This is a genomic window from Bacillus sp. FSL K6-0138, assembly GCF_037982765.1.
Taxonomy (GTDB): Bacteria; Bacillota; Bacilli; order Bacillales; family Bacillaceae; genus Bacillus; species Bacillus glycinifermentans.
The window spans coordinates 4,104,179-4,161,087 of record NZ_CP150286.1 but is presented as its reverse complement, the minus strand read 5'-3'; the positions used below and the strand labels follow the sequence as shown (position 1 = coordinate 4,161,087).

Sequence of the window (56,909 nt, the reverse complement as noted above, 5' to 3'; positions counted from 1 at the left end):
TCTTCGGCCTTGTGCTCGGGGGTCTGGACTTTTTAGCGCTCTCCTTTACATTCGGCGATGCCCAAATCAAGTACGGGATGTTCATTCAGACAATCGTCAACTTCTTTATCATTTCATTTTCAATTTTTATTTTTGTCCGATATTTGTCTAAACTGAAGAAGAAGAAAGAAATTCAGGAGGAAAAAGAAGCCGGGCCTGATCCTCAGGAAGAACTTCTCAAAGAGATTCGCGACCTGTTAAAAAAGCGCGTGAACCATTCATAAAAAAAGGCTGTCGCTTTTACAGGACAGCCTTTTCTATATATTTTGCTTGAACGCTGCAAGAAGCTGATCCCCGGTATACCCTTCTTTGATCAACCCTTCTAAAATCTTGTCGGAATCCTTCCTCAGCTTGGAACTCACCATTTTTCCGTTCATTAAAACGGAGACATGCTCTCCGAGGACCGTAATGTTTTTAACTTTTGCCAAAAGCTGGGCGGGCCGGTTGCTTTTCTTTGTAATTGTTACGAACGCCTTCACTTCTTTGCCTTCTTGCAAAAGGTATTCAAAAAAATATCGATACTCTTTGGAGACAAGCCCTTCCACCATCCAATGGTTTTCTCCGTCTTCCTTGTTAATGATCAGGCCGTCGATCAGGGGGAACTCCTCAAGCCGTTTTGCCGAATCATCCTGGCGCACGATTTTCAAATCAATAAGCCTAAAGGTTTTCACTGCTTTCACCTCACAAGCTTCAATAGTTGTAATACCATTATAGCATATTCAGGTTAAAAGCCTGTAAACGCTGTTTGTTTTGTTTACTGGTATAATACTAATATTTTTAAATTTTGAAAAAAGTATTTTATCGTACTTTGTTTTTCATTATACTGTAGAGAACAGGGGGTGACATATGAACCGATTTTACTTAAAGGAAGTACTTATAATCAGCGGCAATCCGGCTGCTGACCGCAAGCGGTATAAGCTGATGATCCGTTTTTCATCCGACAGTGCCGGAAAATGCGATATCAATGTGGACTATGACGAAAGTATTATATTTCGCTATGAAACAAAGGATAGAATGGAGATTTATGAATTCCAATTAACATTCAAAGAAAAAGAACTGTCATTCAGGCTGTTCGCCTGGGACGGAGGCTCATACGTCCGCTTGTATTCCGAGCGGTGGCTGGCATCTCCTGTTTTTTTTCAGTTTTTAAAAAATACATATTTCTCTAATCAAAAAGACATGATGTTTATGATGATTAGGAGGAAAAGCCATAAATTATAATGGTAAATTACTTTTTTTCGGAATATTTTCTCTTTATCCGCATTTTTCTTCCCCGGGCTTCTCTTATAAACTGGTGATATCGCTGATGAAGGGAGGAACGGAATGTTTAACCACATTATGCTGGTCGGGCGTTTAACGAAGGACCCGGAGCTTCGGTATACATCTGACGGTGTCCCCGTTGCCAATATCACCCTGGCCGTCAGCAGGCATTTCAAAAATGCCGCGGGCGACATTGAAACGGATTTCATCAATTGCACGCTGTGGAGAAAAACGGCTGAAAACACAGCCGATTACTGCAGAAAAGGTTCAATCGTCGGATTGAACGGCAGACTTCAAACGCGCAGCTATGTAAATTCAGAAGGGAACCGCGTCTTTATAACAGAAGTCGTCGCCCGCTCCGTTCATTTTTTGGGCGGGAAACCCCGCGAGCCCGCAGATGTCTGAAGAATGAACGATTCCCGTCTCAAGCCTCTTTCCTATATAAAATCAATCAATTCCCCATTTTCTCCTCAAATAGCCGGTCTTTGAGACCGGTTTTTTTACGCCGTCAAAAAAAAGACAAATTTAAATTGACTCGGGAATTTGCCGTATGTATAATGTAAGCGAATACACAACAAATGACCAGTATTTGCACAAATGTGCAAAGTGTAAAGGGTGATCATATGGAAATAAGAGATGATAATCGCCTCTTAGTCAAAATTTGCAAAATGTACTATGAAGAGGATTTGACACAAAGCCAGATTGCAAAGGCAACGGGAATATACAGAACAACCGTCGGACGGATGCTGAAGAAGGCGCGGGAAGAAGGCATCGTGAAAATTACGATCGATGATCATGTCGGGGTCTACTACGATTTGGAACGAGAGCTTGAACAGCTTCTCGGGCTTAAAGAGGTGTATATATGCGAGACAAAACCGCAGCAGACGGCGGAGGAGAAGAAGAAAAGCGTCGGGAGAGCGGGTGCCGATATTTTAAAACGCGTCATTAAAGACGGGGATACGGTCGGTTTTGCCTGGGGCACGACGATGGCGGGCATGATCGGAGAGTTTCACGGCGTCAGACAGCGCAGCGCTTCTTTCGTACCGCTTGTCGGCGGTCCCGGAACGATGGATACAAAATATCACGTCAACAGCATCGTATACAGCATTGCCAGCGATTTTGGCGGAACCCCCCATTTTATCGATGCGGCAGCGGTTGTTGAGAAAAAAGAAACAAAGGACGAGATCGTAAAGTCCCACTACTTTCAAAAAATCGAACGTCTCTGGAAAAAATTGACGGTGGCAGCCGTCGGAATCGGAGCGCCGTTTAGTTCGTCGAACATGATCTGGACCGGCTTTTACGGTGACCGCGATATGGAGCGGTTGAAAGAAAAACATGCCGTCGGAGATATCTGTTCCCGATTTTTTGACCGTTCCGGAACATTAGTAGATACAGAGATTAATGACAGAACGATCGCGATTGACATCAACCGCCTGAAGGATCTTAAATATTCCATCGGCCTTGCCGAATCGCGGGAAAAGGTCCCGTCGATTATCGCAGCCGCCAAAGGGCAATACATAAATATTTTAGTGACGACTGCCGAAACAGCCAGCGAAATTGCCGCGGAGGTGAAAAAGGAAATATGATCATTTATTTTATCATCGCACTCGGGATAGCCTGGCTTCTACAAAGCGTATTGGGCTTTTGGCAAATCAGGCACTTCAATCAAAAGTTCGCGGAATACAGGCGGCTCGGACGGGTGGCTGTCGGGAGACGGACCGGGCTGTTCAGAGCCGGAACGGTCGTTTTATTTGTCATTGATAAACGAAACAAAATCATTCAGGCATCCAAAATGCAAGGGGTGACAGTTTTTTCAAGAATCAGGCCTTTAAAAGGCTTTGAAGGAAAATTTCTGCCTAAAATCGGTCAGGCTGACCTTGCCCCGCATGACCGTCTGACCAGGCTGGCGATCCAAGACGCGTTAAAAACGTTCAGCATCGTCACTAAAGGAGGTGATGTTCCGCCGAAGAAATCGCTGCTTCAAAGGCTTTTGACTACGAAAAGAAGAGGTGAAATATGAAAAGTGTAACATGGCTTGCAGAAAAATTTATGGATTTGTTCAGACATGGCGGAGAAGTATTTGTCGGCATGCTTACAGACATTGTCCCTTTATTGATCATGCTGCTTGTCGCCATGAATGCAATGATCCGCCTGATCGGTGAAAAAAGAGTGGAAGCGCTTGCGAAAAAATCGGGAAAAAACCCGCTGACGCGATATGTTGTTTTGCCTGTCATCGGAACGTTTATGCTGGCTAACCCGATGACGCTGTCACTCGGAAAGTTTCTTCCCGAAAAGTATAAACCGAGCTATTATGCCGCAGCTTCTTATTCCTGCCACACCCATAACGGGCTGTTCCCCCATGTGAATCCCGGAGAGCTGTTTGTTTTTCTTGGGATCGCCGCAGGCATCACGACATTGGGGTATGAAACGACAGAGCTGGCCCTCCGCTACTTTTTAGTCGGTATTTTGACGAATTTTCTCAGGGGCTGGGTGACGGATTTCACGACGGCTTATGTGGCGAAACAGCAGGGCGTTAAATTGAAGGATGCGGTTGACCTTAAATAAGAAAGGCGGTTTACAGATGAGTTCCTATCGTTCGGTAGTAGTTTCAAAAGGGCCGGGAGGATTTGGCGGGCCGCTTTTGATCACCCCAGATGAACAGAAAAATAAAATCGTTTATGTAACGGGGGGAAACAAGCCGGAGTTTGCCGATGACTTGGCAGAGCTGACCGGATGTACGCTTGTCGACGGTTTTAAAACGACGGTGCCGGAAAAGGAAATGGCGGCCGTGATCATCGATTGCGGCGGGACGCTGAGATGCGGACTATACCCGCAAAAACGGATTCCGACCATCAATGTGATGGCCACCGGAAAAAGCGGACCGCTCGCTGCCCATATCACGGAAGATATTTATGTTTCAGGCGTAAAAAAAGAGAATATCAAACTGTACGAGGCTGAAGAGGAGCCTGAACAGTCCAATATTCTAACAGATCATCAGATTAATGATAAACAAAACCATTATAGCACAGAGAAAAAAATTAGTGAACAGCAGGCGCCAAAAGGCGTCATGGCGAAAATCGGCATGGCGATGGGATCGGTGGTCAGCGTGTTTTATCAGGCCGGCCGGGAAGCGGTTGAAACCGTTATCAAAACGATTCTTCCGTTCATGGCATTTGTCGCATTGTTAATCGGCATCATTAAAGAGTCGGGAATCGGAGATCTTTTCGCCAAATTTTTGTCTCCTTTTGCAGGCTCTCTGCCCGGACTGCTATTAATCTCGCTTGTTTGTTCTTTTCCGCTCCTGTCCCCGTTTCTCGGACCGGGCGCCGTGATCGCCCAGGTTGTCGGGTCGCTGATCGGCGTTGAGATCGGAAAAGGAAACATTCCGCCGAATTTGGCCCTGCCGGCGTTGTTCGCCATCAATTCGCAGGCGGCCGCCGACTTTGTTCCCGTCGGTCTAGGCCTTGCTGAAGCAGAGGTCGAAACCGTCGAAGTCGGTGTGCCGTCGGTACTGTATTCCCGGTTTTTAACGGGAGCGCCGACTGTTTTCATTGCCTGGCTGGCAAGCTTTGGACTGTACGACAGCTAAGGAGGGGGAAAAAGCATGTCCATGCTTTATGAAACGAAAATCACAAAAAAAGGAGCGCTTGCATCCGCTTTCCAAGATGAAAGCATGCTGATTTTATTCGGCGACGGTGCGCCTGACGAATTAAGAGACTATTGTTTGTCGATTGATATACAGCCTGTTGAAGGCGAATTCAGGGAAGGCGATCAGCTTCTGCTTGGCGGCGAGTCTTACAAAGTCACCGCAGTCGGGGAAGCCGTGGTGCAGAATCTGGCCAATCTGGGACATATTACGCTCAAATTTGACGGATCGCGTTCCGCCGAGCTGCCTGGAACGCTGTATCTTGAACAGAAAGAACTGCCCGAAGTTTTGGCCGGAGACCGGATTCAAATTAAGAGATCTTGATAAGGAGCGAGTACGATATGAACATAAATGAAGGGAAAACGGCGTTGATTTGCGGCGGAGGACAAAGCCTTGGGGAAGCGCTGTCCCACCGCATGGCCGAAGCTGGATATACGGTTGCAGTTGCAGATATCAACGGTGAAAAGGCTAAAAAAACCGCTGATCAGGCCGCTGAAAAGTACGGTAAACAGTCGTTGGCGATTCAAGCCGATTTTACGAAGGAAGACGATGTCAAACGAATGATTGAAAACGTCTGTGCACAATTTGGCAAAATCGATGTGATGGTATACAGCGCAGGTATCGCCAAAAGCAATAAAATTACGGACTTTCAATTGGAAGATTGGGAGAAGACCATCGATGTCAACCTGACCGGATACTTTCTGTGCGCAAAGGAAACGGCAAAAGTTATGATCGGGCAGGGCAAAGGATCCATTATCCAAATCAATTCGAAATCCGGTAAAGTCGGCAGCAAGCATAACACGGCATATTCAGCCTCAAAGTTCGGCGGCGTCGGCTTAACCCAAAGCCTTGCGCTCGATCTTGCCGAGCACAATATACGCGTGAATAGCATTATGCCGGGGAACCTATTGAAATCGCCGATGTTTCAAAGCTTAATTCCGCAGTACGCGAAAAAGCTCGGCATTCCCGAAAATGAAGTGGAGCGCGTCTATACTGAGAAGGTTCCGCTGAAGCGCGGCTGTACGTACGACGATATCGCCAACGCGGTTTTATTTTACGCATCTGATCAGGCGTCCTATATGACGGGCCAATCGATCAATGTGACCGGAGGACAAGTCATGCATTAAAAACGGAGGGGATTCTAAAACGAAATGAAAATGCTCGTCGATTCTGCAAATTTATCCGAGATAGAAAGATTGTTAGACTCGTTTCCCGTTGACGGCGTTACTACTAATCCCGCGCTCATTGCCGGGGAAAAGCGTCCTTTTAAACAGCAGATCCAGGAAATACGTCGCCTTCTTCCCGATCAATTGCCGCTTCATGCCCAAATAATTGCCAAAGACAGCTCGGGCATGGTGAGCCAGGCAAGGGATTTGTACCATTGGCTGGACGGAAACGCATGGATCAAGATTCCGGTCACAAAGGAAGGATTAAAGGCGATTGAACAGCTATCGAGAGAAAATATCCGCGTCACCGGAACAGCGGTTTATACGGCTCTCCAAGCCGTGCTTGCAGCTAAGGCGGGAGCGGATTATGTTGCGCCATATGTGAGCCGCATCGACAACGAGTTCGGCGATGGACCAGGAACAGTCAAAACGATTGTTGATTTGTTCAGTGCTTACAGTTTCGGCTGCAAGGTGCTTGCGGCCGGGATATTGAGGCGTTTCGCGAAACATGGCAATCTCAATACGGAACATTTTCTCTTTAACCGAAAGAGCCTGCGTGCCGATGGCATACAGGCTCTTTTTTTACTTAACTTCGCTTAATTATTATTGATTTATTAACGTTTATTAGCTTATAATTACTTAATATAAAGGAATTTTACTTAAAAAAAGGAATGATGACGTGTACCAGGAGGAAAGGTTAATTTCCATCATCGACTATTTGAAGGAGCATAAACGGATTTCAGTCGACCAGATTTGTTCTTTGCTCCATGTATCAAGAGACACCGCCAGGCGTGATCTTGTCAAGCTGAAGGAGCGGGGCGTGATCATCCGGACAAGGGGAGGCGCCATTTTGCCGACGAACCATGATGAGATTAAAGATTATTCAGGAAGACTGAATATCGTGTCTGAAGAAAAGAACATGATCGGAAAGGCGGCTGCTTCGTTAATCAGGGAAGGCGACCGCGTGATTTTTGACGCTTCCACAACAGTTCAGGCGTGCGCCGAGCACCTGCCGGATCTGAACTGCACGATCATTACCAACTCGATAAACCAGGCGGAGGTGCTTTCATCACGAAAGGGAGTTGACATTCATCTGCTCGGCGGAAAGCTGCAAAAAGAGCACCGTTTTTTATACGGCGCTTCGGTGATCGAAAAGCTGTCCAGCTATCATGTTGATAAAGCATTAATCGGAGTTGTGGGGGTTTCTGAACACGGGCTTTCGATTGCCCATGAAGAGGATGGAATGGTCAAACGGAAAATCATATCCCAGGCGGAACAGGTTATCGCGCTTGCGGATCACTCCAAAATCGGAAGGACGGACTTTTTTCAGTATGCTGAATTGAGCGACATTGATCTTCTGATAACAGACCGGCTGCCGGATAAGGAATTCCAAAGGCTGCTCGATCAACACGGAGTAGAACTGCTTTTGGCAGAATAAGAAGGGACTTAAGGGGGAATACAGCTGATGAGAATGATTGCCCTGGATTTGGACGGGACGCTGTTAAACAGTGAAAGCAAGGTCACAAAAGCAAGTATAGATGCGATAAAGGAAGCACAGGCAAACGGAATTGAAGTAGTGATTGCCACAGGGAGAGCCTCATTTGACGTTCGGGAGATTTTTCGGTCCACCGGTATCAAAACGTGGATTATCAGCGCCAACGGAGCGGTGATTCACGATCCGGAGGGACGCCTGTACCACTCCGTTTCGATCGATCGGGAAAAAGCGAAAGGTATTCTTCGGTGGCTTGAAGAAGAGAATTACTATTATGAGGTGTTCAGCGATGACGCGATCTTTACCCCGCAAAACGGGAGAGAGCTCCTTGATATCGAACTGGACCGCCTGAGAAGTGCCAATCCGGCTGCCGACCTGTCAAAGCTTGAGCTCGCCGCCAGCCAACAGCTCAGCCAAAACGGGTATGCGTATATCCGCTCTTACCGCGAGCTGTTTGAAGCGGATGAAGATATAAACGTATACAACATATTAGCTTTTTCTTTTCATAAAGAAAAGCTTCAAAAGGGCTGGAAACGCTTTGAAAAGGAAAAAGGCCTAACGCTTGTCACCTCAGCCGAACACAACTTTGAGCTTGAGCATATTGACGCTTCGAAGGGGCTTGCTTTAGAAAAACTGTCGCAAAATCTCGGTATTCCGCTTTCGGAAACCGCTGCCGCCGGTGACAGCCAGAACGATTATTCCATGCTGAAAATCGTGGGAAAAAGCTTCGCAATGGGCAATGCCCGCGAGGATATTAAGGAGATGGCTGATGAGGTGGCGCCTGCAAATGATGAAAACGGCGTTGCCCATATTCTGCGGCATTTTATTGATCAAAAAAAGGTTTAAAAATGTGTTAACTCGCACACCCTTTTCATATCGGCGTGATGCCGGCGCACACCCGGCAGCGTAACGATAAGGGCTGCGATTAACAAGCGGATTGAATGTTTAATCCGCAGGCTGCCGGCTATACCGGCAGCCTTTATTTGTTTCAAAAGCACGAAAAAAGATGAACACCTTCCGCGCGTTCATCTTTTTTAGCGTTCATTTAAAAAAGAAAGTATTTTTGGCCGAGCGGCACGCGGCTGACCGGCTGGCAGGACAATTCTTTCCCGTCCGCGTACACCTGATATGTCGCCGGATCGATTTCGATTTTCGGCAGCGCGCTGTTCCATTTCATGTCCATTTTGCTGAGCTGTCGAATGCCGCGGGCCGGGGAGATCATTTTCTCAAGCCCCAATGCTTTATGCACTCCGCAGTCAATGGCAGCCTGAGACATGAATGTAATGGATGTGGAGCGGTTCGCTTTGCCGTACGAAGCATACATCTGACGCATTAGAACGGGTTCGGGAGTCGGGATGGAGGCGTTCGGATCGCCCATTTGCGCCCGTGCAATCATTCCGCCTTTTAAAACGAGCTCCGGTTTTACGCCGAAAAACATCGGATCCCATAAGACGAGGTCGGCCAATTTGCCTTTCTCGATTGAACCGACTTCATGGCTGATCCCATGAGTAATGGCTGGGTTGACGGTGTATTTTGCGATATAGCGTTTTGCGCGCACATTATCATTTCCGTTTACCCCAGTTAAAGCGCCGCGCTGCTTTTTCATTTTGTCTGCCGTCTGCCATGTACGAATGATGACTTCTCCGATTCGGCCCATCGCCTGCGAGTCGGAGGATGTCATGCTGATGGCGCCGATGTCATGCAGAATGTCCTCTGCCGCTATCGTAGCCGCTCTGATTCTCGAATGGCTGAATGCGACGTCTTCGGGGACCTTGGCATCGAGGTGGTGGCAAACCATCATCATATCCAAATGTTCATCCATTGTATTGACGGTATACGGAATCGTCGGAGTCGTAGAAGACGGCAGGATATTTGCATAAGAGGCGAGTTTCATAATATCAGGGGCATGTCCTCCGCCGGCGCCTTCAATATGATAAGTATGAATGACACGGTCGCCTATCGCTTCAAGCGTGTTTTCGAGAAATCCCGCTTCATTAATCGTGTCCGTATGAATCGCCACTTGAATGTCCGCTTCTTCCGCAACATCCATACACGTTTGAATCGCTCTCGGCGTCGTACCCCAGTCTTCGTGAAGCTTGAGCCCGATCGCGCCCGCTTCCACCTGCTCGATCAGCGGCGCTTTGTCCGAAGCATTGCCTTTCGCCGTAAAACCGACATTAACCGGGAACTCTTCGGCGGCTTCCAGCATTCTCTGCATATACCAGACTCCCGAAGTACAAGTCGTTGCTTTGCTGCCTGTTGCAGGGCCTGTCCCGCCGCCGATTAGCGTCGTCACTCCCGACGACAGCGCGACTTCCATTGCTGAGGACAAATGAAATGGACGTGGGTGTCGACTCCGCCGGCTGTCAAAATTTTTCCTTCACCGGAGATGACTTCTGTTCCGGCTCCTATGATCATATGCGGATCTACTTGATCCATGATGTCCGGATTTCCGCTTTTTCCGATTCCTGCGATTCGGCCGTCTTTGATGCCGACATCGGCTTTCACGATTCCCGAATAATCAAGCACGACAACGTTTGTGATCACAAGATCAAGCGCGCCGTCTTTTGCGGTGATTCGGCCATTTTGTCCCATACCGTCGCGAATCGTTTTTCCTCCGCCAAAAATCATTTCTTCCCCGTAAACAGTGAAATCTCTTTCGACTTCGATCCAAAGATCGGTATCCCCGAGCCTGATTTTATCGCCTGTCGTCGGTCCGAACAGCTCAGCGTATCGTTTTCTCGTGATTTTCACCGCTTAATCCCCTCTATCCAGCCGGCTTCCTTAAGCTGATTCAATGCTTTTTCTTTGCCTCTTTCATCAAGCAATGTCTCTGTCATGCCGTTTAATCCGCGGACTGTCCTGCGGCCTCCCAGCTCAACCAGTGAAACGGTTTTTTCTTCCCCGGGTTCAAACCGGATAGAGGTGCCTGACGGAATATCAAGCCGCATCCCTAAAGCCGCTGCTCTGTCAAACGCCAACGCGCGGTTGGCTTCCGCAAAATGAAAATGCGATCCGACTTGAATCGAGCGCGTCCCTGTATTTTTCACGGTAATCTCTTTAGTTGCCCGCCCTTCGTTAATCGAAATCATGCCATCCGCAACTTGGATTGCTCCCGGCTTCATTGGTTCACCCCCTGAGAAATCGGCTGATGAACCGTGACAAGCTTAACGCCGTCAGGAAATGTCGCTTCGACTTGAATGCTTTCAAGCATTTCGGGAACGCCTTCCATCAGGTCGTCAGCCGCAAGGACGTGCCGGCCCGCTTCCATCAGTTCGGCTACGCTTTTCCCTTCGCGCGCACCTTCCATTATAAAGCAGGTCAAAATGGCTACAGCTTCCGGATAATTCAGGAGCACGCCCCGTTTCTTTCTTTGTTTTGCAAGCTCCCCGGCAGCAAAAATAAGCAGCTTTTCTTGTTCGACCGGTGTTAGTTTCATCCTTTCTCCTCCTTTTGTGCAAATTGAAATCAAAAAGAAATGGACAGGATCTCCCGGTACCACCCCCTTTAAAGATCAAAAATATGTAAACATATAAATGTTCATGTCATAAATTAACAAGTTCATGTAATTATTATATAATTAACGGAAATATTTTTTAAAGAATATTTCTAAAATTCAGTTAATAGTTTGTGACAAATTTCAAAACTTAGGGAGGAACTACACTGCTTCAACAGTAACGTTACTGTGCCGGGGTAACACTGTGTGATGTATCGGCGTTTCGTTCCTTTTCAGACAAAAGCAGCGATACCCGGCATCGGGTTACCGACAGCGATTTTGTCGCCGTAGGGCGGGAAGTTGCCAGTCTTTTGAAAATAAAAAACAGCCGCCCTCTTAGGCGGCTGTTTTTGGAGTCACCCCGACATTGCGGATGCGCTTAATGTAAACAGTTCTTCGAGTTCTTCTTCGGAAAGCTCGGTAATCCAGTTTTCGCTTTGAATGATCTGGTCGTTCAGCGATTGCTTTGATTCGAGCATGCGGTCGATTTTTTCTTCGATCGTTCCGGTTGTTATGAGCTTATGGACATGCACAAATCGTTTTTGGCCGATCCGGTATGCACGGTCTGTCGCCTGGTTTTCAACGGCCGGATTCCACCATCTGTCATAATGGATGACATGATTGGCTGCGGTGAGATTCAGGCCTGTTCCTCCCGCCTTCAAGGACAAGATCAGAAAAGGGAATTCCTTATTTTGAAATTGCTCGACCATCTTGTCGCGTTCAAGCTTTGATAAGCTTCCGTTTAAAAACTTGACCGGTTCGCCGAATGACGTTTCGAGCAGCCGCTTCATCATCTCGCCCATTCCGATATACTGGGTGAAAATCAGGCAGCTTTCATCCCGGTCGCGGATCGTTTTCGTCAGCTCGAGCAGTTTTTCCAGCTTGGCTGATCTGCCGTCTAGGAGTTCCGTTTCCATTTCTTTTAGATAGAGGGCCGGATGGTCGCAAATTTGTTTTAATTTGCCGAGCATGCTGAGGATCAGCGCTTTCCGCTGCATTCCGGCGAGAGTCGACATGTGCTCAAACGTGTCTTTTACAAGCTGCTCGTAAAGGGAAGCCTGCTCTGCAGAAAGCGGAACGAATTCCTTTTCCTCCTGTTTATCGGGAAGGTTGAGGGCGACTTCCTGATCCTGCTTTGTCCGTCTTAATAAAAACGGCTTAATGAGCTGTTGAAGCTGTTCAATCCGCTTTTCATCGCGGTCTTTTTCGATCGGCAGGACGAAGCGCTTATGAAAGCTTCCGAGGCTTCCGAGGAAGCCTTTGTTCATAAAGTCATAAATCGACCACAGCTCTGTCAGGCGGTTTTCCATCGGAGTCCCGCTTAGCGCGATATGGTGAATCCCTTTCAGTTTTCTGATCGAGCGTGATTGCTTCGTATGCGCGTTTTTAATATTTTGCGCTTCATCAAGGCAAATACAGTTCCACGTCACGCCTCTGAGATCGTCAAAATCGGATTGGGCGAGGCCGTATGACGTCAGCACGATATCGGTGTCTTTGTAGCGCTCCTGAAAAGCTTCTCCCCTCGGGCGCTTTGGTCCGTAATGGAGCGCTGCCGATAACTCGGGGGCAAAGGACTGAAGCTCGCGCTGCCAGTTCCCGAGCACCGAAGTCGGCGCGATGATCAGCGACGGCGTTTTTTGCCCTTTTTCTTTTAAATAAGAAAAGTACGCGATCATCTGAATCGTTTTCCCGAGCCCCATATCGTCTGCCAGGCAGGCGCCGAAGCCGCATTTGCGAAGGAAAAGCAGCCAGTTCAGCCCGTCTTTCTGATACGCTCTGAGCGTGCCTTTAAAATGTTTGCTGACGGGGTATGAAGGGAGCTCATCACGATTGTTCAGCTTCCTGATCATGTTTTTCAGCTGGTAGGATAATTCAAACTGCACTTCGCTGAAAGCGGACGTATCAAACAGGTCGTCTTCTTTCTGTTCCGAGCCGCGGTCCGTCAGCTCGCGGGCAAGAATGTCTGACATGTGAAGTCCTTCGGTTTCGGCGCGTTCCATCAGCTTTTTCATTTGTTTGATAAAGTTCGGATCGATTTTGATCCATTGGCCGCGGATGTTGACGAGCCGCCTTTTATTCGCGACAAGCTGGTTAAACTCCTCTTCCGAAAGCTCAATACCGTTTGTCGCAAACCGCCAGTTAAAGTCCATGAGAGCGTTTATCCCGACGAAAGATTCGCCCCTCGGGGCTGATGAAACTTTCGCTTTCAAAAGCATATTGCTGTCTTTGACGATCTGCCACCAGGACGGCAGCAGGATTTCGATCCCCATGCTGACGAGTGTTTCGCTCGCTTCCGACAAGAAGATCCATGCTTCTTCTTCAGAAAGCAGCGTTGTGCCTGAGTCGATCGAAAGCCATGGGACGGTTTGGCGGAAACGGTCCTGTTCGCGGGCGATTCGATCGGCATATGCGCGCCACGATTTTTTCAGCCCTTTCAAGCCGTCGAAAAACTGGATGTCCCCGCTTTTTTTATCGCGTAAAAACAATTCGATTTTCCAATCATCACCGTCAAAATCGGGCTCGTTTAATCTGAGTCCGACGGTGAACGGGACGGGATTTTCAATCCAGCCGATCGTTTCAAGAAAATCCTCTTCATCGAGAAAATGTCCCTTAAATGAGGTGACGGCGGGGGAGTGTTCAACGATCCTCTCCCACTTTGCCTTCAGTTCTCCGTTATAATCGATGTAGTCGTCGACGGCCCGGGAAAACCATTCCGCCGTATAACCTTCCAAAAAGCCTTCTTTGTCTTTCCAGCGCAGCATTCCCTTTTTCCACGCTTCATAGTCGGGGACAAAATCCTGATCCAGGATAAACTCGTAAATCGTTGAAGCTGTTTTCATCAAAGGCTCTGTTTCCTCAGTCAGCAAAATATCACTAAAGGAATTAAACGAGTTTTTGCCGAGAAATTCGGCAGCCATCCAGGGAGATAGAAGCACGGCCGGTTTTTCCAGACCTGCATCTTCAAGAAAAGTGCCGTAAAAGGACGATTCGTGCCATTGAAATAAATGCCTTTCCATCTGGCTGCGCGTGAGCTGCTGATGGTCCTTGTCACAGCAGAATAAAACGAATGTATAGTCTTCGGACTGTTCGACATGTATCACGATTTCTTTAAGACTCGCCATCGATCAACTTTCCTTTCTTTAGCTCCTCCTGGAATGCCCGCAGCCTTTTGTGGCGGGCTGTCAGCTGTTCCATGTAGCGCTTCCAGACATCTTGTTTTTTCATTTTATTATAGAGAGTGCGCAGCTTTTTCAAGCAGCGGGCGGCTTCTTTATATGCGCTGCGGTTCCGCTGTTCAATCAAGCCGGAAATCTCCCTGTGGTAGGAAGGAACGAGCGCCTCGGGAACCTCCGCTGCGATGTCCTTCAAGGCATTCTGGCCGATTTCCTCGATTGAAAAGCCGACGAGGCTGTGAATTTCCATCCACTCGATAAACCGCTTCCTGCTGTATAGAAATTGGCTGTATTCTGTAAATGTGTACGGCAGGCACTTTTTGCAGTACCTTTCATATAATTGCTCATGGTTCGCGTTTTTGCTGTAGTCGTCGAGAAAAAGGAAGAATTCGCTTAAGGCGTCGCGGATTTCCCGATAAGGTCTATCAAGCTTTGAGAAGCCTTCGACAAGCCCTTCCAGCCGTTCATACCATTTTTTCAGGCGCTTCCAATCCTTTTTGGCTGTCATGACGCTGAGCCACTGAAACGTATAAGGCAGAATGTCAGGAGAAAAAGTTCCGGCTTTTTCAAAGATTGCCTCGTCGTTTTTCAACAGAAATTCAAGGTGAAGCCGGGCAAACTGAATTTCGGGAGTGTCGGGCAGTCCGTGCAAAACGTCAAGTTCCCGCTTCAGCCATTTCGGCCGGGACAGAAGGGCGCTCCAAATCTCCCCGAATATCCGAAGTCTTTCATATTGAAAAATGTCTTTCTTGAGCAGGAGCTCGCGAACGACGCCTGGCGTTTTATCTAAAAACGGATCGAGCGAAAAAGAGAGCGCATACGTTTTCAGCTCATCAATCGAGCTGTAAATCGTGTCCATCAGCTGTTCGATATAAGGGTTGAGCGAATAAAAATCTTTTTCCGGATCGATGCGCATGTTTTCGATCAGCGTATGCATCGCAAGCCATGTCGCAAGAGCGGCATGGATCTGGTATATTTTTTTCAGCTCCGGTTCAGACGGCGTCCGCTTTTTTAGTGCTGAAAAATAGCCGTAGTAAAGGTATTGCATCGTTTGCTGGCCTTTAGGCGTCCGCTGTTCCCAAAGCCTGAATTCCGATTCGAAAAAACGTTTCCAGTTTTCAAACGTTGGCCGCACGTTTTCAGGGCTGAGCCGAAGCTGGTTTAACAAAAGCTGCTGATCAAAGGATTGGCGCTGTTCTTTCCAATATTCCGTGAAAGTTCCCAATCGTTCATATTGTGCATATAAATATAAGTAAACGGCAAGGATGTGGCGGCAGATTTTTTTTGCCGGGCATGAACAGCTGCTCTTTTTGACGTCGGACAGATCGATTGTCACTTTCACCGGCACGACGTCCTGTACGTAGGCTGCCGCCGTATGCCCGCTGAGCGGTTTGACCCGATAGACCGAATCTTGCCTGTATAAAATAAGGGCTTTTTTCAGAAGCTGAATGTTATCTTCATCGTGCGGAAGCACATGCTTAAACTGTTCAGCCGCTTCCATTACAACTGTTTTTGAGATCATTTCCTGAAGCATGTCTATCGCTCCTAACCGAATGACTTTTAAAAAGTTTCCAATCTCTCTATTATAGCTTAATCCGCTGATGCAAAAAAGATTTTCTCTGGAAAAGGACATAAAAACGGACAGCTGTCGAATAATGTAATAGACTATGGCAAATCGATACTTAACAGCATATAATCTGAATATAACGCAAAAATGAGTATGATTTCATGGAAGCTGAAAGGAAAAAGGTATGGATGATAAGGAATTGAATCAGGAAGAGTTTTTGAAAATTCTCATGCACGCTTATGACGTTGGCGAAAAGTCGCATGACATTACGACAAAAGAATTGCTTGAGGATCTGATTGTTCATATCAAAAATGGTTATACAACGTAAAAAGCCGCAAACTCTGTTTGGCGGCTTTTTCGTTCAGCAAAAACAGCCCCATTCCTGCAAAAACTGCTATGTTACATCATATAAAGACCCTGCATCCCCGGAATCTCCCGCTATTTGTCAGGATTCATTTCTTTCAGAACCGCGATAAATATGTATAATCAAGGTAAAGGTGAAATTTTCTGAAAATTTAAATAAAAGAAGCTAAGGGGGGCTCTTATGCGGGACAAGCTCGGCTTTAAAGACGTGTTCTTCGTTTTGAAAAAAAGGTGCGCGATCATCATTCTGATCACGATGGCGGCGGCTGCATCGAGCGCCGCAGTCAATTATTTTCTGCTCACACCGATCTACCAGGCAACCGCCCAAATCCTCGTCAATGGCCGCCAAACCTCAAATTTTGCCGACATTCAGACCAATCTTGAACTCATCAATACGTATAACGTCATCATGAAAAGCCCTGTCATTTTGAATAAAGTGAAAGATGATCTCGGCCTTCGCGAAACGGCGGACGAACTCAAGAATAAAATGACCGTTGTCAGCGAAAACGAATCACAGATTGTCAGTATTTCCGCGACTGACAAGGATTATTCCAAAGCGGCCGCCATCGCAAATACAGTCGCTTCCGTTTTTCAAAGAGACATTCAAGACATCATGAACGATAAAGCCGAGGTCACCATCGTCACAAAAGCCGTACCGTACGGTTCACCTGCGCCTGTCAGCCCGAACAAAACATTCAATATCGCTGTCTTCACGATGTTTGGATTGCTGTTTGGAGCCGGGCTCGCCTTTATTCTTGAGCTTTTGAACAACACGGTGAAAAACGAGGGTGACGTTGAAAATAGGCTGGAACTTCCCGTATTGGGGAACATTTTATTCACGAAGCCGAAAAAAGGACAGGCCGTCAGCCGGATGAACGGTACGGTCGGAAAAGGTCAGGCGCTTTGACCGCTTTACGGGAGGTTTGGTTATGATTGATATTCACTGCCATATTCTTGCGGCCCTTGATGACGGGGCAGGGTGTATGGACGACAGTCTTGAAATGGCGAAACAAGCCGTTTCTCAGGGAATAGACACCGTCATTGCCACCCCGCACCACAGAATCGGCATATGCGAAAATCCAAAAGAGGCGGTCCTCGCCCGCATGACAGCATTGAAGACAAGGCTCAGGCAGGAAAGCATTCCGCTGACCATCCTGCCTGGCCAGGAAATCCGCTTATACGGCGAAATAAAAGATGACCTCGAACGCGGCAGGCTGCTAAGTCTCTCCGGAACAAAATATGTGCTGATCGAGCTTCCTTATCACCATGTGCCGCGCTATGCAGAAAAGCTGATGTTTGATCTTCTGCTGAACGGATTCATCCCGGTCATCGCCCACCCTGAGCGGAATATGGAAATAATGGAAAACCCCGACCGTTTATATCGGCTCGTCAAAACAGGCGCATGCGTCCAGATTACTTGCTCAAGTCTGACCGGGCATTTCGGGAGAAACGTCAAAAAGCTGGCCCGCCGCTTCATCGAAGCCAATCTCGTCCACTTCATCGCATCGGATGCACATAATGTAAAGGTTCGCTCCTTCTTTTTTGACGTATTGGAAAACGAATATGGCCCTGATTTTTTGAGTATGTTTATAGAAAATGCCGGGCTTCTTATCAAAAACCGTGATATTCATAAGATTACGCCGCTACCGGTCAAAAAGAAAAAGCTCTTGGGTCTGCTCTAAAGCGTTGCATCAACCGGCATATATACAGACAGAGGAGGAGCACCATGAACATTTCCATCGTTGGCACCGGGTATGTCGGTCTTGTGACAGGCGCCTGCCTGTCGGACATCGGCCACTATGTTACATGTATCGATATCGATGAACAAAAGGTCGGGCTGTTGAGAAAAGGGTTATCGCCGATTTATGAACCTGGGCTCCAGGATTTGATCCGGAGGAACCTCGCCCGCCGCAGACTCGCCTTTGAAACGGATTTTAAAAAAGGCATTTCAGGGGCTGATATTATATTTATTGCGGTCGGCACTCCGCAAAAGGAAAACGGCCAGGCCGACCTCCGATATATTGAGAGTGCGGCTGTAATGATCGGCCGCCATGTAAAGCGGGACTGCCTCGTGGTCACGAAAAGCACCGTCCCCGTGGGCACGAGCGAATGGATTTCAAACATCATTAAACGCTACGCAAGGAATCGTGTGCAAATATCGGCTGCATCCAATCCCGAATTTTTGCGGGAGGGCTCAGCGATTTATGATACGTTTCACGGAGACCGGATCGTGATCGGCGTCGAGAATGAACAAACGGCCGCTATTCTCGAACAAGTCTTTGCTCCTTTTGGCATTCCTGTTTTTAAAACGGATATCAGAAGTGCAGAGATGATTAAATATGCATCAAACGCCTTTCTTGCCACGAAAATCAGCTTTATAAACGAAATTTCGAATATTTGCGAGAAGGTCGGCGCAGATATTGAGTCTGTCGCATACGGAATGGGACAGGACAAAAGAATCGGCCACCGGTTTCTAAAAGCCGGCATCGGCTACGGCGGCTCTTGTTTTCCGAAAGATACGAACGCCCTTGTCCAAATTGCCGGCCATGTGGAGCACGATTTCGAACTGCTCAAGTCTGTGATCAAGGTGAACAATGAGCAGCCGATCCTGTTGGTCGAGAAAGCGGAAAGGCGGCTCGGAGGCTTGAAAGACAAAGTGATTTCTCTGCTTGGCCTTTCCTTTAAACCGAATACTGACGATATGAGGGAGGCTCCGTCAATCGTCATTGCCGAAGCGCTTGCCGAAAGGGGAGCGAAGATGAAAGCGTTCGACCCGATTGCGGCTGAAAATGCAAAACGGGTCTTAGCAGAAGGCGTTCAATATGCGGAGACGATTGAAGAAGCGGTAAAACGCTCTGATGCGGTGATGATTTTGACAGACTGGGAAGACATAAAAGCATTCCCTTTAGCATCCTACAGAGAGCTGATGGATGCCCCGATCATTTTTGACGGGCGAAACTGCCACGAATTGCGGGAAGCGATAGAAGCCGGTGTTGAATACCATTCCGTCGGCAGGCGGCAAGTTGTCCCCGTTCATATGCAGGCGGCGCATCTTTTACAGCAGTGGAATGACAATCCCGCCGTATGCGAACGCTGCTGCGATTAAGAACGCCGGATGAACGCGGAATTTTGTCAAGGCGATCAAAGAGACCAATGCGATTGCAAGCGCTTGGATCAAGCCGATGGAATAAATCGCATCACCGCCGATTTCCCATGTCAACAACAGCATCATAACGGCGAGCACGGGCTGGACGGACAGCGTCATTCCTTTTACCGCATCTGACTTTCGGAAGCGGCGGATCAGTTTAAGCAATAAAATAAGAGCGATTGCTGAAGGCAGCACGGTCGCTATCAGAGCGACGATTATTCCGGGCCATCCCAATACGCTGTAGCCGACATATGCGGCAATTTTCGTGGCGATCGGGCCGGGCAAAGCGTTCGCAAGCGCCAGCATGTTGGAAAATTCATCTTTTGAAAGCCAATGAAAATGGCGGACGACCTCTTCAAAATTAAGGGGAATCGAAGCGGGACCGCCGCCGTACCCGAGCAGGTTTGCGATAAAAAACGCCCAAAACAAGTACAATGCGATCATGAAGCAGACACTCCTTTATCCTTTCGCTCTGCGGCCTTTCGTTTCAATTTAAAATGGAAAGCGCCGTAAGCCAGAAACACCGTGACGACGATGCCCGAATGAATCGAAAACACCTGAAGACCCAAAAATGCAATGATGAAAAAAAGGACGCCGGTGACGATTCCGAAGCCTTTCAGCGCTTTTTGGCCAAATTCGTATGCCATCTGCCCTAGCATCACGGCGATGACCGGGGTAACTGCGCCGATCATGCCGTTTACGACCTTCGAATGGCTGAGCACGTTGACTGCAGCAAACAGCATGGCCATCGCTGTGCAAGTCGGCAAAATGTGCGCCGCTGTCGCCACGACGGCCCCGGGAATACTTTTTATTTTATACCCTAAGTACGCCGACATCTTTGTTGCGATCGGCCCTGGCAGCGCATTGGCAAGCGCCAGGATTTCTCCGAATTCATCATCATCGATCCATTTGAATTTTGTAACGGCTTCATGGCGGATCAGCGGAATAACGGAAGGTCCGCCGCCGAACCCCAATATCCCGGCCCTCATCATCGCGATGATCAGTTCGCGGTAAGGATGCTTCATGTCACTTCCTCCTTTTTACAGCTTCATTCCCATGCGGCTCTTATAGCGCTTGATCAGCATCTGGCAGTCCACGCTGACGACGCCTTCCAAAGGGTAGAGGCGCTTTGTCAGGAATTCCTCCATTTCGTGATCATTGGCAAAGATTCCGTGCATATGGAGCTTGCTCGGCCCGGTCATATGATAGAGGCTTGTGACGGCAGGTTCCTTTTCGAGCGCAGCGGCAACGGCCTCTAAATATTTGGGCTCGACTTCTACATTAAAAAAGACCGATACGGGAATTCCGACCTTCACTGGGTTGATCACGGCGGTGAACTTTTCGATGATGCCTTCTTCCATCAAATTGTTGATCCTCGTTTGAACGGCAACCCGCGACAGACCTACACGCTTCCCCAGATCAGTATAAGAAATCCTTCCTTCCTCATGGAGAATCGATAGAATTTTTTTATCTGTTTCATCAAGAACTAAATTTGGCATATGGTAATCAAGACTCATACACGTACCTTCCTTTCATATCGTCTTTCATCGTATCGCAATCTTTTTTTGTTTTTTGAAAAACGTTTTGTAAATTGTATCATATATTGGATTTCGGTATGAATGGTTTTATCGATTTTATTCAACTTTATGAAAAATGATTGGAAGGTTTTCTTCCGCGGAGGTAGAACCTGGAGATTCCGGCCGCTATACTTCAAAAGAAAAACAGACGTTTTAACAGAAAGGAAGGAATATGGAGAAATTAAGAATCGGAACGAAACAGATGGTCGTCAGTCCCCATTATCTCGCGTCGCTTGCCGGACACCGGATGCTGGAAAAAGGGGGAAACGCGTTTGATGCAGCCGTTTGCGTCAGCGCTTGCCTCGCGGTCGTCTAGACGGGACTCGGCGGGGATTCTTTTTGGCTGATGTACCGTTCGGAGAGCGGAGAGGTAACGGGTTTCAACGGCAGCGGAAGATCGGGCATGCGGGTGACCCGCGAATGCTACAAAGGGGAGCCTGCCATCCCGGAGAGAGGCGTTTTGAGCGCAATTACGGTTCCGGGCATGGCTGACAGCTGGGACGAAGTTTTGAAAACTTACGGTCGTTTAACGCTGAAAGAGGTGCTTGAGCCGGCGATCGCGTACGCTGAAGAGGGGTTCCCCGCCTCGACGGATCAATGCCGGACCACCGAAAAACATGCCGAATGGCTTTCCGGAATCCCGGTGACATCAGACATTTTTCTTCCGGGCGGAAGGCCTCCCGCCGAAGGTGAACGCTTTGTGCAAAAAGAGCTGGCCGGGACGTTAGCCCTTCTTGCGGAAAAAGGAAAAAACGCATTTTATAAAGGGGAAATCGCCCAATCGATAGCCGGTTATTTGCAAAACAACGGAGGATTGCTCACACTGGAAGATTTCATGCGCCATAAAGGGGAATGGGTCACACCGCTTTCTTCCTCATACAGAGGGTATGACGTCTATAAAATGCCGCCTAATTCCCAAGGGTTTGCAGGGCTCATGACGCTGAACATCCTGGAACACTATGATTTTACGAAAATCCCCCATGGTACCTTTGAATACTATCATCTCTTGATCGAAGCATTAAAGCGAAGCTTTGCCGACCGCAACGAGGTTCTGACAGATCCCGATTTTTCGCCGGTGCCGCTCGAACGTTTGCTTGACAAGGAGTACGCGAGAGATATCGCGGAGAATATCGGCGATGAAGCGAAGCCGCTTGCAAGCCCGCTGGTCGGCAGCGATACGGCATATGCAGCGGTTGCAGACGAAGAAGGAAATGCTGTGTCTTTTATTCAAAGCCTCTATTTTGAATTCGGATCAGGCGTGACGGCGGGCGAAACGGGAATCATTCTGCAAAACAGAGGATCGTTTTTCTCTCTTGACCCCGGGCATGTCAACAGACTGGAGCCCGGAAAAAGAACGTTCCATACATTGATGCCGGCCATGGCGTGCAAAGGCGGCAGACCGAAAATCCTTTACGGGACACAGGGAGGGGAAGGGCAGCCGCAAACCCAAACCGCTCTTTTGACGAGAATGATCGATTACGGAATGGACCCGCAAACGGCTATCAATGAGCCGAGATGGTTGTGGGGCAGAACGTGGGGAGATTATGTCGCAGGCGTGAGAATCGAAAACAGGGTGGACGAAGAAGTGATTCAAAAGCTGAAAGAGCGGGGGCATCTGGTCACCGTTGTCGATGATTTTGACGGCGTGATGGGACATGCGGCAGCGATCCAAATCGATGATCAAGGCTTCCCGAGGGGGGGGAACTGATCCGCGCTGCGACGGGGCAGCGATAGGAAAGTAAATGTTCGAAACAAATCTTTTGACACAATTTTTTCCACGAGCTATAATTATCTCGAAATCGAGATAATTTGGGAGGCGAAAACGTTGGCTAAAGATTTTTACACCGCGATTAAAGAAAGGCGTTCAATTTATGGAATCTCTAAAGATGTAAAGGTATCGGACGACAAAATTCGGGAAATCGTCGAGTTTGCCGTCAACCACACCCCGTCATCATTCAATTCGCAAAGCTCAAGGGCCGTTGTTCTATTGGGCGGGCAGCAGGGAAATCACAACCGAAACGCTGCGAAAAATCGTTCCTGCCGATCAATTTGCAAGCACGGAAGAAAAAATGAACGCTTTCGGCAGCGGCTACGGCACGGTTCTGTTTTTCGAAGATCAAAACGTCATTAAAGGACTTCAAGAACAATTTGCATTGTATAAAGACAATTTCCCAATCTGGTCTGAGCAGTCTTCTGGCATGCTCCAGCTTGTCGTATGGACCGCTTTGGAGAGCGAAGGTCTCGGAGCTACTTTGCAGCACTACAACCCGCTCGTTGATGAGGAAGTCAAAAAAGAATGGAACATCCCTGAAAGCTGGAAGCTGATCGCGCAAATGCCGTTCGGCCATCCGGTAGCAGAGCCTGGAGAAAAAGATTTCGCGCCGATTTCAGAACGCGTGAAAATCCATAAATAAAAGGAACAAAAATACCCAATGAACGGCCGTTCATTGGGTATTTTGCTGCATATTCTACCAGTCTATGATGTTGAAACCTCATTCGAAACTTCTATAAAATGCTGCAAAGCCGGATTGCGGTTGTCCTTTCTGTGGGCGGTGACCCATTCTGCCCGAAGCGAAAGGTCATCGATTTCCCTGTAGACCACATCAAGGTTAAACAGCCGTTTGGCCGCCGTCGGCACGACCGCAACCCCCATTCCGGCAGATACGAGGCCGATCACCATTTGATATTCGGTCGCTTCCTGGGCGATGTTGGGAACGAAGCCGGCCTGCTCGCACGAAAAAATGAAGTCAGTGTATAAAGAAGGCCATGCTGATTTGTCGATCGCAATCAGTGACTCGTCTTCAAGATCACGCAGATAAATCCGGGATTTTTTAGTAAGCGGGTGGTATTTAGGAAGCGCGAGTACGCAATGGCTTTTCTTCACTGTGTATGACTTCAGTTCATCGTTTCCTAACGGAGGGTGCAAAACGCCGATGTCGATGTGTCCGTTTAATAAGGCTTCGATTTGGTTTGGGGTCGACAGCTCCCGCAATTCAATGTTGACTGAAGGGAATTGTCTGCGGTACTCCCTGATGATCGGCGGCATAATTTCGTATGTCGCCGAGCCGACAAAGCCGATCACGAGCCTGCCGAGTTCACCCCGGGCGGTCCGCTGGGCCATGTCAACCGCCTGATCGATCTGGGACAGGCCTTCTTTTATCTGCTTTAAAAAAACGCCGCCTGCCGCCGTCAGCTTGACGGCTCTTTTTGACCTCTTCAGCAAGGTGACGCCAATCTCACTTTCTAGCTGCTTAATCTGCTGGCTGAGCGGAGGCTGAGTCATTTTCAGCCGAAGAGCTGCTTTTCCGAAATGCAGCTCTTCGGCTACAACCATAAAATAACGAAGGTGGCGCAGCTCCATTTTTCACTCATTCCTTTCTGAATGCGATTTCAGTCGTTTTACATATTAATTGTAAGACAAAGAAGTATTGGAAAACAATTTCCACAAGATATATATTTAATAATACAATAATTTTATTAAAAATTCATTGTAAATGAATGAAAATGGAGGAGTGAGGGCTTTGAAAAAAGTAGCCGCTGAAAATGAAACTCTTACGGTAAGAGGAGCAGAGCTTGTGGTGGATAGTCTCATTCAGCAGGGTGTCACTCATGTTTTCGGTATTCCGGGAGCAAAAATCGATGCGGTATTTGACGTGTTGAAAGACAAAGGGCCTGAATTGATCGTATGCCGTCACGAGCAAAATGCAGCATTTATGGCGGCGGCAGTCGGACGATTGACTGGAAAGCCCGGTGTTTGCCTGGTGACCTCAGGTCCGGGAGCTTCTAATTTAGCTACCGGTCTTGTAACAGCCAATACAGAAGGAGATCCGGTTGTTGCTCTTGCTGGTGCTGTAAAGAGAGCGGATCGTCTTAAAAAGACCCATCAATCAATGGATAATGCGGCGTTATTTCAGCCGATTACGAAATACAGCGCAGAAGTTGAAGATCCTAACAATATTCCTGAAGCCGTAACAAATGCGTTCAGAGCGGCAGCTTCTGGACAGGCCGGCGCAGCCTTTCTCAGCTTTCCGCAGGACGTAACAGCCGGTCCGGCTACCGCTAAACCGGTAGGAACCTTGCCTGCGCCGAAACTGGGCGCAGCTCCGGATGAACTCATCAGTGCGGCCATCGCCAAAATTCAAAATGCAAACCTTCCTGTCGTGCTTGTCGGAATGAAAGGCGGAAGACCTGAAGCAATAGAAGCTGTCCGCCGTCTGCTGAGAAAAGTGAAGCTTCCGTTTGTCGAAACGTATCAGGCAGCGGGAACGCTTGCTCATGATTTGGAAGACCAATACTTCGGACGAATTGGATTATTCTGCAATCAGCCCGGAGATATTTTATTGGAAAAAGCGGATGTCGTCTTGACGGTCGGGTACGATCCGATTGAATACGATCCGGTATTGTGGAATAAAAAAGGCGAACGAAGCATTATTCACCTAGATGAAATTCAAGCGGAAATCGATCACGATTATCAGCCGGACATCGAACTAATCGGGGATATCGCAGCGACTTTGGACCATATTGAACACGATTCGCTTCCTGTCTCAATCGACAAAGCGCTCGTACCTGTGCTTCATCAGTTAAGCAAAGCATTGAAGGAACAAAGCGAGCCTCCTAAAGAGAAGCAATCAGACCGCGTACATCCGCTGCAAATCGTTCACGATTTGCGCAATTTGGTGAGCGATGATATCACGGTGACTTGCGATATTGGCTCACATGCCATTTGGATGTCCAGATATTTCCGCTGCTACCGTCCGCTTGGCCTGCTGATTTCAAACGGCATGCAGACGCTCGGCGTCGCTTTGCCTTGGGCGATTGCAGCATCTCTTGTAAACCCGGGACAAAAAATCGTATCCGTTTCAGGCGACGGCGGCTTCCTGTTCTCGGCGATGGAATTGGAAACAGCGGTCAGATTAAAAGCTCCGATCGTTCACCTTGTATGGAATGACAGCGCATATGACATGGTGGCGTTCCAGCAGGAAATGAAATACAACCGGACTTCCGGAGTCGACTTTGGCAATATAGATATTGTAAAATACGCTGAAAGCTTTGGAGCAAAAGGCTTAAGGGTTAATTCGCCGGAAGAATTGAAAGAAGTGCTTCAGCAGGGTCTTGATGCAGAGGGTCCTGTCGTCATTGATATTCCTGTCGATTACAGCGACAATGTTCATTTGGCAGACCAACGTTTTCCTAAAGCGTTTGAGGAACAATTAAAAAAAGAAACCTCTAATCAATCTTGATCACAGCACGTCCAGTCATCATATTAAAATCAAGGGAGTGAAAAGAGGAAAATGAAAAGTATAAGCAAGCAGAAAGTCATTCAATCCGTCGATAAAAATCTTGACCAAGTCTATCAGGTCTCAACGATGGTTTCCCTATTGGACGGTATTTACGACGGGGACTTTTACATGTCGGAAATCAAGGAACACGGCGACTTCGGAATCGGCACGTTTAATCAGCTCGACGGGGAACTGATCGGGTTTGACGGCGAGTTTTACCGTCTCCGTTCAGATGGAAAAGCCTATCCCGTTCAAGAAACTGACTGTTCTCCTTTTTGTTCGCTGACGTTCTTCCGTCCGGACATTTATCATGAGATCAATCAGCGAATGACGCTCGAAGCGTTTGAAAAAGAGATGAAGAAGATCGTGCCGAGCGAAAACCTGTTTTACGCGATCCGTATGGACGGCGTCTTTAAAAAAGTAAAAACGAGAACGGTGGAATTGCAGGAAAAACCGTACGTGCCGATGGTCGAAGCGGTGAAATCCCAGCCGATCTTCGATTTTGACGACATCAAAGGCACGATCGTCGGTTTTTGGACGCCTCAGTTTGCCCACGGCATCGCCGTATCAGGCTTCCACCTTCATTTTATTGATGAAGATCGCAATGGCGGCGGACATGTATTTGATTATGAAATCGAAAAATGTACGGTTCAGATTTCGCAAAAACTGAATATGAACCTCAGATTGCCGAATACGAAGGATTTCTTTAAAGCTGATTTAGCAAGCCACGATCTTGTGGCAGGCATTGAAGCGACGGAAGGAAATCCGGAGCAATAATGAAGTGAAGCCCTCTTTCCGAAAAAAGAGGGCTTTTTTTCAGCCATTACCGCTTCTTTCCTAAAATCAACACCCCTTTAAGGCAGAATGAAAGCGGATGGCCGTTTTCGGCCAGGACAATTTGGAATTCATCGCGGCATGCTTGTGATGATCCGGTCAAATGGGCGGCAATGTCCGGCCTTTTTTCCTCAGGTACCGCTCCCCGGTGAATCCAGTTGTCGTATTCAATGGGGATGTTCCACCTTCCCTGTTCCATATAATCCAGGCCGTTTTCTTCAAACCATTTGTTCCATTCGGCCAGCGAATATTCCCGGACGTGCGACGGGTCTCTCATCCGATTGAGCCGATTGATAAACTGGTCGAGGGCCTTGTCTTCAGGTGCGTGATGGTCCACGAGGATAAAGTTGCCCCCCTGCTTTAATACGCGGGCGATTTCTGACATCGCCCGGCTGATGTCAGGGAAATGATGAGCCGCAAACCGGCATGTGACGATATCAAAAGAAGCGTCCGGGAAATCGAGCTTTTCCGCATCACCTTGAAGAAACGTCACATTGCAGGCGTTTTTTTCTTTCGCATAAAGGGCAGCGGTCTTGACCATTTCCTCAGTAACATCGATGCCTGTGCACTGCATGACGAAGGGCGAAAATGCAATCGCTGTATGCCCCGCTCCCGCTCCGACGTCAAGCAGGGCTTCATCTCCTGCAAGCGGCACGCTTTTTACCATTGCTTCAAGATCCTTTCCTGCTGAAAACAGCGGTTCATCACGGTATTGCTCAGCGTTTTTCGAAAATTGCTGTTGTGCTCTCGTTTTCATAACCATCATCCTCCTTAAAATGGTTATAGATTTATCGTAACGACATCGACATCTATCAGTCCAAGATATAAAATGTATGAATACAATAGTCTGAAACTATGGAGGTGCGGCCATGGATATGAGGCTTTTTGAATACACGGCGGAAATATATAAAAAAGGCAGCTTTACGAAGGCGGCTGACAGCCTCCACATCGCCCAGCCATCGCTGAGCCAGCAGATCAAAAAACTGGAGGGCGAGCTCGGTTTTCCTTTGTTTTATCGAAAAAGGGGAGCCGTGTCACCCACTCCGCAAGGAATGAGGTTTATTCAAAGAGCCCAGGACATATTGCGGGCAAGAGACGATCTGCTGCGCGAAATGCAGGATCAGCGCCAGGGGATGGGTACGGGGCTGTCGATCGGTGTACCTGCGGTAACGGGAGGGCACCTTTTGCCTCCGCTATTGAAGACGTTTTTTGAAAAACATCCGGGCGTGCGCGTTCAGCTGATAGAAGAATCACCTGCAGCATTAGAACAAATGACGGAAAAAGGCGAAATTGATTTGGCGATTTTGCCGCTGCCCATCGATAATGAACGGCTCGTTACCGTTCCGATATTGACGGAGCCGCTTTTTCTCGCCGTTCCGTTTGAAAAGCAGAGCTGGATGACTGAACAGATGCAGTCGTTCATTTATTCTGTTCGGAGAGAGACCGAAAAAAGAGCCGTTTCCTTGCAAGCTGCCGAGGATGTGCCGTTTATTTTATTAAAAGAGGGATACGGTTTCCGCAGAACGGTGCTTGATTTGTGCGCAAAAGCAGGGTTCAAACCAAAGGTCACATTCAAAACGAGCAGCATTGAAACCGCACAGTCCCTCGTTGAAAACGGAATGGGCGTCACGATTGTCCCGCAAATGGTGATGAGGAAATCGTCTCCGCGTCTCGTCTATGTCCCTTTGCAATCTGCACCGACCCGAACGATTGTGTTTGCTTATTCGGAAAGCTGTTATGTCAGTCTCGCCGCACAAGCTTTTATGGAGACGGCGCAAAACAGCTTGAAAAAAGACCTCTTGTGATCAAGAGGTCTAGCCGTTTCGCTCCGCAGGCCGCCTGGCGGGTTACCCGAGAATCATTTTGATTTTTCCAGCTTTAGCGGAGCAGGTATGGTTTTATCGACTTTTTTGCCGTTCAGAATATCTTGCGCCGCCTGGACGGCAAGCTTTCCGATCAATTCAGGCTGCTGGGCGATCGTTGCCGCCATTTCTCCCGTTTTGACCGCTTTAATCGCATCTTCATTTCCGTCAAATCCAACGACGAGAATGTCTTTCCCCGAGCTTCTGATCGCTTCGATCGCACCGAGCGCCATTTCGTCATTGTGGGCGAATACGGCTTGAATATCAGGATTTCCCTGCAGGAGGTTCTCCATGACGTTTAATCCCTTTGTGCGGTCAAAGTCGGCCGTTTGCCTTGCGATGACATCGAGCTTTTGGTCGGCTGTTTTGTGAAAGCCTGAACCCCGTTCCCGCGTAGCAGACGCGCCCGGAACGCCCTCGAGCTCGGCGACTTTTGCGCTTTTGCCGAGCCGTTCAACGATGTAATCGGCCGCCATTTGTCCGCCCTTGACATTATCTGAAGCCACAAGGGTTTCAACTTTTCCTTTTTCGGCAGATCTGTCAAGGGTAACGACCGGGATGCCGAGCGAATTTGCCGATTGGACGGCGGTGGAAATCGCCGATGAATCGGCCGGATTAATCAGCAGCGCGTCAACGCCTTGCTGAAGAAGGTCCTCGACATCGTTTGTCTGTTTTGCCGAATCGTCCTGGGCGTCAACGACGATCACTTTGATGCCGCGTTTTTTCGCTTCATTCACAACGCCGTTTTTTAACGATACGAAAAACGGGTTTTTCAGCGTTGAGACAGATAAACCGATTTTGATTTCTTTTCCGTTTTCTTTTTTGGGCTTCGCCCACTCAGGCGGCTCCAATGAACAGGCTGACAGGAAAAGCAGCGCCAGCGCCGTAACTACCGTTAGCAATTTTTTCATGAATCGTGTCCCCCTTATGCGGATTTCTTGCGGTCAAGCAAAACTGCGATCAAGATGACGATCCCTTTGACGACCATTTGGAAAAACGAAGAAACGCCGAGCAGGTTCAAGCCGTTGTTTAATGTCCCGATGATCAGCACGCCGATCAACGTGCCGGCGATTCTTCCCCTTCCTCCGGCAAGGCTTGTTCCGCCCAATACGACCGCGGCGATGGCGTCCAGCTCATAAGAGGTCCCTGCCGTCGGCTGCGCCGAATTGAGGCGCGACGTCAAAATGGCGCCCGCTAATGCAGATAAAAGGCCTGCGAGAGAATAGATCATGATCTTGATGCGGGATACCTTGATGCCTGAAATGAGCGCCGCTTTTTCATTGCCGCCGATCGCATATGTGCGGCGGCCGAACGGCGTCTTGTGAAGGATGGCCCAAAGCAGGATAAAGGCGGCTGCCATCGTGACGGCGGGGACGGGGATGCCTAAAAAGTATCCGCGTCCGAATAGCTGAAAGCCGTAGTGGTTACCGAGCCCCGTAATCGGATTTCCGTCCGTATACACCATCGTGAGGCCGCGGAAAATCGTCATTGTCGCCAGCGTTGCGATAAATGGAGCCATTTTCCCCTTCGTGATCAAAAGTCCGTTTACCATGCCGAGCAATGCCCCGATCAGACAGCCGATGACGACCGCGAGTATCGGGTCGATCCCGCCCGTGATCATCCCTGCGATTAAAGCGCTTGAAAGGGCGAGAATTGCTCCGACGGACAGGTCGATCCCCCCGGTCAGAATAACAAAAGTCATACCGAACGCAATCAAAGCATTAATGGCGACCTGTCTTAACAGGTTTAAAATATTTAATGGTTCTAAAAAGCCCGGGTTTAACAGCGATACGATAACAACGAGAATGATGAGGCCGAGAAACGGACCGAGCTTTTGCAAAATAGAGTCGAGATACACGTTTTTTCCCATTTCTTTTGCGGGTTGAGTGTTCATGTTACAGCCCTCCTGTAGCGAGTGTCATAATCCGTTCTTGTGTGGCGTCTTGCCGCGATAGTTCTCCGCTTAAGCTTCCTTCGCGGATGACAAGCACGCGGTCGCTCATGCCGAGAATCTCGGGAAGCTCGGAGGAGACCATTAAGATCGCGACGCCGCGGTCTGTCAGCTCATTCATCAGCTGATAAATTTCCCGTTTTGCCCCGACATCGACGCCCCGTGTCGGCTCATCCAGGATCAGCACTTTCGGCCCGATGCCGATCCATTTGGCGATCACCGCTTTTTGCTGGTTTCCGCCTGAAAGGCTGCCGACCGGCGTTTCCGAAGAATCCGTTTTGATCATAAGCCGCTTGATCAAAAGGTCGACGAATTGCTGTTCGCTTTTGTGATCGATCCATCCTTTAGGGGAAAAGCTTGCAAGATTCGGCAGTGCGATGTTTTCCCGAATCGATGCGTCAAGCACAAGCCCTTCGTCCTTCCGGTTTTCGGTAATCAGGCCGATGCCTTTTTGCACCGCATCGCTCGGCGTTTTGATCACCGCTTTTTTGCCGTCGATCAAAATGGCGCCCGCATCGAGCGGATCGAGGCCGAAGATCGCTCTCATGATTTCCGTGCGGCCCGCGCCCATCAGCCCGGAGACGCCGACGATTTCACCGGCGCGGACGTGAAAGCTGATATTTTCGAATAATCCTTTTTTCGTTGCGCCCCTGACCTCAAGAACGATTCGGCCGGGCTTTGGATTCCGCTCAGGATAGCGCTCTGTGAGCTCCCGGCCGACCATCTTTTTGACGACTTCATGAAAATCGGTATCGGAAATGTTTTTCGTATCGACCGTTTTTCCGTCGCGCATCACCGTAATCCTGTCGCAAATCGCAAAAATTTCTTCCATGCGATGGGAAATATAAACGATGGAAACGCCGTTTTTCTTTAACGATTCGATAACGGCAAACAATTTGTTGATTTCCCGGTCGGTCAGGGCTGCGGTCGGTTCGTCCATGATGATCACCTTTGCATCGGTCATCAGCGCTTTGGCGATTTCTATCATTTGCTGCTGGCCCACCGAACAGAGCCCGGCTTCTTTTTCAAGAGAAATGGAGACTCCGAGTTTTTCAAATTGCTCTTTTGCTAGCGCTTTCATTTTCTTGCTGTTTAAAAATCCGAGTTTTGAAGACAGTTCCCGGCCGATATACAGATTTTCCAATACGGTCATGTCAGGCCAAATATTCAGCTCTTGATGGATAAAGGCAATGCCGTGTTGTTCAGCTTCTTTCGGACCGGAAAAATAGGTTTCTCTGCCGTTGATTTTGATCGTTCCGCTGTCAAGCTTGTGAAGGCCTGTTAATAGATTCATCAACGTTGATTTTCCGGCGCCGTTTTCTCCCATCAAGGCATGGACTTCGCCTTCGTGAAGCTCGAAGGAAACGCCTGTTAACACCCGGTTTTGACCAAATGCTTTATAGATGTCCTTCATTTCGATATACACCTGCTGCACCTTCCTTCTATTTAAAAAATCACCCCGGCATGCAATATGCAGTTTGCATAAGGGGTTGCTTCCCCGGTACGGATCACGGCTTTTGCCTGCTTTGTCGCTTCTTTAAATGCCTCGTGTGACATATATTCAATCGTCTGCTTTGCAAAGTGTCCGTGTAAAAATGCGTTCTGCTCCGGATTGCCTGTTTTAATTTCTTCAGCCGCGGTTACTTTTTCGACTGCCATTTCTCCGGCAATCAGCTTTGCGACGTCTTGAAAGCCGGGGGTTCCCAGTGTCAGAGCCAAATCGATTTTCAGAACCCCGGGCGGAACGGGCAAACCGGCGTCTGCGATGACGATGGTGTCGGTATGCCCGAGGTCGGCGAGCACTTTGGCGATATGGCTGTTTAATATGCCGTGTTTTTTCATGACAGCGCCCGCTCCACTTCGGCCCGTTTTGGCATTCCGCCTTGTGCCCCGAATTGTAATACGGACAGGGAGGCTGCACGGTTGGCAAAACGCAGGGCTGCTTCGATATCCTTACCTTCTGAAAGAGCGACGGCAAGTCCGGCATTGAAGGTGTCTCCGGCGCCTGTTGTATCAACTGGTTCAACCGGAAATGAAGGGATGAGCCGTTCCTCGGTCCCATTGTGATAGCGGACGCCGTTTTTGCCTTCTGTGATGAACAGTTTGCACGGGAACCGTTTTAGCGCTTCTTCACGGGAAAGGCCTTTAAACAAAATCGATGCTTCGTGTTCATTCGGCGTCATGTACGCCGCATTTTCGATCGTTTCCGGTCTGAGAGGCCGGGCCGGCGCCGGGTTAAGCAGCAGAGGGATGCTAAGCGATTTGCACAGCCCGCTGACATAATCGACGGTGTCCTCCGGAATTTCCTGCTGGATCAGCACGATATCCGCCTGCTGAACCGCCGGGAGCGCCTGTTTGACATAGTCGGGCGTTATATGGTCGTTTGCTCCTTTGACGACGATGATGCTGTTGTCTCCTTCTGCAAGTACGATGTGGGCTGTGCCGCTTTCTGTACCTGTAACCGGTTCCACATAGTCTGTCAAAACACCGTTCGCTTTTAAATTGTCCAGGATCGCTTTCCCGTAATGGTCATCGCCTACGCAGCCGATCATGTACACGTCTGCGCCCAATCTCGCCGCAGCGACCGCCTGGTTTGCGCCCTTTCCCCCGGGAACGGTCTGAAATGAATCGCCAAGCACCGTTTCCCCGGCTTTCGGACGTTTTTTGGACGTCACGACCAAATCCATTGAAGAGCTGCCGATTACGCATATTTTACTCATTGTCATCCGCCTTTCTCGTCGTTTGTCTTTCAATAAAAGTCACCGGCATTTGCACAGCCGATTGTCCAATATATTCGTTTTTCATGACCGAAAGCAGCAATTTTGCCGCTTCTTTTCCCATCTCATAAGCGGGCTGTCTGATCGTGGACAGGGGAGGAAACAGCAATTCGCTTTGCGGAATATCGTCAAAGCCGATAATTTGCAGATCCTCCGGAACTTTGATCTTCCGTTTTAATGCTTCGTGCAGAACGGCCGTTGCCACAATGTCATTGCTTGCGATAATACCGTCTGTTCCGGGATAGAAGGAAAACAGCTCGGCAGCCCGCTGCTGCGCTTCCGGAAAAGAAAACGTCTCGGTCGCCATGACATGAAAGTCGACGTCGGCTTTGCTTAATATATCGAGGGATCCGTTAAACCGGTCTTTTGCCGTCTGCAAATGGCCCGGCCCTTTCATAAGTGTGATTCGCTTCGAGTGTCGTTTTATGATTTCTGAAGCGGCGATCCGGCCGCCTTCTCTGCCGTCCGCAAAAACAGACGGCGCATGCGCACCCGTTCTGTCCAGAAAGACGATCGGCATTGATGAATCTTTGTAATTTGGCGCATCTGGATAATTTGTCACTGAAATCACGCCGACGACGTGATTTTGTTTAAATGTCTGCAAATAGTCGAGCTCTTTTTCAAGATCTTCATCGCTGTTTCCGAAGATGAGACGAAAACCATGCTGATGAATCTCATCTTCGACGCCTCTGGCCAGCTGCGGAAAAAACGGGTTTGTAATGTCGGGCAGCAGCAGCCCGATCAGCCGCGATTCCCTTTTATAGAGGGATCTGGCTACTTCATTCGGGTGATAATTCAGCTCTTCTACCGCTTTTAGAACCCGGGTTTTCGTCTCTTCATGGACGTATCCGGACTCATTTAGAACGCGGGAAACCGTAGCGACGGATACTTTAGCGGCGAGTGCGACATCCTTAATCGTGGCCAACGAAGACTTCACCCCCTCTTTATGTAACCGTTTACACAAAGAGTATCACGAGCTTGAAGAATTGACAATGAAAAAAACTGCCAGACTGTATTTCTGCAAAGCAATGATATATGAAAGAAAAATATAGGGACGGGATCATAAATATGTCGAATTCATAAACAATAGAATAGTAAGAAAAATTAAAAATGTTAAAGTTTGATGAAATATAGATCAAAAAATTTAAGAGCAGTTTAAATCCTAGGATTATAACCTAAAAAACGATAAAACGAGGTGAATCGATCGGCTCACAAATTGTTTGGTTTTGTTAATCAATCCCGTTCATTGAAGAAAGGAAATGAGCGTTTTTTAGATATAGTCTTTGTGTCATAGGACGGATTTTTCTTTATCAGTCAGAAATGGTGACTTTTTTAACTGTATGCCGATTAAAAAATAAACGGAAACACCGGTGTTTTCCCTATGATAAGCGGATTTCGGACGTTTAAAGATTCATTGCCAGTCCATCTTTCAGCCTTTCTCAGAAAATAGGGATAAACGTACAAAACGAAATGTGAGTAATTTTGAAAACGCATACATCGAAATGTGTTGAAAAATAAGTGAGAGATAAGAACTGTCGATTTCCAAAATTATCAATATGAGGGTAGGTATTAGTAACGTAAGTGAGATGATCTTTGTCACAAAAAATAAAGTCGTTTTCTGTTACATAATGCCGATTGTGATTTCATATTGAACCTATATACTGATGAATGAATTTACAATCAGATTCCAAGAAGGAGATGTAGACAAACAATGTGGGTAATGCTATTAGCCTGTGTGGTCGTTGTTGGGATCGGCATTTATGAAAAGAGGCGCCATCAGCAAAACATCGATGCACTGCCGGTCCGGGTAAACATCAACGGGATACGCGGAAAGTCCACGGTGACAAGGTTAACAACAGGGATATTAATCGAAGCAGGTTACAAAACAGTTGGAAAAACAACCGGGACTGATGCAAGGATGATTTATTGGGACACACCGGAAGAAAAGCCGATTAAAAGAAAGCCTCAAGGGCCGAATATCGGTGAACAAAAGGAAGTCATGAAAGAGACGGTGGAAAGGGGAGCCAATGCGATCGTCAGCGAGTGTATGGCCGTTAACCCTGATTACCAAATCATCTTTCAGGAAGAATTGCTTCAGGCTAATATCGGGGTAATTGTAAACGTTCTTGAAGATCACATGGATGTCATGGGACCGACTTTGGATGAAATCGCAGAAGCGTTTACGGCAACGATTCCTTATAACGGCCATTTGGTTATTACGGATAGCCCTTACACGGATTTCTTTAAAGAAGTAGCTGAAAAACGGAATACGAAAGTCATCATCGCAGATAACTCGAAAATAACGGATGATTATCTCCGCCAGTTTGAGTATATGGTGTTCCCGGATAATGCGTCGCTTGCTCTCGGGGTTGCGCAAGCATTGGGAATTGATGAAGAAACAGCCTTTAAAGGCATGTTGAATGCGCCGCCTGATCCGGGAGCGATGAGGGTGCTGCCGCTGATGAACGCCAAAAACCCTGGCCATTTCGTCAACGGTTTTGCGGCAAATGACGCAGCTTCCACGCTGAACATTTGGAAGCGCGTGAAGGAAATAGGCTACCCGACGGATCAGCCGATCATCATTATGAACTGCCGCGCCGACCGGGTAGACAGGACACAGCAGTTTGCAGATGATGTTCTTCCTTATATTGAGGCAAGTGAACTTGTGCTGATTGGGGAAACGACAGAGCCGATCGTCAAAGCGTATGAAGCGGGCAAAATTCCTGCGGACAAGCTGTTTGATTTGGAGCACAAAACGACAGAAGAAATTATGTTCATGCTGAAAAATAAATTAGAGGGCCGCGTCATTTACGGAATCGGCAATATTCACGGGGCAGCGGAGCCTCTCATCGAAAAAATTCAAGATTACAAGATTAAACAGCTCGTTAGCTAGGAGGAAGAGAACAAAATGTTTGGATCAGATTTATATATCGCCCTCATATTAGGAGTTTTACTCAGTCTAATATTTGCAGAAAAAACGGGAATTGTACCGGCGGGACTTGTCGTACCGGGTTATTTGGGGCTTGTGTTCAATCAGCCGATTTTCATGCTGCTCGTCCTTTTTGTCAGTCTCTTGACATATGTGATCGTAAAATTCGGACTTTCAAAGATCATGATTTTGTACGGACGCAGAAAATTTGCGGCCATGCTGATTACAGGTATTCTTCTTAAAATCGGATTTGATTTCATCTACCCGGCCATGCCGTTTGAGATTGCGGAATTCAGGGGAATCGGTATCATCGTTCCGGGATTAATAGCCAATACGATCCAAAGACAAGGGCTGACCATTACGCTCGGAAGTACGCTTTTGTTAAGCGGAGCAACATTCGTCATTATGTATGCTTACTATCTAATCTAAAGTTAGGTGTGTCAAAACGATGAAAAAACAACTGAACTTTCAGGGAAAGCTGCTGAAATTGACAAAGCAGGAGAAAAAGAAAACGAATAAACACGTTCTTATCGCATTGCCTGTAATATTTTGTCTCATGTTTGTCTTCACCTGGATTGGAAGCGCCAAAACTCCTCCACAAGTCGCGAAGCAAACGGACGCTAAACTGACGGCAACCTTTGTCGGCGATATCATGATGGGCAGAAATGTAGAAAAAGTGACGAATCTGCACGGTTCGGAAAGTGTCTTTAAACATGTGAAGCCATACTTTGATGTGTCAGATTATATAACAGGGAACTTTGAAAACCCGGCAACCAATAAAAAAGACTACCAGCCCGCAGAAAAGAACATTCACCTTCAAACCAATCTGGAGTCTGTGGAAACCTTGAAAAAAATGAATTTCAATGTGCTGAATTTCGCCAACAACCATGCGATGGATTACGGGCAAAACGGTTTGGATGATACGCTTAATAAGTTCACAGAAGAGAATCTGGACATCGTGGGCGCAGGCAAAAACCTCGATGATGCGAAGCAGCATGTATCTTATCAGAATGTGAACGGTGAAACCATTGCCACGCTCGGATTTACAGACACCTACACGAAAAATTTCACAGCGAAAAAGGACAGAGGCGGAGTATTGCCGTTAAGCCCGAAAATTTTCATTCCGATGATTGCGGAAGCGTCCAAAAAAGCCGATCTCGTCATCGTGCATGTTCACTGGGGTCAGGAGTATGACAACGAACCGAACGACAGGCAGAAAGATTTGGCAAAAGCGATCGCCGATGCGGGAGCCGACATTATCATCGGCGCTCACCCGCACGTTCTTGAACCGATTGAAGTGTATAAAGGCACAGTTATTTTTTACAGCCTTGGAAACTTTGTCTTTGACCAGGGATGGTCAAGAACTCGCGACAGCGCGCTTGTTCAATACCATTTAATGAACGACGGCAAAGGCCGTTTCGAGGTCACGCCTCTCAATATTCGCGAAGCAACGCCGTCGCCGTTGGGCAAGAGCGATTTCATGAAGCGGGAAGCGATTTTCCGCCAATTGACAAAAGGGACAAACCTGGATTGGAAAGAGGAAAACGGAAAATTAACGTTTGAAGTCGATCATACCGACAAACTGAAAAATAACGAAAACGGAGTGACGAACAAATGAAATTTGTTAAAGCGCTATGGCCGTTTGTAGGACTCGTTCTGATCATTTCCTTCATGTCCGCTTTTAAATACACTGATGAATTGTCAAACGATGAAAAAGCAAAGATTTCAACGGAAATGCAGAAAGTGCGTCAGCAGGACAACACAACAGGCGCTGAGCAATAAGTAATCCCTAAGACTGTTCGAGAGCATCTCGGCAGTCTTTTTTTCTGAACCAGCGACAAATTTCATAATCAATCAGGGAAAAAAGTTTTATAAAAATTCAGGAGGATTTTGGTGTTGGTAACAGCCGGCGTTTATTGTATTCTTTTAAGGGGTAAAAGCCCGGTCAAAGAAGAAACTGCGAATGATACCCGGATTTGTTGAAAACGGCCGATCGGGATGAAACAAACACCTCATGTCTATCACCTGCTGCATCATATCCCTCAGATGTTTTGAAATGCAAGATCATTCGTTGCCTGCCATTTCTTCTCACGCTTCAAACGATATATTGAATCAGCCCAGCCCTTAAATATCCCAGTAAAACCGACGATGATAGAGAAAAAGAGGAGGAAAAGATCAATTGGAGAAAATAACTGCGTACAAACGGATGCTCTTATTTATCGGGATGGCAGCGTTTTTAATGCTTCCATTTTGGTATGGCGGCAAAGTCGCCAAGGCTCAGGAGAAAGGCGAATATATTGCAGAAACGGCAAAAAAACTCGAAGGAACAAAATATGCTTATGGCGGCGCTTCGCCTAAGGAAGGTTTTGATCCGTCAGGCTTTGTGCAGTACGTGTTTCAAAAAGCGCTTGATGTCTCGCTTCCGAGAACGGTAAAGGAGCAGGCGAAGCTAGGGAAAAAGGTGGATCGGAAAGACCTTGAGAAAGGCGACCTTGTCTTTTTCAAAAACGCTGCCCTTGAAGCAGATGGTCCGACGCATGTCGCCATTTATTTAGGACAAGATCAAATCATTCACAGCACAAAAACAGGCGGAATCTCCATTACAAAGCTTGAAGGCAGCACCTATTGGAGTTCGGCCTATCAACAGGCGAGAAGAATTACGAAAGAGCCGAAAATATCCAATGATCCCGTCGTTCAAAAAGCCCTCGATTACATTGGAGTTCCTTATGTGTTTGGAAGTGCGTTCCCCGATATCGGATTTGATTGTTCCGGCCTGACCCAATATGTGTTTAGAGAGACGCTCGGCGTATATTTGCCGAGATCGGCCGAACAGCAATGGGCAGTCGGCAAAAAAGTGAAATTGGAGGATATACAGCCGGGAGATGTCATCTTCTTCAGCAACACGTACAAGCCAGGCATATCACACAACGGTATTTATGCCGGCGGCGGCAGGTTCATCCATGCGAGCCGCTCGGATAAAGTGACGATCTCTTACTTGTCTGCTTCATACTGGCAAAAGAAATTTACGGGTATTCGCCGATTTGACAATCTGTCGCTCCCGAAAAATCCGATCGTATCTGAAGCGATCAAATATATTGGCGAAGTCCCTTACAAAAAAGGCGGTACAACGCCTAAGCACGGTTTTGATACAGCCGGGTTTATCCAGTATGTTTATAAAACGGCAGCGGGCATCGACCTTCCGCGCTATGCCGATAAGCAGTACAAAGCAGGCGCGAGCATTAAAAAAAGAGAGCTTCAGGCAGGCGATATCGTGTTCTTCAAAGGAACGACGACCCTTATTCCTTCGATTTACATCGGAAACGGCCAAGTCGCCTTGGTCACCCTGTCTTCTGGCGTGACGACCGCCGATATGGAGACGAGCTCGTATTGGAAGGATAAATACGTTGGAAGCATCAGAATTCAATAAAACCGCTTGAAGCATCAAGCGGTGTGGACAAACCCTCGCATTCGCTGCCAGACCTTACAAGCCGGTGCTCACCGAAACGTCGAGGAACGGCCTCCGTCACCACGAAGTGCAAGGACGTCCTATCCGAATACCGTCGTCACTACGTCTTGTGAAAGTCCGATGCTCGGTCTTCCTAGACTGCAGAGGTTTAGGGCCGTACGGAAAAGATGACAACATCCTAAAACTTTAAACCTTTTTAGGATGTTGTCATCAATCTGTTTTTTAATGATATTCGTTTTCCAGCAGCTTATTGATAAAATAAGCGACGCCATTTTCGTCATTGCTTTTCGTAATAAACGTGCTCATATGTTTTAACTCATCGATCGCATTTCCCATCGCGATTCGGTGGCCGGCCTCTTCAAACATTGATAAATCGTTCGGACTGTCGCCGATTGCATAAATATCCTGTTTCTCAATACCGTAGTGTTTCGCAAATTCTCTGAGGGCCCGGCCTTTGCCTGATTCGGCGGGGAGAATTTCGATAATATGCTTTCCTGATGAAGTGAGTCCGAGCTTCGGATTTGCCGACAAATCAGCTTTTGCTTTTTTGAGTTTCTCCGTATCAAACGAAAAGCAAAGCAGCTTATAAATGTTTTCATCGCTTTCAAATACTTTGCGAATATCGGGAACCGGCTTGATCCCGAATTGTTTGAACTGTGTCAGCGCTCCCTGCCACAGCGTGTCCCTGTCTTCATCCGGATTGGCGCTTGCGACAATATCAAGCTCGGCTTCGAGTTTTTGTTTGCCGTCAAACGGCGATAAAAGGGCATCATCCGTATATACTTCAAAATAAATATCCTGTTCTGTCAAATATTTGGCGGTTTTCTGCCCGGCTTCCCGATCCATCAAGGTCCGGCTGAGCAGTTTATAGTTAAAATCGTGAACCGTTCCCCCGTTTGCTGCGATAATCGGAATGTCCAAACCGTTGAGCAGCGCTTTCACGTCAAACGTTGCCCTTCCTGTGCAGATCGCTACGATGCAGTCTGAGACAAGCGCCTTTTTGATAGCGGCACGGTTTTCAGCGGAAATTTTGCTTTCGGCGTTTAAAAGGGTTCCGTCTAAATCGATTGCAATTAACCTCATTATGTAAATATGACCTCCTGTAAGAGCGAATTTCTGTTTTTCAGAGGCAAAAAAACAACTTTCTAAAAATCTGTTATGTAAAAAGGCTAAACCTAAATTTCATTTTTTTCAATAGTAAATCGTGAGGATATAAAGCAGAAAAAGGATGATGCCAGATCATCCTTTTTCGTATTATGAGCCTAATTGCTGCTTTAATTCCTGTTTGATTTCGGCGAGGGTTGTTTGATCAAGCTTGAAATAATAGATATCCCCCGGCTGATAATCGCTTCCTTTCAACTGAAGGGAATCAACTGATTGGATCGATGAAATAAACGGAATCAATCCGATCGCGTCATTTAGTGACAAGTTCATCGAAACATTTTTTCCAAGTGTGTCAAGGATATCGTCATATGCAGGAATGGAAGTAATCGATTTGGATTTGCTGATGATCGCCTTTATCACTTCCATCTGCCGCTGCCCGCGCATTAAGTCGGTATCCGCTTTTCTCGTTCTGACATAAGCCAGGGCTTCTTCGCCGTTCAAAGTCTGAGAACCGGTTGTGAGATTGACTTTGCCTTTTGTATCTTTTGTAATTTGTTTGACGATATATTCATTTTTAATCGTAACCGGAACGCCGCCCAGCTCATCGATAATTTCTTCGAAGGCGGTAAAATTGATATCCACTACATAATCCACTGGTACATCAAGCAAATTCTCAACGGTTTCCACACTGAGATCCCGGCCGCCAAGCGAGTGGGCGTGCGTAATTTTATCCAATCCGTGCCCGGGGATATTCACATAGGAATCCCGTGGAATGCTCAGCAGTTTTACCGACTTGTCTTTTCGGTTGAAAGTAGCGAGAATCATGGCATCGCTTCGCTCTTTATTCATATCCTGGCCAGGTCGTGCGTCATTTCCCATCAGGAGGACTGTAAAATTATCTTTGGCCGGATTGAATTCTTTAATCCGTTTAACGGATTGGCTTCCCCTAGCGAGGTCGATATGCGCCTCTTTTGATGCGCTGGCGACTTTATAGTAGGCGTAACCGCCTGCAGCTACTGTAGCCGTCACAATTAAAGCGATCAAGAACAATGAGTATTTGACCCATTTTCTCAGTTTTCTTTTCTTCGTTCGTTGCGATCGTGACATTTTGTAATCTCCTCTTCTATTTATTGAAACGTACCATTATTGTTGAATAAGTTCAAATTTTTATAAAAATACTTGTTTCCCAGTATTAGATTTTACCATATATCAAGTTTCCGGGCGCGGGGATTCGGCGTTTTGCTTCTATTTATTTTTGACACCTATAATAGGACGTCAAAAACATAAAAATGTTTCATTTAATTAGATTCCTTTTAATGGAATTTACTTTTGATGTTTGAAGAATTAGAGATAAGGTAAAAGATTCATAAAGACATCAGCACTCTTGTTGAAAAGAGGAGGAGTTCATTCATGAGTAAAAATAGGCCGAATAGATGGCTCTATTTTTTCGGAGCATTGGGAGGGGTTCTTTACGGTTATGACACTGGCGTCATTTCCGGAGCGATCCTGTTTATGAAAAAGGAACTTGGACTGAACGCATTTTCAGAAGGGCTTGTCGTCAGCTCGATTTTAATCGGAGCGATGTTCGGTTCCGGTTTTTCAGGAAAGCTGACAGACCGCTTCGGAAGAAGGAAGGCGATCATGTCTGCGGCCGTCCTGTTTTGCATCGGCGGACTGGGTACGGCGCTAGCGCCAACGATGGAATATATGGTGGCCTTTAGAATCGTGCTCGGACTTGCTGTCGGCTGTTCGACAACGATCGTTCCCCTGTATCTTTCAGAGCTGGCGCCGAAGGAGTCAAGAGGCGCTCTTTCTTCGCTGAATCAGTTGATGATTACGATCGGGATTCTCATTTCTTATTTGATTAATTATGCGTTTAGCGATGCTGGGGCATGGCGCTGGATGCTCGGTTTGGGGCTTGTACCGTCAATCGCTCTTCTGATCGGCATCTTTTTCATGCCTGAGAGCCCGCGCTGGCTGCTCGCAAAGGGGAAAGAGGAAAAAGCGAGAGCGGTTCTGAACAAGATGAGAGGCGAAAAGAGGGTCGAGCAGGAGGTAACTGAGATCAAGAATGCGGAAGAGCAGGATAAAGGGGGGGTGAAAGAACTTTTTGAGCCATGGGTTCGCCCGGCTTTGATTGCAGGTCTCGGCCTCGCATTTCTTCAGCAATTCATCGGGACGAATACGATTATTTACTATGCTCCAAAAACGTTTACAAATGTCGGTTTTGAAGATTCAGCCGCTATTTTAGGAACGGTCGGCATCGGGACGGTTAACGTACTGATGACGCTTGTGGCGATCCGCATGATCGACCGGATCGGCAGAAAGCCGCTTTTGCTGTTCGGAAATGCGGGGATGGTCATCAGCCTGATCGTGCTGTCAGCAGCCAACATCTATTTTGGCGATACCACCGGAGCGGCATGGACGACGGTTATTTGCTTGGGCGTCTTCATCGTGGTGTTTGCTGTCAGCTGGGGGCCCATTGTCTGGGTGATGCTCCCCGAACTGTTCCCGCTTCACGTCAGGGGAATCGGAACGGGGGTATCGACGTTCATGCTCCACGCCGGAAACCTCATCGTGACGCTAAGCTTCCCGCCGCTCCTTGAAGTAATGGGCATCAGCTATTTGTTCCTTTGCTATGCTGCAATCGGGATTGCTGCATTCCTGTTCGTCTTTTTCAAAGTAACGGAGACAAAGGGAAAGAGCCTTGAAGAAATAGAACAGGATTTAAAGGAAAAGCACGGCAGCAGCTTGAAAGCCGAAAGCCGGGCAGCGGAGCAGTAAAAAGGATGGATGCCGCCATCCTTTTTACTGCGGTTTGTCGTTTTTTTCTTCAGGGGCGTCCTCTTCCTGCGAATCGTCAAATCGGGGCAAATGCCCTGATTTGATCCCGCGGAAAACCAAAAAGAAAACGATGAATACAAACATTCCGCCGACCAATATTTCTAGCAGCATGACTGCACCTCCCGCAAAATGTCCGTTTATTTTATGTATGAATGGATGCTCCCGATCATTCGTCTTTTAATCAAACGTTTGTTTAAGTGAATAAGATCGGCGCTTTATCCAAAACTATAGGTACTTCAATATAATGGGAGTGTTTGACGAGTGAAAGCAGTAACTTTTCAGGGGCCGCAGCATATTGAGATCAGCCGGGTGGAGGACGCCAAAATTGAGAAAAAGGACGATATCGTCGTCAGGATTACATCTACTGCGATTTGCGGGTCTGATCTGCACCTTTATCAGGGGAATTTTCCGCTTCCGAGAGGGTTTCAGCTCGGGCACGAGCCGATGGGCATCGTAGAAGAAACGGGACCTGACGTGACCAAAGTAAAAAAAGGCGACAGGGTCGTCATACCGTTTACGGTTGCCTGCGGGCATTGCTACTATTGTGAAAATAAACTCGAAAGCCAATGCGACAATTCCAACCCGCATTATGATTCGGGCGGATATTTAGGATATTCGGAGAAATTCGGCAACCATCCCGGCGGACAGGCCGAATATTTGAAGGTGCCGTTTGGCAATTTTACGCCGTTTGTCATTCCCGAATCGTGCGAGCTTGAGGATGAGTCCCTCCTGTTTTTATCCGATGTCCTGCCGACCGCCTATTGGAGCGTGCTTCACGCAGGCGTTAAAAAAGGGGATACCGTCATCGTCCTCGGCTGCGGACCGGTCGGCCTGATGGCGCAGAAATTCGCCTGGATGGAGGGCGCGAAGCGGGTTATCGCCGTCGACTACCTGGACTACCGTTTAAAACAGGCCAAAGCTTTGAACAATGTAGAGGTGTTTGATTTTACGGAATATCCCGATATGGGAGAGCACCTGAAGGAAATCACAAAAGGCGGCGCAGACGTCGTCATTGACTGTGTCGGCATGGACGGAAAAAAATCGCCGCTTGAGTATATAGAGCAAAAATTAAAGCTTCAGGGCGGAACGCTCGGACCGATTCAGATTTCCACGAAGGCGGTCAGAAAATGCGGCACGGTGCAAATCACCGGAGTGTATGGAAGCAACTATAACATGTTCCCGCTCGGCGCCTTTTTCGCCAGAAATGTGACGCTGAAAATGGGGCAGGCGCCAGTAATCCATTTAATGCCGGACATTTTTCGGAATCGAAGCCGGGGAATTTGACCCGAAAGAAATCATTACGCACAGGCTTCCGCTTGAGGAAGCGAGCCGCGCCTATCATTTGTTCAACGATCATGAGGATGACTGCATCAAAGTGGTGTTAAAACCATAAGCTGACGCACTGAAGGCTGCCGGCGTTCGCCGGGCAGCCTTCAACTTTTATCTCGCAAGCCATCCGCCGTCGACGGCTAAAACATGCCCGTTTACATAATCGGAGGCAGGCGATGAGAGGAACACCGCCGCGCCTGCGATATCAGCGGGCCGTCCCCAGCGCTCCGCCGGGATCCGTTTTAAAATTTCGGCATTCCGGTTTTCGTCTTCGCGGATTTGCTTTGTATTATTTGTCGCAATATAACCGGGAGCAATCGCATTCACCTGAACGTTATGCGCGGCCCATTCGTTTGCGAATGACTTCGTTAATCCGGCGACAGCATGCTTGCTCGCCGTATAAGCGGGAACGAGAATGCCTCCCTGAAACGAAAGGAGGGAAGCGATATTGATGATTTTCCCCTGCTTCCGCCCGATCATTTGCCTGCCGACCGCCTGTGTGAGCGTAAACAGGCTGTTCAAATTGACATTGATGACCGTCTCCCAGTTTTCGCGGGAAAACTCGGCCGCTTTTTCTCTGCGGATCGTCCCAGCGTTGTTGACGAGAATATCGATTTGATGACGGGCGGACACTTCTTTTGCGAAGGCTTCGACTTCATCGACATTCCCCATGTCAAGCTGATAGGAAACAAACGATCTGCCGGCTTCTTCAACGAGCCGCTTTGTTTCATCGAGGCTGCTCGTGTGGGCTGTGCCGATAATATCAGCGCCTGCTTTGGCAAGCGCCTCGGCGATGCCTTGGCCGATTCCTGTGCCCGGGCCCGTGACAAGAGCGGTTTTCCCTTCAAGAGAAAAATATGATTCAAGATAACCCATCTGATTCACGTCCTTTACCGAATGACATTCATCGGGACAGCATCCATGTCCTTAAATGTATAATTTTCACCGGCCATCGCCCAAATAAAGCAGTAGTTCGATGTTCCGGACCCAGAATGAATCGACCAGGCGGGAGAAATAACAGCCTGCTCATTGCCGACGACGAGGTGGCGCGTTTCCGTCGGTTCGCCCATGAAATGAAACACTCTCTCATCTTCGTCGAGGTCAAGGTAAAGATATACTTCCATCCGGCGGTCATGAACATGGGCCGGCATTGTATTCCACGTATTGTTTTGTTCGAGGAACGTAATGCCCATCATGAGCTGGCAGCTTTTGATCCCGTCTGCATGGATCACTTTATAAAGGTTGCGGACATTCGAAGACGCTTCATCCCCAAGGTGATCATACGGAAGTTCGGAAAGCGCGGCTTTTTGCACCGGGTAATGCTGATGCGCCGTTGCCGAAACGAAATAAAATTTGGCAGCGCCTTCATTCAAGCTTGAGAAGTAAACGTCTTTGTTCCCGAGTCCGATATACAGAAAATCTTTATGCCCCAAAACGTGCTTTTCACCGTTAACCTTTACGGCGCCCGCCTGTCCGACGTTCACGATCCCGATCTCGCGCCGTTCGAGGAAATAATCCGTTTTCAAAAAGTCGCCTGCATCGAGTTTAAGCGGCTCCTTGACCGGAACGGCCCCGCCGATTACCACCCTGTCTTCATGCGAATAAAACATATTCACTTGATTTTCCACAAACAATGACTCTATTAAAAAATGCTCGCGAAGTTCTGCGGTCGTGAAGCGTTTTGCCTGTTCAGGATGAACAGAATAACGATTTTCCATACGTTCTCCTCCTTGGATTGGACGTTTTCGGTTTGACTTGAATGAAGCAGAAAAGTTTTTGGTAACGGTTTCAAACACAAATTGTAAAGTAAATAATGGAAATCGTCAACAAAGTTTTCGCTTTTTTCTAAAAATGATCACGATAAATCTTGAAATCTAAAAAAAGATATTCCAAATTTTTGAGAATATGGTATGCTGATTGTATGAAGTTTTTGAAATCGGTTTCAAATTTAGGCGCATAGGAGTACTTGAATGAAGGATAAACAAACATCAAAAGCAACGATCAACGAAGTAGCAGCACATGCGGGCGTATCGAAATCAACGGTTTCCCGGTACATCAACGGCAAAATCGATGCGATATCGCCGGAAAAAGTCAAAAGCATCAAAAAAGCGATCGAGGAGCTGAATTACCGACCAAGCCAGATGGCGCAAGGCCTGAAGGTGAAAAAGAGCAAGCTTATCGGTTTTTTGGTAGCCGATATTACAAACCCGTTTTCCGTTGCAACCTTGAGGGGAGTGGAAGAGGTCTGCGACCAGCACGGGTACAGCATCATGGTCTGCAACACGGATAACAGCCCTGAGAAGGAAAGGGAAATGCTGCACAAGCTGAACGCCCATTACATTGAAGGACTGATTATCAACACAACCGGCCAAAACAACGATGTCCTTATGGATCTGATCAGCCAGGATGTTTCCATCGTGCTAGTCGACCGGAAAGTACCCGGGCTTAAGCTTGATGCGGTTACGACCAATAACCGAGAAGTCACCAGTCAAATCGTCAATCTCATGTATGACAAAGGCTACAGCCGTGTCGGCCTGTTTACAGAACCGATTACGGGAATCAGTCCGAGGGTAGAAAGGGCTTCCGCCTACACCGAAATTGCCCTTGAGAGAAATGCAGGGCGCACCCCTCAAATATATGAAGTTGATGTAAAAGACAAAGAGGTTCTATTGAAGTCTGTCAAAAGTTTTTTGGCGTCAGGCTGTGATCAAGGCAAAAAAGCGATTCTCGGAAACAACGGCCTTCTAATGCTGAAAATCATCAGCTGTCTTTATGAAATCGGCGCAGCGATACCCGAAGATGTCGGCATTGCCGGATTTGACGACACCGAATGGTACAGATTAATCGGGCCCGGGATCACGACCATTGCCCAGCCGTCGCACGAAATGGGAAAGGTCGCAATGGAGAGGATCGTCAAACGCCTTGAAGGAGACGAAAGCGCTCCGCAAACGATCCAGCTCGAGGCGGAATTGGTTCTGAGGCATTCGCTGTAGCCAAAAGCACTCATGCTTCCTGGGATTCAGGGGAGAGTGTTTTTTTGCCCGGGTTTGAAACCGGTACCATTTGAAGGAGGAGGGGAAAGATGACAATTGATATTATCACGTTCGGCGAATCGATGACGATGTTTTATGCAAATGAAGCGGGGGAACTCCATGAAGCTTCATCATTTTCAAAGGCGCTCGCTGGAGCCGAGACAAATGTCGCCGTCGGACTCGCCCGTTTAGGCTTCCGGGTGGGCTGGATGAGCAAGGTCGGCGATGATTCGCTCGGAACCTTCATTTTAAACGAACTGACAAAAGAGCGGGTCGACATTTCGGAAGTCAAACGCACGGCGGGAAGGCAGACGGGGATACTGCTCAAGTCTAAAGTTGTAAGCGGTGATCCTGATGTGACGTATTACCGAAAAGGATCTGCCGCAAGCACGATGAGCGTGTTCGACTATCCCGGGGACTATTTTAAACAGGCGAAGCATATGCACATCACAGGCATACCCCCGGCATTGTCAAAAGATATGAGGGAATTCACATGCCATGCCGTCAAACACATGAAGCAAGAGGGGAAAACCATTTCATTTGATCCGAATCTCCGCTTCCAGCTTTGGCCTGATCAGGAGACGATGATTCATACGATCAATGAGATCGCCGCCATGGCCGATTGGTTCCTTCCGGGGATCAGCGAGGGGAAGCTTCTTACCGGTCTAAGCACCCCTGAAGAAATCGCGGAATTCTATTTGAATCAGGGAGTCGGGCTTACAGTCGTCAAGCTCGGAAAAGAAGGGGCCTATTACCGGACGGAGGAAAAAAGCGGCTATGTACCGGGATTTGAAGTTGATCGAGTGGTAGACACCGTTGGTGCGGGAGACGGCTTTGCTGTCGGCATCATCAGCGGTCTTTTGGACCGGCTCCCAATCGAGGAAGCGGTACAGAGAGCGAATGCCATTGGAGCGCTTGCGGTCATGGCCCCGGGGGATATGGATGGCCTCCCGTCAAGAGAACGGTTGAACGGGTTTTTGACAGAGATGGAAAATCAAAAAATAGGAGGTTGACTTTGATGGAAATGTCCATGATCGAAAAAACGCAGGAACAGCTTGCAGATGCCGGTCTGATTGCGGTGATTCGCGCCAAGGATGCGGAGGCTGCCGAAGCTGTCATTCATCGCCTCATTGACAAAGGCATCACTGCGATTGAAGTCACATACACGACTCCGGGAGCGTCCAATTTGATCGAAAAGTTCGCCAAAATCGACGGTCTTCTTGTGGGAGCGGGCACGGTCATCAACGCGGATCAGGCGCGGGAAGCTGCAGATGCAGGGGCAAAGTTTATCGTCAGCCCCGGGTTTTCAGGAGAGCTGGCCGATGATATTGCCTCATTGCATACGTTCTTTATCCCTGGAGTTATCACGCCGAGCGAAATTATGGAAGCGGTGTCAAAGGGGTTTCGCATTTTAAAGCTGTTTCCCGGCGGCACATCCGGCGTCTCCTATATGAAAAATCTCGCCGGTCCATTCCCGGATATTCGTTTTATTCCGACCGGCGGCATTCATCCCGGAGATGTCGAAAAATGGCTTGACGCCGGAGCGCTGGCCGTAGGGGTCGGAAGTCAGCTTGATAAAGCGTCAGAAGAAGACCTTCAGCGCATTTTTAAAAGGACCAAACAAAAATAACGATATGCCGCAGCGTCATCATGATTCAAGATCAATAGCTTTGTTTTGTCATTAACTGAGATGGGAGAAAAAATGATGAAAATTAAAGCAACGATTGAACGCGTGCCGGGGGGCATGATGATTATTCCGCTGTTTTTGGGGGCGGCGCTGAATACGTTTGCTCCGGGCACGGCAGATTTTTTCGGAGGATTTACAGGTGCCTTGATTACAGGAACGCTGCCGATTCTAGGAGTATTTATTTTTTGCGTGGGGGCAACCATCGATTTTCGTTCTTCCGGCTATATCGCCAGAAAAGGGTTGACCCTCTTGATTGGCAAGGTGGGCTTTGCCGCTTTGCTTGGACTGATCGCCGCACAGTTCATTCCTGACGAAGGGATTCAATCGGGATTTTTCGCGGGCTTGTCCGTACTTGCAATTGTAGCGGTCATGAATGAAACGAACGGCGGGCTGTATTTGGCGCTGATGAACCATTTAGGCCGCAAGGAAGACGCCGGGGCCTTTGCCTTTATCAGCACGGAGTCGGGACCGTTTATGACGATGGTCACGTTCGGGGTCACGGGTCTCGCGGCATTTCCGTGGGAGACGCTCGCCGCCACCGTCATTCCGTTTTTGATCGGCTGCATACTCGGGAATCTTGACCATGAGCTGCGAGATTTATTCAGCAAAGTCGTTCCGGCAATCATTCCGTTTTTTGCATTTTCGCTGGGGAATACGCTCGACTTTAGAATGCTCATCAAATCCGGTATCTTAGGCATTGTTGTCGGCGTGTCAGTCGTTATCCTGTCCGGAGCCTCCCTTTATTTGCTTGACCGTTTCATCGCCAGGGGAGACGGCGTGGCCGGAGTGGCGGCATCATCAACGGCAGGTGCGGCAGTCGCCGTTCCGTATGCCTTAGCAGATGCAAACCCGGTCTTCGCTCCGGTGGCTGAGTCGGCTACGGCGATCATCGCGACAAGCGTCATCGTCACCTCCCTTCTGACGCCGCTTGCAACGATTTGGATCGAAAAACGGGTCAAACAAAGAAAACCTCCAAAACAGATCACCATTGACTATAAATAAATCGTCCGGCTGAAAGCGCCGCGGAACATTCCGTTCTGCAGCGCTTTTTTTTCGGCCTTTTCGGGGAACGTCACGAAATTGCCAAAATTAAAGAATGAAATTTGTGCTAACATCAATATGTAGTGTTTTTTATTTAAAAGAAACACAATATATGCTGTTTGATGGGAGAGGGAACGATGACACCTGGCGATAAAGAGCAAGGGTTAGTGCAATTAACGGAAACATTTCATGATATTGTAGGCTATGGAGATCACGATATTATGCAGGAAAACGCAAATGTCGACGGCCGTTCGCCGATGGGGCAGATGAGCCGGTTTGCGTCAGAGAGCGCAAGGCACTATGCGCTTCATTATTTGATGGCGCCGGAAATTAAAGAAGCAGTCGATGACAATTTTCTGTATCCGCACGATTTGGATTTTATGGCCAGCGGAACGACGACCTGCTGCCAGATCCCTTTGGGACAGCTTCTGAACGGCGGGTTTCATACGGGGCACGGCTCACTCAGGGAACCGAAAGACATCATGAGCGCGCTGTCTTTGGCTTCGATTATTTTTCAATCCAACCAAAATATGCAGCATGGCGGCCAGTCGTTTCCGATGTTTGACTATGACTTGGCGCCTTACGTCCGCAAAACGTTTGAAAAACACGTAAACAGGCTCAAAGGGTATCCGGCAGCATTAACCGAAGAGGAGATCACGGCAATCGCCTGGCAGGAAACGGACAATGCCACATACCAGGCCTGTGAAGCGTTCATACATAATGCCAACAGCATGCATTCGAGAGGGGGCGGACAAGTTCCTTTCGTTTCGATTAATTACGGAACTGACACATCAAAGGAAGGCCGCATGCTGATCAAGAACATTCTTAAGGCGACAAAAGCCGGACTCGGCAAGGGTGAGACGCCTATTTTTCCGATTCAAATTTTCAAGATGAAAGAAGGAATCAATGTTCACGAGACAGATCAAAACTACGATTTGTACCGGCTGGCTTTGGAAACGAGCGCCGAACGGCTGTTTCCAAACTTCAGCTTTATCGATTCTCCAGTGAACGAACCGTTTTATGACGGAACGCCTGAAAGCGAAATTGCCTATATGGGATGCAGAACCCGCGTCATGTCCAACATCAATGGGAAAGAAAACAGCATCGGACGGGGAAATCTGTCTTTTACCTCAATCAACATTGTGAAAATTGCCCTGCTGAGTGAAAGCGTCGAGCAGTTTTTCGAACACTTGAGCCGCTATCTCGATTTAACCATTAAGCAATTGCTGGAGAGGTACGCTTTTCAATGCAAAAAACGAGCAAACGATTTTAAATTTCTGTATTCACAAGGCATCTGGCATGAAAGTGAAAGGCTGGAGCCTGATGACACGCTTGAAGACGTCCTCAAGCACGGGACGCTCAGCATCGGATTTATCGGACTGGCTGAGGCTTTGACCGCCTTGACGGGCAAACATCACGGAGAGAGCGATGAAGCGTTCGAATTAGGCAAAAGAATCGTCCAATTTATGAGAGACAAGGCTGATGAAGCAACGGAGAAGCACAAGCTTAACTTTTCGCTGATCGCGACCCCTGCCGAAGGGCTGTCAGGAAAATTCGTCAAAAAAGACAGAATCCAATTCGGATCCATCAAAAATGTAACAGACCGGGTGTACTACACCAACTCGTTTCATATTCCCGTTCACTACAAACTGACGGCGATCGAAAAGATCAGAAAAGAAGCGCCTTTCCACATGATGTGCAACGGCGGGCACATCAGCTATATCGAACTCGACGGAGATCCGAAGAAAAACGTTCAGGCGATGGATACGATCGTAGGTGCGATGCGCCGGGAAGGCATGGGCTACGCTTCCATCAACCATCCGGTCGACCACTGCAAAGCGTGCGGGTTCACCGGCATCATTGACAATGAATGCCCGCAATGCAAAAACAGCGATGAATCTTTAATTGAGAGAATCAGACGGATTACCGGCTATTTGGTCGGAGATATGTCAAAATGGAATTCGGCTAAAAGACAAGAAGAAAAGGACAGAGTGAAGCACCAATGAAAGTGATGAACATTATCCATGACAGCATCGTAGACGGAGAAGGTTTAAGAACCGTTGTATTTTTGGCGGGCTGCCCGCACATGTGTGAAGGCTGCCATAATAAACAAAGCTGGAATATCAACAACGGATTTGACATGACCATTGACGAAGTATTTGAGGAAATTATGACCAACCCTTTGACAAACGTGACCTATTCCGGCGGAGAACCGCTCTTGCACACAGCCGAGCTGATCGAATTATCCAAGAAAATTAAACGGAACTCTGAAAAAGATATTTGGCTGTACAGCGGCTACACGTACGAACAGATTTTAAACAATGACAAACACAGCGCCCTTTTGGAATATTGCGATGTGCTGGTGGACGGGCCGTTCGAGATCAAAAAGAGAGATTTGACATTGCTCTACAGAGGCAGTTCAAATCAAAGAATCATCAAACTGTCATGAAGCAGAAAATCCCGGGCTTTTGGAATAAGTCCGGGATTGACTTCTTTTATAATAGCGTCATAATGAATATGAAAAGGGGTAAGACAAAAAAGAAAGCGTTTTATTTTTAGCGATTAGAGACGACAAAGGGAGGAGAAGGCTGCATGACGCAATCACCGATATTTTTACAGCCTGAATTCACAGAAAGGATATGGGGAGGGACATGTTTAAGGGAGCATTTCGGCTATGACATCCCTTCTGATCTAACAGGTGAATGCTGGGCCGTATCCGCCCGACCGGGCAGAGCGAATGTAGCGGCCTCCGGGCCTTATCAAGGAAAAACGCTCGCCCAGCTTTGGGACGAGCACCGCGAACTGTTCGGCGGAACGGAAGGCGACCGTTTTCCGCTGCTGACAAAAATTCTTGATGCCAGTAAAAACATGCCGGTGCAGGTTCATCCCGATGATCATGATGCAGCAGAACATGAGAGCGATGAACCGGGAAAGGCAAAATGCTGGTATATCATCGAATGCAAAGAGAATGCCGAGATAGTATACGGTCACACCGCGAGAACCCGGACGGAGCTTGTCACGATGTTTCACAGCGGCGATTGGGAAACCTGCCTGAAACGGATCAAAATCAAACCGGGCGATTTTTATTACGTGCCGAGCGGAACGATCCATGCCCTTTGCGAAGGCACGCTTGCGCTTGAAATCGGGCAAAACTCCGAAGCGGCGTACCGCGTCTATGACGACCGGACAGATCAAAACGGAGACAAGAGCGAACTCCATCTTGCACAGGCGATCGATGTCACAACCGTGCCGCACGTTGACGGGTATACCGACGAGTCGACGGAAACCCAAAAAGGAATCACGATTAAAACGTTTGTGGAAGCGGAGTATTTTTCAGTGTACAAATGGGAGATTGACGGATGCGCCGAACTGACGCAGGATCATCCTTTCCTGCTGTGCAGCGTCATTAAAGGAGATGCTGAACTGATTCAGGACGGCGACGCGTACCGTATAAAGAAAGGAACAAACTTTATCCTGCCGGCTGAGACGAACGATTTTACCATAGACGGATCGTGTGAATTGATCGTTTCACACATTTAGAAAAAGCTTAGGCTGCCTAAAAAGGAGCCTAAGCTTTTTTTATTGTGAAAAAATCGTTTCGGGATGACGATAAAAAAAGAAAGCGAGTTTCATATATTAAGAGTCTCGGGTAGGGGGAAAGGATACGTGAACAAAAACATCAAGAAAGCCGCTTTTTTCGCTGCCGGTCTGCTGATCGTCCAGGCGGGATTTACAGCAAATCCTGCATGTGCAGCATATACGGATACTTCCGTATACAAAATTGAAACACCTAAAGAGTTCAGCAGTAAAACCGAGGCCGTAAAAGCAGCCGAAAAACTAACAAAAGATACGGGGTGGAAAGCCGGTACAAAAGAATCAGGAAAAAACGGCACGACATATGAACTGGCAACGGGCGGCATCGAAGGAGAAGCCAAAACGAAAGACCTGCTTCTTCAATTCGGGAAAGCAACAGGCCTGAAAGGGGCATACGCACCTGTTGGAAAGCAGGAACCTTTTGTACAAGCCGTATCCAAGGAATTTTCCGGAGAAACAAAAGCGAAGGAGCTCGCTCTCCAATTTGAAAAAGAAACCGGTCTGAACGCATCCTATGCATCATCCGGGAAACAAACGCCTAACGTCAAGATCGTCTCTGATCCGGTCAAAGGCGAAAGCCAAACAAAGTCCCTGTTGTCGCGTTTTGAAAAAGAGACAGGACTAAAGGGGACATACGTCCCGTACGGAACGGGACAAAACGTGGTAAAGCTGACTTCCGGTGAAATAAGCGGGGAAAGCAAAGCGAAAACACTGCTGTCGCAATTTGGAAAACAGACCGCTCTGAAAGGATCGCTTGAGACTGTTAAAAAACAGGAAGTTCAATATAAAGTCGTAACAGGCGCCATACAGGGCGAAGCAAACGCCAAAAACCTGCTGAAGCAGTTTGAACAACAGGTGAAAATCAAAGGTTCCTACGAAGCAGCCGGCAGGCCTGAGCAACTGTACAATGCAGTTTCAGGATATTTCAACGGTGAAAAAAGCGCTAAAAATGCTGCCGCACAGATTAAAAACGGCACAGGCGTTTCCTCAAGCATTGAACGGGTGAAAAAAACGAGCTACTGGGTCGTCACCATGAAAAACGTGAACGGCCAGCAGCTCAACAAAATAAAAGCTTTTTTCAAAAAGAAAACGTGGCGCTACACATCCTCAAAAGCGGGAACAAAGCAAGCGGCTTTCCGGATCGTCTCATCCCAGGTTGCAGCACAAAGCAAAGCAGCCGCAGGCGTCAATTTCTTTAAGGGAAAAAAGGTGCAGGCCTCTGTTCAAAAGAGCGGCACGAAAACGACGAGCCGCTACCGGATCGTCTCATCCGAAACAGCCTCGCAAAGCCAAATGAAAAAAGGGCTTGATTTCTTTAGCAAAAACGGCGCTCCGGGAACAGCAGTTCAGACGGGAAAGAAAATCTACAGTCAATACAGACTGACATCTGAAGCCGTATTCGAACAAGAAAAAATAGCAAAAGCGCTCCGCTTTTTCCAAACGAACGGCATTAAAGCAGTTTCGGAAAAAACAGGACTGGTCTACAGCCAATACAAGCTGATGTCAGAAGCGGTCATCGGCCAGGACAAGCTGAACCAGGCCCTCAAGTTTTACAGCAAGAAAAACATTGCGGGCACCATCCGGCAAACAGGGAAATACGGCTACAGACAGTACAAGATCACTGCAAGCCGGATCACGAGCAAATCAAGCCTTGACAAAGGCATGAATTTTTTCAAAAAGAACGCTGTCAGCGCCTCTTACAGCACGAAAACGACAAGCCTGTACAATGTCGTCATTAACGAACAATTCACGGGCAAAGACCGGGCAGAAGCTGCCGCCGGCGTACTCAAAAAGAATTACGGCTGGACGGCAAATATCGTAAAAATCAAAGACGGTCCGCAAATGATGACGACCGATTACGGAATCACGCTGAGCCAGATGATTGATAAACAGATGAAAGTCAGCCCGCAAACGGATGCCGCGGCATATGTTTCATTAACATACATCAATACCGCAAACCAAACCGTAACTGCGGATGTTCTCAATGTCAGATCAACCCCCCGCGTCACAAGCGGAAATATCATCGGCCAGCTTGAAAAAGGCGATAAGGTCAACATCATCTCACAAGAAAACGGCTGGGGGAAAATCCGGATGAACTGGAGAAACGCCAGCAGGGAAGAAGTCGAGAAATACGTCAATCCGGACAATTTCACACAAGACAGCTCGGCATACTTCCAATTTTTAAAGCTGTCGAAAACAGCCGGTTTGAACGCTGCAGAAGTCAATGCCAAAATCCTTTATAATAAAGGGATT

The 56,909-nt window shown here is 47.9% G+C and carries 54 protein-coding genes and 4 pseudogenes (2 of these 58 running past the window's edge); 36 read left to right on the top strand and 22 right to left on the bottom strand.

Translation table 11 applies throughout. The features are described 5' to 3' along the window. On the top strand, positions 1-263 hold the 3' portion of the coding sequence (gene mscL / locus MHB78_RS21875) for a large conductance mechanosensitive channel protein MscL (protein ID WP_046130157.1). Its footprint begins 124 nt before the window's first position; the window shows 263 of its 387 coding nt (coding positions 125-387); the start codon falls outside the window, past its left edge; it ends in the stop codon at positions 261-263. A 33-nt stretch (positions 264-296) separates the two neighbouring features. Here the strand turns inward: mscL and MHB78_RS21870 are convergent, their stop codons facing one another. Further along, positions 297-710, bottom strand: a complete 414-nt coding sequence (locus MHB78_RS21870; protein WP_046130156.1) for a YwpF-like family protein — start codon at positions 708-710, stop codon at positions 297-299. 175 nt (positions 711-885) lie between these two features. On the opposite strand from MHB78_RS21870, the gene MHB78_RS21865 reads away from it, so the two are divergent. From MHB78_RS21865 to MHB78_RS21815, 11 genes are all read left to right on the top strand, one after another. Continuing rightward, the gene (locus MHB78_RS21865) at positions 886-1,260 is read left to right on the top strand and encodes a hypothetical protein (protein ID WP_046130155.1); all 375 of its coding nucleotides are present in this window, start codon (positions 886-888) and stop codon (positions 1,258-1,260) included. A 102-nt stretch (positions 1,261-1,362) separates the two neighbouring features. Next, positions 1,363-1,704, top strand: a complete 342-nt coding sequence (gene ssb, locus MHB78_RS21860) for a single-stranded DNA-binding protein (RefSeq protein WP_046130154.1) — start codon at positions 1,363-1,365, stop codon at positions 1,702-1,704. Positions 1,705-1,922: 218 nt separating this feature from the next. Beyond that, the gene (locus tag MHB78_RS21855; protein WP_046130153.1) at positions 1,923-2,885 is read left to right on the top strand and encodes a sugar-binding transcriptional regulator; all 963 of its coding nucleotides are present in this window, start codon (positions 1,923-1,925) and stop codon (positions 2,883-2,885) included. Continuing rightward, positions 2,882-3,319, top strand: a complete 438-nt coding sequence (locus MHB78_RS21850; RefSeq protein ID WP_046130152.1) for a transcriptional regulator GutM — start codon at positions 2,882-2,884, stop codon at positions 3,317-3,319. The genes MHB78_RS21855 and MHB78_RS21850 overlap by 4 nt, the downstream gene beginning before the upstream one ends. Then, on the top strand, positions 3,316-3,864 hold the full coding sequence (locus tag MHB78_RS21845) for a PTS glucitol/sorbitol transporter subunit IIC (protein ID WP_046130151.1): 549 nt from the start codon (positions 3,316-3,318) through the stop codon (positions 3,862-3,864). The genes MHB78_RS21850 and MHB78_RS21845 overlap by 4 nt, the downstream gene beginning before the upstream one ends. 16 nt (positions 3,865-3,880) lie before the next feature. Then, positions 3,881-4,888, top strand: coding sequence for a PTS glucitol/sorbitol transporter subunit IIB (locus MHB78_RS21840; RefSeq protein ID WP_046130150.1), 1,008 nt, complete (start codon positions 3,881-3,883; stop codon positions 4,886-4,888). A 15-nt stretch (positions 4,889-4,903) separates the two neighbouring features. Continuing rightward, entirely contained in the window at positions 4,904-5,269 is a 366-nt protein-coding gene (locus MHB78_RS21835; RefSeq protein ID WP_046130149.1) for a PTS glucitol/sorbitol transporter subunit IIA, read from the top strand. Between the two features lie 17 nt (positions 5,270-5,286). Further along, positions 5,287-6,072 carry a sorbitol-6-phosphate dehydrogenase gene (gene srlD, locus MHB78_RS21830; protein WP_046130148.1) on the top strand — a complete coding sequence of 262 codons (786 nt, stop codon included), beginning with the start codon at positions 5,287-5,289 and terminating at the stop codon, positions 6,070-6,072. A 24-nt stretch (positions 6,073-6,096) separates the two neighbouring features. Further along, positions 6,097-6,711: a transaldolase family protein gene (locus MHB78_RS21825; protein WP_231947402.1), complete on the top strand. Its 615-nt coding sequence runs from the start codon at positions 6,097-6,099 to the stop codon at positions 6,709-6,711. 79 nt (positions 6,712-6,790) lie between these two features. Continuing rightward, positions 6,791-7,549, top strand: coding sequence for a DeoR/GlpR family DNA-binding transcription regulator (locus tag MHB78_RS21820; RefSeq protein WP_046130147.1), 759 nt, complete (start codon positions 6,791-6,793; stop codon positions 7,547-7,549). A gap of 27 nt (positions 7,550-7,576) precedes the next feature. Next, complete coding sequence (locus MHB78_RS21815) at positions 7,577-8,449, top strand: Cof-type HAD-IIB family hydrolase (protein ID WP_046130146.1); 873 nt, start codon at positions 7,577-7,579, stop codon at positions 8,447-8,449. Positions 8,450-8,648: 199 nt separating this feature from the next. Here the strand turns inward: MHB78_RS21815 and ureC are convergent. The 5 genes and pseudogenes from ureC to MHB78_RS21790 all read right to left on the bottom strand — a co-directional run bounded on the left by ureC (position 8,649) and on the right by MHB78_RS21790 (position 15,806). Next, positions 8,649-10,357: pseudogene (ureC, locus tag MHB78_RS21810) on the bottom strand (urease subunit alpha). Continuing rightward, the gene (gene ureB, locus MHB78_RS21805; protein WP_046130145.1) at positions 10,354-10,728 is read right to left on the bottom strand and encodes an urease subunit beta; all 375 of its coding nucleotides are present in this window, start codon (positions 10,726-10,728) and stop codon (positions 10,354-10,356) included. The pseudogene ureC and the gene ureB overlap by 4 nt, the downstream one beginning before the upstream one ends. After that, complete coding sequence (gene ureA / locus MHB78_RS21800; RefSeq protein ID WP_046130144.1) at positions 10,725-11,042, bottom strand: urease subunit gamma; 318 nt, start codon at positions 11,040-11,042, stop codon at positions 10,725-10,727. Before ureA ends, ureB begins: the two co-directional genes overlap by 4 nt. Positions 11,043-11,455: 413 nt before the next feature. Then, the gene (locus tag MHB78_RS21795) at positions 11,456-14,221 is read right to left on the bottom strand and encodes a DEAD/DEAH box helicase (protein WP_046130143.1); all 2,766 of its coding nucleotides are present in this window, start codon (positions 14,219-14,221) and stop codon (positions 11,456-11,458) included. Further along, positions 14,208-15,806 carry an SWIM zinc finger family protein gene (locus MHB78_RS21790; protein WP_340033149.1) on the bottom strand — a complete coding sequence of 533 codons (1,599 nt, stop codon included), beginning with the start codon at positions 15,804-15,806 and terminating at the stop codon, positions 14,208-14,210. The genes MHB78_RS21795 and MHB78_RS21790 overlap by 14 nt, the downstream gene beginning before the upstream one ends. A gap of 217 nt (positions 15,807-16,023) precedes the next feature. Here MHB78_RS21790 and MHB78_RS21785 point away from each other — a divergent pair, with 217 nt between their 5' ends. The 4 genes from MHB78_RS21785 (at position 16,024) to MHB78_RS21770 (ending at position 19,308) form a co-directional block, all read left to right on the top strand. Continuing rightward, a complete protein-coding gene (locus MHB78_RS21785) occupies positions 16,024-16,167 on the top strand; it encodes a hypothetical protein (RefSeq protein WP_096891940.1) in 144 nt (47 codons plus the stop codon). Positions 16,168-16,383: 216 nt separating this feature from the next. Beyond that, positions 16,384-17,109 (top strand): Wzz/FepE/Etk N-terminal domain-containing protein, encoded by a 726-nt coding sequence (locus MHB78_RS21780; protein ID WP_046130141.1) that lies wholly within the window; start codon positions 16,384-16,386, stop codon positions 17,107-17,109. 22 nt (positions 17,110-17,131) lie between these two features. Next, the gene (locus MHB78_RS21775; protein WP_046130140.1) at positions 17,132-17,884 is read left to right on the top strand and encodes a CpsB/CapC family capsule biosynthesis tyrosine phosphatase; all 753 of its coding nucleotides are present in this window, start codon (positions 17,132-17,134) and stop codon (positions 17,882-17,884) included. A 44-nt stretch (positions 17,885-17,928) separates the two neighbouring features. Beyond that, entirely contained in the window at positions 17,929-19,308 is a 1,380-nt protein-coding gene (locus MHB78_RS21770) for a UDP-glucose/GDP-mannose dehydrogenase family protein (RefSeq protein WP_046130139.1), read from the top strand. Here the strand turns inward: MHB78_RS21770 and MHB78_RS21765 are convergent. From MHB78_RS21765 to MHB78_RS21755, 3 genes are read right to left on the bottom strand one after another with little or no spacing between them, the layout of a single operon-like run. Further along, positions 19,258-19,794 carry a chromate transporter gene (locus MHB78_RS21765; RefSeq protein WP_046130138.1) on the bottom strand — a complete coding sequence of 179 codons (537 nt, stop codon included), beginning with the start codon at positions 19,792-19,794 and terminating at the stop codon, positions 19,258-19,260. The genes MHB78_RS21770 and MHB78_RS21765 overlap by 51 nt on opposite strands. Then, positions 19,791-20,375 carry a chromate transporter gene (locus tag MHB78_RS21760; RefSeq protein WP_046130137.1) on the bottom strand — a complete coding sequence of 195 codons (585 nt, stop codon included), beginning with the start codon at positions 20,373-20,375 and terminating at the stop codon, positions 19,791-19,793. The genes MHB78_RS21765 and MHB78_RS21760 overlap by 4 nt, the downstream gene beginning before the upstream one ends. Before the next feature lie 15 nt (positions 20,376-20,390). After that, a complete protein-coding gene (locus MHB78_RS21755) occupies positions 20,391-20,867 on the bottom strand; it encodes an Lrp/AsnC family transcriptional regulator (protein ID WP_046130136.1) in 477 nt (158 codons plus the stop codon). A gap of 232 nt (positions 20,868-21,099) precedes the next feature. Here MHB78_RS21755 and ggt point away from each other — a divergent pair. Next, positions 21,100-22,669: pseudogene (gene ggt / locus MHB78_RS21750) on the top strand (gamma-glutamyltransferase). 83 nt (positions 22,670-22,752) lie between these two features. Beyond that, positions 22,753-23,341, top strand: a pseudogene (locus MHB78_RS21745) (nitroreductase family protein). 62 nt (positions 23,342-23,403) lie between these two features. Here the strand turns inward: MHB78_RS21745 and alsR are convergent. Further along, positions 23,404-24,288, bottom strand: a complete 885-nt coding sequence (gene alsR, locus MHB78_RS21740) for an acetoin biosynthesis transcriptional regulator AlsR (protein WP_046130135.1) — start codon at positions 24,286-24,288, stop codon at positions 23,404-23,406. A 160-nt stretch (positions 24,289-24,448) separates the two neighbouring features. Between alsR and alsS the strand changes: the two genes are divergently transcribed. Together alsS and budA are read left to right on the top strand one after the other, a co-directional pair. After that, a complete protein-coding gene (alsS, locus tag MHB78_RS21735; protein ID WP_099047079.1) occupies positions 24,449-26,167 on the top strand; it encodes an acetolactate synthase AlsS in 1,719 nt (572 codons plus the stop codon). A 51-nt stretch (positions 26,168-26,218) separates the two neighbouring features. Then, positions 26,219-26,983, top strand: coding sequence for an acetolactate decarboxylase (gene budA, locus MHB78_RS21730; RefSeq protein WP_046130133.1), 765 nt, complete (start codon positions 26,219-26,221; stop codon positions 26,981-26,983). 46 nt (positions 26,984-27,029) lie between these two features. Here the strand turns inward: budA and MHB78_RS21725 are convergent, their stop codons facing one another. Further along, entirely contained in the window at positions 27,030-27,803 is a 774-nt protein-coding gene (locus MHB78_RS21725; RefSeq protein WP_046130132.1) for a class I SAM-dependent methyltransferase, read from the bottom strand. A 106-nt stretch (positions 27,804-27,909) separates the two neighbouring features. Between MHB78_RS21725 and MHB78_RS21720 the strand changes: the two genes are divergently transcribed. Further along, positions 27,910-28,845: a LysR family transcriptional regulator gene (locus MHB78_RS21720; RefSeq protein ID WP_046130131.1), complete on the top strand. Its 936-nt coding sequence runs from the start codon at positions 27,910-27,912 to the stop codon at positions 28,843-28,845. Between the two features lie 53 nt (positions 28,846-28,898). Here the strand turns inward: MHB78_RS21720 and rbsB are convergent, their stop codons facing one another. Genes rbsB through MHB78_RS21690 form a run of 6 tightly spaced genes read right to left on the bottom strand, consistent with a single transcriptional unit; the run spans position 28,899 to position 34,555 of the window. After that, on the bottom strand, positions 28,899-29,813 hold the full coding sequence (rbsB, locus tag MHB78_RS21715; protein WP_046130130.1) for a ribose ABC transporter substrate-binding protein RbsB: 915 nt from the start codon (positions 29,811-29,813) through the stop codon (positions 28,899-28,901). A 14-nt stretch (positions 29,814-29,827) separates the two neighbouring features. Further along, positions 29,828-30,796: a ribose ABC transporter permease RbsC gene (gene rbsC, locus MHB78_RS21710; RefSeq protein ID WP_046130129.1), complete on the bottom strand. Its 969-nt coding sequence runs from the start codon at positions 30,794-30,796 to the stop codon at positions 29,828-29,830. Between the two features lies 1 nt (position 30,797). After that, positions 30,798-32,279 (bottom strand): sugar ABC transporter ATP-binding protein, encoded by a 1,482-nt coding sequence (locus MHB78_RS21705; protein WP_046130128.1) that lies wholly within the window; start codon positions 32,277-32,279, stop codon positions 30,798-30,800. Positions 32,280-32,299: 20 nt separating this feature from the next. Continuing rightward, the gene (rbsD, locus tag MHB78_RS21700) at positions 32,300-32,695 is read right to left on the bottom strand and encodes a D-ribose pyranase (protein ID WP_046130127.1); all 396 of its coding nucleotides are present in this window, start codon (positions 32,693-32,695) and stop codon (positions 32,300-32,302) included. Then, the gene (gene rbsK / locus MHB78_RS21695) at positions 32,692-33,573 is read right to left on the bottom strand and encodes a ribokinase (protein ID WP_046130126.1); all 882 of its coding nucleotides are present in this window, start codon (positions 33,571-33,573) and stop codon (positions 32,692-32,694) included. Before rbsK ends, rbsD begins: the two co-directional genes overlap by 4 nt. Next, positions 33,566-34,555, bottom strand: coding sequence for a LacI family DNA-binding transcriptional regulator (locus MHB78_RS21690; protein ID WP_046130125.1), 990 nt, complete (start codon positions 34,553-34,555; stop codon positions 33,566-33,568). Before MHB78_RS21690 ends, rbsK begins: the two co-directional genes overlap by 8 nt. Positions 34,556-35,341: 786 nt before the next feature. Between MHB78_RS21690 and pgsB the strand changes: the two genes are divergently transcribed. The 5 genes from pgsB to MHB78_RS21665 all read left to right on the top strand — a co-directional run bounded on the left by pgsB (position 35,342) and on the right by MHB78_RS21665 (position 39,986). Then, the gene (gene pgsB, locus MHB78_RS21685) at positions 35,342-36,523 is read left to right on the top strand and encodes a poly-gamma-glutamate synthase PgsB (protein WP_046130124.1); all 1,182 of its coding nucleotides are present in this window, start codon (positions 35,342-35,344) and stop codon (positions 36,521-36,523) included. Between the two features lie 15 nt (positions 36,524-36,538). Further along, positions 36,539-36,988, top strand: a complete 450-nt coding sequence (pgsC, locus tag MHB78_RS21680) for a poly-gamma-glutamate biosynthesis protein PgsC (RefSeq protein ID WP_046130123.1) — start codon at positions 36,539-36,541, stop codon at positions 36,986-36,988. Between the two features lie 19 nt (positions 36,989-37,007). Further along, positions 37,008-38,177, top strand: coding sequence for a CapA family protein (locus MHB78_RS21675; RefSeq protein ID WP_046130122.1), 1,170 nt, complete (start codon positions 37,008-37,010; stop codon positions 38,175-38,177). Continuing rightward, a complete protein-coding gene (locus tag MHB78_RS21670) occupies positions 38,174-38,341 on the top strand; it encodes a hypothetical protein (RefSeq protein WP_099047078.1) in 168 nt (55 codons plus the stop codon). The genes MHB78_RS21675 and MHB78_RS21670 overlap by 4 nt, the downstream gene beginning before the upstream one ends. Positions 38,342-38,798: 457 nt before the next feature. After that, the gene (locus tag MHB78_RS21665; protein WP_231947517.1) at positions 38,799-39,986 is read left to right on the top strand and encodes a C40 family peptidase; all 1,188 of its coding nucleotides are present in this window, start codon (positions 38,799-38,801) and stop codon (positions 39,984-39,986) included. A gap of 261 nt (positions 39,987-40,247) precedes the next feature. Here MHB78_RS21665 and MHB78_RS21660 read toward each other — a convergent pair whose 3' ends face one another. Together MHB78_RS21660 and MHB78_RS21655 are read right to left on the bottom strand one after the other, a co-directional pair. Continuing rightward, the gene (locus MHB78_RS21660; RefSeq protein WP_046130120.1) at positions 40,248-41,108 is read right to left on the bottom strand and encodes a Cof-type HAD-IIB family hydrolase; all 861 of its coding nucleotides are present in this window, start codon (positions 41,106-41,108) and stop codon (positions 40,248-40,250) included. Positions 41,109-41,279: 171 nt separating this feature from the next. Then, positions 41,280-42,236: an LCP family protein gene (locus tag MHB78_RS21655; protein ID WP_046130119.1), complete on the bottom strand. Its 957-nt coding sequence runs from the start codon at positions 42,234-42,236 to the stop codon at positions 41,280-41,282. A gap of 303 nt (positions 42,237-42,539) precedes the next feature. Here MHB78_RS21655 and MHB78_RS21650 point away from each other — a divergent pair, with 303 nt between their 5' ends. Further along, a complete protein-coding gene (locus MHB78_RS21650; RefSeq protein ID WP_046130118.1) occupies positions 42,540-43,913 on the top strand; it encodes a sugar porter family MFS transporter in 1,374 nt (457 codons plus the stop codon). A gap of 24 nt (positions 43,914-43,937) precedes the next feature. Here the strand turns inward: MHB78_RS21650 and MHB78_RS21645 are convergent, their stop codons facing one another. Beyond that, on the bottom strand, positions 43,938-44,084 hold the full coding sequence (locus tag MHB78_RS21645; protein WP_157759347.1) for a hypothetical protein: 147 nt from the start codon (positions 44,082-44,084) through the stop codon (positions 43,938-43,940). A gap of 150 nt (positions 44,085-44,234) precedes the next feature. On the opposite strand from MHB78_RS21645, the pseudogene MHB78_RS21640 reads away from it, so the two are divergent. Next, a pseudogene (locus MHB78_RS21640) lies at positions 44,235-45,366 on the top strand (zinc-dependent alcohol dehydrogenase). 47 nt (positions 45,367-45,413) lie between these two features. Here MHB78_RS21640 and kduD read toward each other — a convergent pair. Beyond that, positions 45,414-46,178: a 2-dehydro-3-deoxy-D-gluconate 5-dehydrogenase KduD gene (kduD, locus tag MHB78_RS21635; RefSeq protein ID WP_046130117.1), complete on the bottom strand. Its 765-nt coding sequence runs from the start codon at positions 46,176-46,178 to the stop codon at positions 45,414-45,416. Between the two features lie 14 nt (positions 46,179-46,192). Then, positions 46,193-47,020, bottom strand: a complete 828-nt coding sequence (gene kduI / locus MHB78_RS21630) for a 5-dehydro-4-deoxy-D-glucuronate isomerase (RefSeq protein ID WP_046130116.1) — start codon at positions 47,018-47,020, stop codon at positions 46,193-46,195. A 252-nt stretch (positions 47,021-47,272) separates the two neighbouring features. Here kduI and MHB78_RS21625 point away from each other — a divergent pair, with 252 nt between their 5' ends. The 8 genes from MHB78_RS21625 to MHB78_RS21590 form a co-directional block, all read left to right on the top strand. After that, the gene (locus MHB78_RS21625; protein ID WP_046130115.1) at positions 47,273-48,295 is read left to right on the top strand and encodes a LacI family DNA-binding transcriptional regulator; all 1,023 of its coding nucleotides are present in this window, start codon (positions 47,273-47,275) and stop codon (positions 48,293-48,295) included. Between the two features lie 89 nt (positions 48,296-48,384). Further along, entirely contained in the window at positions 48,385-49,347 is a 963-nt protein-coding gene (locus MHB78_RS21620) for a sugar kinase (RefSeq protein WP_046130114.1), read from the top strand. Positions 49,348-49,352: 5 nt separating this feature from the next. Then, positions 49,353-49,964 carry a bifunctional 4-hydroxy-2-oxoglutarate aldolase/2-dehydro-3-deoxy-phosphogluconate aldolase gene (locus MHB78_RS21615; protein ID WP_046130113.1) on the top strand — a complete coding sequence of 204 codons (612 nt, stop codon included), beginning with the start codon at positions 49,353-49,355 and terminating at the stop codon, positions 49,962-49,964. A gap of 75 nt (positions 49,965-50,039) precedes the next feature. After that, entirely contained in the window at positions 50,040-51,023 is a 984-nt protein-coding gene (gene kdgT, locus MHB78_RS21610; protein WP_046130112.1) for a 2-keto-3-deoxygluconate transporter, read from the top strand. A 176-nt stretch (positions 51,024-51,199) separates the two neighbouring features. Further along, positions 51,200-53,068, top strand: a complete 1,869-nt coding sequence (locus MHB78_RS21605; protein WP_046130111.1) for an anaerobic ribonucleoside triphosphate reductase — start codon at positions 51,200-51,202, stop codon at positions 53,066-53,068. Further along, positions 53,065-53,511 (top strand): anaerobic ribonucleoside-triphosphate reductase activating protein, encoded by a 447-nt coding sequence (gene nrdG, locus MHB78_RS21600; protein WP_046130110.1) that lies wholly within the window; start codon positions 53,065-53,067, stop codon positions 53,509-53,511. The genes MHB78_RS21605 and nrdG overlap by 4 nt, the downstream gene beginning before the upstream one ends. 143 nt (positions 53,512-53,654) lie before the next feature. Next, a complete protein-coding gene (manA, locus tag MHB78_RS21595) occupies positions 53,655-54,602 on the top strand; it encodes a mannose-6-phosphate isomerase, class I (RefSeq protein WP_046130109.1) in 948 nt (315 codons plus the stop codon). Between the two features lie 126 nt (positions 54,603-54,728). After that, a protein-coding gene (locus tag MHB78_RS21590; protein WP_052948505.1) for an N-acetylglucosaminidase crosses the window boundary here: on the top strand, positions 54,729-56,909 show its 5' portion. It continues 453 nt past the right edge of the window; 2,181 of the gene's 2,634 nt are visible here — the first part of the coding sequence; the start codon lies at positions 54,729-54,731; its stop codon lies off the right edge, out of view.

What these genes read in the sequence shown, in the direction of transcription:
- MHB78_RS21760 (WP_046130137.1), bottom strand. Translation starts at nt 20,375, where the DNA reads ATGAAGCATCCTTACCGCGAACTGATCATCGCGATGATGAGGGCCGGG.
- MHB78_RS21720 (WP_046130131.1), top strand. Translation starts at nt 27,910, where the DNA reads ATGGATATGAGGCTTTTTGAATACACGGCGGAAATATATAAAAAAGGC.
- MHB78_RS21815 (WP_046130146.1), top strand. Translation starts at nt 7,577, where the DNA reads ATGAGAATGATTGCCCTGGATTTGGACGGGACGCTGTTAAACAGTGAA.
- ssb (WP_046130154.1), top strand. Translation starts at nt 1,363, where the DNA reads ATGTTTAACCACATTATGCTGGTCGGGCGTTTAACGAAGGACCCGGAG.
- MHB78_RS21665 (WP_231947517.1), top strand. Translation starts at nt 38,799, where the DNA reads ATGCTTCCATTTTGGTATGGCGGCAAAGTCGCCAAGGCTCAGGAGAAA.
- kduI (WP_046130116.1), bottom strand. Translation starts at nt 47,020, where the DNA reads ATGGAAAATCGTTATTCTGTTCATCCTGAACAGGCAAAACGCTTCACG.
- pgsC (WP_046130123.1), top strand. Translation starts at nt 36,539, where the DNA reads ATGTTTGGATCAGATTTATATATCGCCCTCATATTAGGAGTTTTACTC.
- rbsB (WP_046130130.1), bottom strand. Translation starts at nt 29,813, where the DNA reads ATGAAAAAATTGCTAACGGTAGTTACGGCGCTGGCGCTGCTTTTCCTG.
- MHB78_RS21865 (WP_046130155.1), top strand. Translation starts at nt 886, where the DNA reads ATGAACCGATTTTACTTAAAGGAAGTACTTATAATCAGCGGCAATCCG.
- MHB78_RS21850 (WP_046130152.1), top strand. Translation starts at nt 2,882, where the DNA reads ATGATCATTTATTTTATCATCGCACTCGGGATAGCCTGGCTTCTACAA.
- MHB78_RS21765 (WP_046130138.1), bottom strand. Translation starts at nt 19,794, where the DNA reads ATGATCGCATTGTACTTGTTTTGGGCGTTTTTTATCGCAAACCTGCTC.
- kdgT (WP_046130112.1), top strand. Translation starts at nt 50,040, where the DNA reads ATGAAAATTAAAGCAACGATTGAACGCGTGCCGGGGGGCATGATGATT.
- MHB78_RS21670 (WP_099047078.1), top strand. Translation starts at nt 38,174, where the DNA reads ATGAAATTTGTTAAAGCGCTATGGCCGTTTGTAGGACTCGTTCTGATC.
- MHB78_RS21825 (WP_231947402.1), top strand. Translation starts at nt 6,097, where the DNA reads ATGAAAATGCTCGTCGATTCTGCAAATTTATCCGAGATAGAAAGATTG.
- MHB78_RS21620 (WP_046130114.1), top strand. Translation starts at nt 48,385, where the DNA reads ATGACAATTGATATTATCACGTTCGGCGAATCGATGACGATGTTTTAT.
- manA (WP_046130109.1), top strand. Translation starts at nt 53,655, where the DNA reads ATGACGCAATCACCGATATTTTTACAGCCTGAATTCACAGAAAGGATA.
- MHB78_RS21770 (WP_046130139.1), top strand. Translation starts at nt 17,929, where the DNA reads ATGAACATTTCCATCGTTGGCACCGGGTATGTCGGTCTTGTGACAGGC.
- rbsC (WP_046130129.1), bottom strand. Translation starts at nt 30,796, where the DNA reads ATGAACACTCAACCCGCAAAAGAAATGGGAAAAAACGTGTATCTCGAC.
- MHB78_RS21655 (WP_046130119.1), bottom strand. Translation starts at nt 42,236, where the DNA reads ATGTCACGATCGCAACGAACGAAGAAAAGAAAACTGAGAAAATGGGTC.
- MHB78_RS21645 (WP_157759347.1), bottom strand. Translation starts at nt 44,084, where the DNA reads ATGCTGCTAGAAATATTGGTCGGCGGAATGTTTGTATTCATCGTTTTC.
- MHB78_RS21785 (WP_096891940.1), top strand. Translation starts at nt 16,024, where the DNA reads ATGGATGATAAGGAATTGAATCAGGAAGAGTTTTTGAAAATTCTCATG.
- MHB78_RS21835 (WP_046130149.1), top strand. Translation starts at nt 4,904, where the DNA reads ATGTCCATGCTTTATGAAACGAAAATCACAAAAAAAGGAGCGCTTGCA.
- MHB78_RS21755 (WP_046130136.1), bottom strand. Translation starts at nt 20,867, where the DNA reads ATGAGTCTTGATTACCATATGCCAAATTTAGTTCTTGATGAAACAGAT.
- MHB78_RS21660 (WP_046130120.1), bottom strand. Translation starts at nt 41,108, where the DNA reads ATGAGGTTAATTGCAATCGATTTAGACGGAACCCTTTTAAACGCCGAA.
- MHB78_RS21725 (WP_046130132.1), bottom strand. Translation starts at nt 27,803, where the DNA reads ATGGTTATGAAAACGAGAGCACAACAGCAATTTTCGAAAAACGCTGAG.
- pgsB (WP_046130124.1), top strand. Translation starts at nt 35,342, where the DNA reads ATGTGGGTAATGCTATTAGCCTGTGTGGTCGTTGTTGGGATCGGCATT.
- rbsD (WP_046130127.1), bottom strand. Translation starts at nt 32,695, where the DNA reads ATGAAAAAACACGGCATATTAAACAGCCATATCGCCAAAGTGCTCGCC.
- MHB78_RS21855 (WP_046130153.1), top strand. Translation starts at nt 1,923, where the DNA reads ATGGAAATAAGAGATGATAATCGCCTCTTAGTCAAAATTTGCAAAATG.
- MHB78_RS21775 (WP_046130140.1), top strand. Translation starts at nt 17,132, where the DNA reads ATGATTGATATTCACTGCCATATTCTTGCGGCCCTTGATGACGGGGCA.
- ureB (WP_046130145.1), bottom strand. Translation starts at nt 10,728, where the DNA reads ATGAAGCCGGGAGCAATCCAAGTTGCGGATGGCATGATTTCGATTAAC.
- budA (WP_046130133.1), top strand. Translation starts at nt 26,219, where the DNA reads ATGAAAAGTATAAGCAAGCAGAAAGTCATTCAATCCGTCGATAAAAAT.
- MHB78_RS21780 (WP_046130141.1), top strand. Translation starts at nt 16,384, where the DNA reads ATGCGGGACAAGCTCGGCTTTAAAGACGTGTTCTTCGTTTTGAAAAAA.
- MHB78_RS21795 (WP_046130143.1), bottom strand. Translation starts at nt 14,221, where the DNA reads ATGGCGAGTCTTAAAGAAATCGTGATACATGTCGAACAGTCCGAAGAC.
- MHB78_RS21605 (WP_046130111.1), top strand. Translation starts at nt 51,200, where the DNA reads ATGACACCTGGCGATAAAGAGCAAGGGTTAGTGCAATTAACGGAAACA.
- ureA (WP_046130144.1), bottom strand. Translation starts at nt 11,042, where the DNA reads ATGAAACTAACACCGGTCGAACAAGAAAAGCTGCTTATTTTTGCTGCC.
- alsR (WP_046130135.1), bottom strand. Translation starts at nt 24,288, where the DNA reads ATGGAGCTGCGCCACCTTCGTTATTTTATGGTTGTAGCCGAAGAGCTG.
- srlD (WP_046130148.1), top strand. Translation starts at nt 5,287, where the DNA reads ATGAACATAAATGAAGGGAAAACGGCGTTGATTTGCGGCGGAGGACAA.
- MHB78_RS21615 (WP_046130113.1), top strand. Translation starts at nt 49,353, where the DNA reads ATGGAAATGTCCATGATCGAAAAAACGCAGGAACAGCTTGCAGATGCC.
- MHB78_RS21790 (WP_340033149.1), bottom strand. Translation starts at nt 15,806, where the DNA reads ATGCTTCAGGAAATGATCTCAAAAACAGTTGTAATGGAAGCGGCTGAA.
- MHB78_RS21845 (WP_046130151.1), top strand. Translation starts at nt 3,316, where the DNA reads ATGAAAAGTGTAACATGGCTTGCAGAAAAATTTATGGATTTGTTCAGA.
- kduD (WP_046130117.1), bottom strand. Translation starts at nt 46,178, where the DNA reads ATGGGTTATCTTGAATCATATTTTTCTCTTGAAGGGAAAACCGCTCTT.
- MHB78_RS21650 (WP_046130118.1), top strand. Translation starts at nt 42,540, where the DNA reads ATGAGTAAAAATAGGCCGAATAGATGGCTCTATTTTTTCGGAGCATTG.
- MHB78_RS21675 (WP_046130122.1), top strand. Translation starts at nt 37,008, where the DNA reads ATGAAAAAACAACTGAACTTTCAGGGAAAGCTGCTGAAATTGACAAAG.
- rbsK (WP_046130126.1), bottom strand. Translation starts at nt 33,573, where the DNA reads ATGAGTAAAATATGCGTAATCGGCAGCTCTTCAATGGATTTGGTCGTG.
- MHB78_RS21625 (WP_046130115.1), top strand. Translation starts at nt 47,273, where the DNA reads ATGAAGGATAAACAAACATCAAAAGCAACGATCAACGAAGTAGCAGCA.
- nrdG (WP_046130110.1), top strand. Translation starts at nt 53,065, where the DNA reads ATGAAAGTGATGAACATTATCCATGACAGCATCGTAGACGGAGAAGGT.
- MHB78_RS21840 (WP_046130150.1), top strand. Translation starts at nt 3,881, where the DNA reads ATGAGTTCCTATCGTTCGGTAGTAGTTTCAAAAGGGCCGGGAGGATTT.